Genomic DNA, 57242 nt, shown 5'->3' with positions numbered 1-57242 from the left:
GGCACGCTGACCGAAACGCTGCAAGCCATCGCGATGGCGCATGCGGCCAAGTACGCCTCCATCGTCTCGCACCGTTCGGGCGAAACCGAAGACACCACCATCGCCGACATCGCCGTGGCGACCACCGCCACCCAGATCAAGACAGGCTCGCTGTGCCGCAGCGATCGTGTGGCCAAGTACAACCAGCTGCTGCGCATCGAGCAGGCGTTGGGCTCCGGCGCGCGTTACGCCGGCCGCGACGCGTTCGTTTCGATCAAGGGATAAGCCGTGCGCAACTGGCGCTGGCTACTGCTGGTGCTGGCGGTACTGCTGGCTTGGCTGCAGTACCGCTTCTGGTTCGGGCCCGGCAATTCCGGCGAAGTCATGATGCTGGAATCCCAGGTCGCGCATCAGACACAGGACAACGAAGGTCTGCGCCAACGCAACCAGGCGTTGGCAGCAGAGGTGAAGGATTTGAAGGACGGCGAGGCGGCAATCGAAGAACGCGCACGTAGCGAGCTGGGCATGATCAAGCCGGGCGAGACGTTCTACCGTGTGGTCGAAGATGCGCCGCCACTGCCTGCTGCAAGCCCCCAAGCTGCGCCCGCGCCGGCTACATCCGACCCTGCATCCGCAGCGGAACCGCACCCATGACCGGCTCGATCTGGACCATCGTGGCGGCCGCAGGGCGCGGCACGCGATTCGGTGGCGCGCTTCCCAAGCAATATCTGCCGGCAGCGGGCCAACCGCTGATGGCTTATACCTTGGCCGCGCTGGCCGCGCATCACGCGGTCGCCGGCATTCTGGTGGCGATTGCACCGGAGGATGCCGACTGGCCGGGCTGGACGGCAGTGCACTCCAAGCCCGTCTTGACCTGCGTGGGCGGTGCCACCCGTGCAGCGTCGGTGCTGGCCGGCTTGCTGGCTCTCCCGGAGAGCGTGCGTGCCGACGATTTCGTGCTGGTACACGATGCCGCGCGGCCGAATCTGGCCCTGGCCGATCTGGACCGCCTGCTGGAAATCGGCCGCGGCGATCCGGTCGGTGCGATCCTGGCCGCACCGGTGCGCGACACGCTCAAGCGTGCCGGTGACGATGGCGGCATCGACCGTACCGAACCACGCGAACGTCTATGGCGTGCACTCACCCCGCAGTTGTTTCGTCGCCATCAGCTGATCCGCGGACTCACCGAGGCATCGGCAGCCGGTGTGGACGTCACCGATGAAGCGATGGCGATGGAGCGGATGGGGCTGCGCCCATTGCTGGTGGAAGGCGCCGAAGACAACTTCAAGGTGACCACGCCTGCGGATCTGGCGCGGTTCGAATTCGAAGTGGCACGCCGCGGCATGACGATCGATGCCGATTCGCTGGAGGCGCAGGTCGTCGATGCGCCGGCCAACGCGCGCGACGCTGCAGCGCAGCCCGCCACGGCCAGCCACGGCAACGACTCCACTTAAAGCGGCTAGAAAGACAATTGCGCAGCCGCCAGTGGGCGCGGCCGTTGCTCGGTGCGGTCTGTACCAACCGTCCACCGCGGTCACTGCGCGCCGTCCACGCTCACTCGACCACCGCGCGCTATGTTGTGTTGGCTGCTTTTAATAACCACGGGGTCTCCATGTCCTTCAATTTCCGAATCGGCCAAGGCTACGACGTGCATGCGTTCGGCCCTGGCGACCATGTTATGCTTGGCGGCGTGCGCGTGGCGCACAGCCATGGCGTGCTCGCGCATAGCGATGGCGATGTGGTGTTGCACGCACTGTGCGATGCGATGTTGGGTGCGCTGGCGTTGGGCGATATCGGTCGGCATTTCCCACCATCCGACGAAGGCTGGAAGGATGCCGACAGCGCGCAGTTTCTGCAGCATTGCGACGGCTTGCTGCGCGAGCGCGGTTGGCGCGTCGGCAATGCCGACATCACCGTGATCTGCGAACGTCCCAAGGTGGGTCCGCATGCGGTGGCCATGCGCGAACGCATCGCCGGCCTGTTGGCGATCGAACTCGATGCGGTCAGCGTCAAGGCCACTACCAGCGAGCAATTGGGCTTCACCGGCCGCGGCGAAGGCATTGCCGCACAGGCCGCGGTGTTGCTGGGCAGGATCGCTACATAATTTATCGCGACACACGCAGCGCTGGGCGCCGGGGCAGCGCCGATGCTGCCAGACGCCATCAACGCGCCGAGCGAAGCGGCACGCAGCGCGCCACCTCTGATGCGAAGGCAAACCACAGCATGAGCGAGATCTCTGTTCTTCCACGCGCGTATGGCGCGGCTGTGCTGCATTCGGCCATGCGCAGCACGCCGGACGACTTTCAGGTCGACGAACTTCCGGCATTCGAGCCTTCTGGCGAAGGCGAGCATCTGTTGCTCACCGTGCGCAAGCGTGGTCAGAACACCGCCTATATCGCCAAGAAGCTCGCGCACTGGGCCGGCATCGCCGAAATGGGGGTCAGCTATGCGGGTCTGAAAGATCGCCATGCGGTGACCACCCAGCGTTTCAGCGTGCATCTGCCCAAGCGCATCGCGCCGGATATGGCCGCGCTGGATGATGCGCAGATGCAGGTAGTCGACAGCACCTGGCACAACCGCAAGCTGCAACGCGGTGCGCTGCACGGCAATCGCTTCGTGCTCACACTGCGTCAGGTGCAGGGCGAGCGCGATGCGATCGAGCAACGATTACAGGCGATTGCTGCGCGCGGCATCCCCAATTGGTTCGGCGAACAACGCTTTGGTCGCGATGGCGGCAACGTGGCGGCTGCTTTGGCGATGTTTGGTCATGTGCAAGCCGTCGACGGAACCTTGCTGCCGGTGCCCACATCGAAGCGGCGGCTGCGCAACGATCAGCGCTCGATGCTGCTGTCGGCGGCGCGCTCGGCCTTGTTCAATCGCGTGCTCAGCGCACGTGTGGCGCAGGGCAGTTGGGATAGCGCGCTGGAGGGCGAGGCGTGGATGCTGGATGGCTCGCGCAGCGTCTTCGGCCCGGAGCCGTGGAGCGAGGTGCTGGCCGAGCGCCTGGCGCGTTTCGATATCCATCCCAGTGGCCCGTTGTGGGGCGCGGGAGCGTTGCGCTCGACCGATCAGGCCGCGGCGGTGGAGCAGGATGCATTGTCCGACCCGCAATCCGAAGCGCTGCGCCAAGGCCTGGAAGCAGCGGGTTTGAAGCAGGAGCGCCGCGCGCTGCGCTTGCGCCCGCAAGGCCTGGAGTACCGATGGCTGGAGGCGCAGACCCTGCAGCTCGCGTTCGCATTGCCGCCTGGCTGCTACGCCACCGCACTGCTGTGGGAATTGGGCGAGGTCGCCGACGCAGGCCGCTTCAACGCCGATGTGCCTTCTGACGCGTGACTGCGCGCGGCCGCTGTCGGGCGCAGTGCAGGGTCAATGACGTCTCGCTCCGCTACCTACGGAGGAGCGCCCTTACAGCGGCTCACAAAACGTCGCGAGCGGTCGTCAGGTGGGTGCGGGCGGTGCGGAGGAACCGGAGTGTTCAACTGGTACACGCCGATTCCGAGTACCGACCGCGCCTGCCTGGCGGCCGCGCAGTAGGTTTGTTACATGCTCTTCGCCACGACGGGCAGCTGAGGCGACACCGACCCGGATCAATTGCACCCGTGTGTCGTAAAGCCGTTGCTTGCGTCGAGGTGCCTCGCGCATTACAGACGTTAGCGGTGCGCATGATCCGCGCAATCGCTTCCCCAACGCTTCGCGTCAATCACCCTCCGCGGTCAGCCTATCGCCGTGCCAGCAACACCAACAGCGCACCCGTGCCGCCCTGCGTGGGTGGCGCCGAATGAAACGCCAGCACATCGTTGCGTTGACGCAGCAGCCGGTCCATCAGGTTCTTCAGCACTGGCGCTCCGGTGTCGGACTGCGGGCCCTTGCCGTGGATGATGCGCACGCAACCATGTTCGTGCGCATGCGCGTCCAGCAGGAACTGGCGCAACAACGACTCGGCCTGCGCCGCGGTGGCGCCGTGCAGATCCAGTTCGTCCTGCACCGAAAATTGCCCGCGCTTGAGCCGCTGAAACAAGCGCGTGGGAAGGTTCTCGTGCCGATAGCTGGCGATATCGCCGGCTTCCAGCGGCGCGCTGTTGCGTAACAGACGTGCAAATTCGGTGTGCGCTTGCGCCTCGTCGCGCTCGGCCATGCGCGCGCGCGGCTTGGGGCGCGGCTTGGCGTTGGCCGGTGGCGCGACCTCACGAATCGGCTTGACCGCGCCGATCGCTGCGCGGAACAACGCGCCGTCGTCTTCGTCTTCAGGATGCGACATGCGCACAGCGTACCCGGTCCAGGCGCAGGCGCAGGCGCACGCGAAGATCAAGCGCGAAGGGGCGGGGCGCATCCGGTATCATGACCCGGTTTTCCGAGGAGTCTCATGCGCGTACTGGTTAGCAACGACGACGGTGTCGACGCCCCCGGCATCCAGATATTGGCCGAGGCGCTGCGCTATGCCGGTCATGAAGTGATGGTGGTCGCGCCCGACCGCGACCGCTCCGGGGCCAGCAATTCGCTGACGCTGGATGTGCCGATCCGCACCCGCCGCATCGACGCGCAGACCTGCGCGGTGGCCGGCACGCCGACCGACTGCGTGCATCTGGCACTCACCGGCATGCTCGATTACGACCCCGACATCGTGGTCTCCGGCATCAACAACTCGGCCAATCTGGGCGACGACGTGATCTATTCGGGCACCGTGTCCGCTGCGATGGAGGGGCGCTTCCTCGGCTTGCCGGCGGTGGCGGTGTCGTTGGTCACGCACCACCACGAAGCGCATCACTATGAAACCGCCGCGCGCGCTGCGGTGGAAATCGTGGCGCGGCTGAAGGCCGACCCGTTGCCCGCCGACACCATCCTCAACGTCAACGTGCCGGATCTGGCCTGGTCGGATGTGCTCGGTTTCGAAGTCACCCGGCTCGGCAACCGGCATCGCTCGGAACCCTGCGTGCCGCAGCGCGACCCACGCGGCCGCACCGTGTACTGGATCGGCCCGGCCGGTCCGGAGCAGGACGCTGGCGCCGGTACCGATTTCCACGCCGTGCGGACCGGGCATATCTCGATCACCCCGATCCACGTCGATCTCACCCGCTACCAGGCGCTGGAGACGGTGGCCGGTTGGGTCGGCGGGCTGACCGCCGCGCTGGACAGCCCGGCATGACACCGAGGCTGCGCATGTTGCAACCGGAATCGGTCGGCATCGGCATGACCTCGCAGCGCGTGCGCGACCGTCTGGTCGAGCGCCTGCGCGAAGCCGGCATCCAGGACGAAGCAACGCTCAATGCAATGCGCACCGTGCCGCGCCATCTGTTCATCGATGAAGCGCTGGCCTCGCGCGCCTACGAAGACACCGCGCTGCCAATCGGTCACGGCCAGACCATCTCGCAGCCGTGGGTGGTCGCACGCATGACCGAGGCAGTGCTGCAGGTAGCGCCGACCAAGGTGCTCGAAGTGGGTACCGGTTCGGGCTATCAGGGCGCCATCCTGGCCGCGCTGGGGCTGGAGGTGTACACCGTCGAGCGTATCGGCGACCTGCTGCGGCAGGCGCGCAAACGCTTCCGCCATCTGGGCATGAACGTGCGCAGCAAGCACGACGACGGCCGTATCGGCTGGCCCGAGCATGGCCCGTACGACGCCATCGTGGTGACCGCGGCCGCGCCTGCGTTGGTGGACGCACTGGTCGATCAGCTCGCGGTCGGCGGACGCCTGGTCGCCCCGGTCGGTGGCGCGTCCTCGCAGTCGTTGGTGCAACTCACCCGCGGGGCCGATGGCGCGATCGACCACCAGGTTCTGGCGCCGGTCACGTTCGTGCCGCTGTTGTCGGGCATGCTGGATTGAATCCATGAGAGTTTCTCGATGAAGATTTTCGGGCCGTTGTACGACGTGGCCATTCGTTGGTCGCGCCATCGCCGCGCCCCCGCGCTGCTGACCGGCCTCAGCTTCGTGGAGGGCTTCATCTTTCCAGTACCGCCGGAAGTGATGCTGGCACCGATGTCGCTGGCAGAACCCAAGCGCTCGCTGTGGTTTGCCACCTTGAGCCTGATCGGCTCGGTCTGCGGGGCGCTGGTCGGTTATCTGCTCGGCCATTTCGCGTTTGCCGCGTTGCAGCCGCTGATCGAATGGCTGGGCTGGAGTGTGAAGATCCAGGCGCAGATCGAAAATCTACGCGCGCTGGTGGCCGAGTCGCCGTGGAAAGCGTTCTGGGCGCTGGTACTGGTCGGTTTCACTCCGATCCCGCTGAAGATCTTCACCTGGGCCTCCGGCGTGGTTGGCGTGCCGATCCTGCCGTTTATCGCCAGCATGCTGGTGGGCCGCGGCAAGCGCGTGTACCTGGTGGCCGGCGCGATCCGTCTGGGCGGCGCGCGTGCCGAGGCCGCATTGCACAGGTGGATCGAGCCGCTCGGCTGGGTAGCGATGGCAGTGCTCGCGGCCGGCGCCGGCTGGCTGGTATGGAAGACAACGAACGGATGAGCAAGACGCAGATGAATTCGGTACGCAAGACAGCAGTCCTGCTCGCAGTCGCCATCGGGCTCACCGCCTGCAGCAGCGCCACCGTGGTGCGTTCGCCTGGGGCGAGCGGTGGCGCGTCGTCGCGTCCGAGCGCGGCGCCACGCCCGTCAGTGCCGCGCCCGGGTGCCACGGTGACCGTACAGCGGGGCGATACGCTCTACGCGATCGCGCGCCGCACCAATATCACGGCGCCGGATCTGGCGGCCTGGAACGGGCTGTCTTCACCGAACACCATCTATCCCGGGCAGACTCTCAAATTGTATCCGGGGGGGGGCAGCAAGCCTGGCGCCAGCGCGCCAGTCTCCGGCCCCGTGGCTCCGCCGCGTCCGGCGGCGCCGATTGCTGCACCGGTCAGCAGCGGATTTCCCTGGCGCTGGCCCGCCGATGGCGTGGTGGTCGGCACTTTCGTCACCGGCGAAACGACCAAGCAAGGCGTGGATATTGCCGGTGCCAGCGGCCAGGCCGTGCGCGCCGCCGCCGATGGTGTGGTGGTGTATTCCGGCGCCGGCCTGGTTGGCTACGGCGAGTTGATCATCATCAAGCACAACGACCAGTGGCTGTCCGCATATGGGCACAACCGCAAGCGGTTGCTCAACGAAGGCCAGAGCGTCAAGGCGGGGCAGCAGATCGCCGAAATGGGCCGCAGCGGTGCTTCCCGCGACATGTTGCACTTCGAGATCCGTTACAACGGCAAGCCGGTGGATCCGCTGCTGTATCTGCCGAAGAAGTGAGTTCGGGATTGGGGAATCGGGAGTCGGGAGTCGCAACAGCACTTGGGCTGAACGTGCGCGAGAAGCGCGTTCTCGCTGTTTAGTAACGGCGAGCCACCACGATCCGATCCCGTTCTTCGCTGAATGGAAAAGCGATCTGCGGCCCGCTTTTACGAATCCCCAATCCCGGCTCCCAAATCCCGTCCCAACCAATCAGCCCGGCAACACCATCGCCAACGCGACCCGACGGCCTTCGCTGGCCAGCACGTTATAGGTGCGCGCGGCGGCGGCGTTGGTCATTGCTTCCAGGCCGATGCCGCGGGTCAGGCAGGCGGCCAGCACGTCGGTCTTCGGGAATAGTTGGCGCTCGCCGGTGCCGAGCAAGATCACAGCCGGGCTGAGCGCCAGTACCGCGTCCAGATGGCTCACCTGGAGTTGCTCCAGGGTGTGTACCGGCCAACGCTCGACCAACTCATCCGGCATCAGGATGAAGCTCTGCTGCAGGATCTGGTCGTTCACCTTGGCATGGCGACCATCGGCCGCGCGCAGCGCATAGGCGTAATCGGGGTGTTCCTGACTTAGAGGCATGACGAACTCGTTGGCTCAGCCGCGCGGCAGCACGATCTGGCGCTTTTCCTTGCTGGGGCGGTACAGGATGGCGACGTGGCCGATCCGTTGCACCAGGGCGCTTCCGGTCTGTCCGACCAGCTCGGCGATCAGCGCGTCGCGGGTCTCACGATCCTCCGAAGCCACCTTCACCTTGATCAGTTCGTGGCGCTCGAGCACGTCTTCGAGTTCGGCCAGAAACGCCGGCGTGACCCCTTTGCCGCCAGTCTGCAGCAGTGCCTTGAGATCATGGGCCTGGCCGCGCAGGAAACGGTTCTGGGCGGAGGTGAGAACAATGGACATGCAGGATCGAAGGGAAGCAAAGGGTGTTCAGGGTATCATGGCGGCCCGTTTTGACCCCCGTTGCCAATGCCTTCCCGCAGTAAAAGCAGCCAGCGCTGGCTCAAGGAACACTTCGCCGACCCTTACGTGAAGAAGGCCCAGGCCGAGGGCATGCGCTCGCGCGCGGCCTACAAGCTGGAAGAGTTGTTGCAACGCGACCGCCTGCTCAAGCCGGGCATGGTGGTGGTCGATCTGGGCGCGGCGCCGGGCGGCTGGTCGCAGCAGGTGCGCAAGTCCATGGGCGACAGTGGCCGGGTGGTGGCGCTGGACATCCTGGACATGCCGGCCCTGGCGGGCGTGGAGTTCCTTCACGGCGACTTCAGGGAGCAGGCCGTCCTATCCCAATTTGAAGCGATGTTGGGCGATGTGCCGGTGGACCTTGTTCTGTCCGATATGGCCCCCAATAAGAGTGGTATGGATGCGGTCGACCAACCGCGGATGATGCACCTGGCGGAACTGGCGATGGAATTTGCCGACACCCACCTCAAGCCGGGCGGGGCGTTCCTGATCAAGCTGTTCCAGGGTGTCGGGTCCGACGACTACATTCGTGAGCTTCGCCGCCGCTATGAGAAGGTGACGATTCGCAAGCCGGCGGCCTCGCGCAAGCGCTCCCCGGAAGTTTATGCGCTCGGTCAGGGCAAGCGTGTCCAGATCAAGTAAGCTGCCAATGACCACCGTATTTCAAGCATCGAAGAGTAGAGGGCACCGGAGCCAATGAGGATGAACGACTTGACCAAGAATCTGCTGCTGTGGGTGGTCGTCGCAGTTGTGCTGATGGTTGTCTTCCAGAGTTTCTCGCCGCGGATGGCAGGCGGTGTCGGCCCCGACTCGATCACCTACACCCAGTTTCTGAAGGAAGTGGACTCCGGGCGCGTCAAATCGGTGGATTACACCGACGAGACCAACCTGGCCGTCAACGCGATCCGCTTCAAGCGCACCGACGGTAGCGAAGCCACCGTTTATGGTCCGCGCGACGACAAGCTGGTCGACGTGCTGTACAGCAAGAACATCGAAATGACCCGCCAGAAGCCTTCGACCGGCCCTGGCTTTTGGTCGTTGGTGCTGAATTTCCTGCCGGTCATCCTGATCATCGGCTTCTGGCTGTTCATCATGCGCCAGATGCAGGGCGGTGGCGGCGGTGCCAAGGGTGCGATGAGCTTCGGCAAGTCGCGCGCCAAGCTGCAGGGCGAAGATCAGGTCAAGATTACCTTTGCCGACGTTGCCGGTTGCGACGAAGCTAAGGAAGAAGTGGGCGAGCTGGTCGACTTCCTGCGCGACCCGACCAAGTTCACCAAGCTGGGCGGTAAGATTCCGCGCGGCGTGTTGATGGTCGGCCCGCCGGGTACCGGCAAGACGCTGCTCGCCAAGGCGATTGCCGGCGAGGCCAAGGTGCCGTTCTTCAGCATCTCCGGTTCGGACTTTGTCGAAATGTTCGTCGGTGTTGGCGCGAGCCGCGTCCGCGATATGTTCGAGCAGGCCAAGAAGCACGCGCCATGCATCATCTTCATCGACGAAATCGATGCGGTGGGCCGTCATCGCGGTGCTGGCCTGGGCGGCGGTCATGACGAGCGCGAGCAGACCTTGAACCAGTTATTGGTCGAGATGGACGGCTTCGAAGGCGGCGAAGGCGTGATCGTGATCGCGGCGACCAACCGGCCTGACGTGCTGGATCCGGCGCTGCTGCGTCCGGGCCGTTTCGACCGTCAGGTCGTGGTCGGCCTGCCGGACGTGAAGGGCCGCGAACAGATCCTGCGTGTGCACATGCGCAAGCTGCCGCTGGCCGACGACGTGGTGCCGATGGTGATCGCCCGCGGTACCCCGGGTTTCTCGGGTGCCGATCTGGCCAACCTCTGCAACGAAGCGGCGTTGTTTGCGGCGCGTGGCAGCGAGAAGGAAGTCCGCATGGACCACTTCGACCGCGCCCGCGACAAGATCCTGATGGGCGCCGAACGTCGTTCGATGGCCATGAGCGAGGACGAAAAGACGCTGACCGCGTATCACGAGGCAGGCCACGCCATCGTGGGCCGCCTGGTACCGGAACATGACCCGGTCTACAAGGTCACCATCATTCCGCGCGGCCGCGCACTTGGCGTGACGATGTATCTGCCGGAAGGCGATCGTTATTCGATGAATCGCGTGGCGATCGAATCGCAGCTGTGCTCGCTGTACGGTGGCCGTGTGGCCGAAGAGTTGATCTTCGGTGGCGACAAGGTCACCACCGGTGCGTCCAACGACATCGAGCGTGCCACCAAGATGGCGCGCAACATGGTCACCAAGTGGGGCTTGTCGGACGAGCTCGGCCCGGTCGCCTATGGCGAGGAAGAGGACGAGGTGTTCCTGGGCCGTTCGGTTACCCAGCACAAGAACGTCTCGGACGAAACCGCGCGCAAGATCGACGAAGTGGTGCGTTCGATCCTGGACAAGGCCTACAGCAAGACCAAGACCATCCTCACCGACAACTTGGACAAGCTGCATGCGATGTCGCAGTTGTTGCTGCAGTACGAAACCATCGACGTGCCGCAGATCGACGCCATCATGGAGGGCCGCGATCCGCCGCCGCCGGCAGGCTGGGGCAAGTCCGACAAGGACGGTGGCAACAACAACGACAAGGGTAGCCCACGTCCGTTGCCGCCCATTGCAGGACCGGCCGAGCAGATCTAAGCCGGTCATCCGCTGATCTGCAGAGGCATCCATCAAGGCCGGGAAGCGATTCCCGGCCTTGATGCGTTATCGGGCAGTGCGTACGCCCACATGCGAGCAATCGCGATCACCAAAGGAGACACTGCCGATGTTCGACACCGCCCTCAAACTGGATTGCGCCGGCCGCAGCCTGCGGCTGGATGCGCCGCAGGTGATGGGCATTGTCAATGTCACGCCCGATTCGTTCTCTGACGGTGGCCAGCATGCAACGTGCGAAGCGGCGATCGCGCACGGGCTGGTGCTGGTGGAGCAGGGCGCGGCCGTGCTGGATATCGGCGGCGAATCCACACGCCCGGGTGCCACAGCGGTGCCGGTTGAAGAGGAGCTGCAGCGGGTGATTCCGGTGATCGAGGCACTGGCGCAGCGCACCAACGTGCCGATCAGCGTGGACACGTTCAAGCCGGAGGTCATGCGCGCAGCGGTTGCGGCCGGCGCCGGCATGATCAACGACGTCTATGCCTTGCGTTCGCCCGGTGCGTTGGAAGCAGCGTCGGACCTGCGCGTGCCGGTGGTCTTGATGCATGCGCGCAGCGCGCCGCACGCCATGCAGGACGCGCCGCAGTACGACGATGTCGTCGGTGAGGTGCACCGGTTTCTGGCCGAGCGCATCTTCGCCGCCGAGATGGCCGGTATCGACAAACGCTCGCTGATCCTGGATCCGGGCTTCGGCTTCGACAAGACCACCACGCATAACCTCACCCTGCTTGCGCAACTGCAGCGCCTGCAGGAATTCGGGCTGCCGGTATTGGCGGGGCTGTCGCGCAAGCGCAGCATCGGCGAACTGACCGGCCGCGAGATCGCCGCCGAACGCGTACACGGCTCGGTGGCCGCGCATCTGATTGCGGCCCAACATGGCGCGCTGCTGCTGCGCGTGCACGATGTGGCAGCAACCGTCGATGCGTTGAAGGTGTGGACTGCGATGGCGGCGATTCCTGTCCCGCGTGTCAGCGCAACGGCTGCACCGACGATCCGTTGGCCGGACGAGGACTGATGCCTGCCGACCAAAGTCCGCTGGCGATTGCCCTGATGGGCCCCACCGCCAGCGGCAAGTCTGCGCTGGCGCTGGAAGCTGCAGAGCGCTGGAACGGAGAAATCGTCAGCGTCGATTCGGCGCTGGTCTATCGCGGCTTGGAGATCGGCGCGGCCAAACCGGACGCGGCGATGCGCGCGGCGGTTTCACATCATCTGCTGGACGTGCGCGATCCCTGGCAGGTGTATTCGGCCGCCGAGTTCGCCAGCGATGCGCGTAAAGCGATCGAGCAGATCGTGGCACGCGGCAAGCTGCCGATCCTGGCCGGCGGCACCGGCCTGTATTTCCGTGCGCTGCTGGAAGGCTTGTCGCAACTGCCCGAGGCCGACCAGGCAGTGCGCGCATCCATCGCGGCCGAAGCGGAGCAGTGTGGTTGGGCTGGCTTGCACGCACAGCTGGCACGCGTGGACCCGATGGCCGCGGCGCGCATTCATGCGACCGACCCGCAGCGGATCCAGCGGGCGCTGGAGGTCTACCGCATCAGCGGGCGGCCGATCAGTTATTGGCAGGCGCTACCGCCCGGGCCGCGCCTGCCGGTGCGTGTGTTGAAGGTGGTATTGGCACCCCGCGAGCGTGCGGTGCTGCATGAACGCATCGAACGGCGCCTGGACGCGATGCTGGTGCAAGGTTTTCTGGCAGAAGTGCAGCGCTTGCGGGCGCTACCGCAGATGCAGGCGGTGGCCGCCCCGTTGGATCTGCCGGCGGTGCGTGCGGTGGGCTACCGGCAAGCCTGGGAGTATCTGGACGGCGCCTGCAGCCTCGTTGAGTTCCGCGACAAGGCGATTCAGGCGACCCGGCAACTGGCCAAACGTCAGCTCACCTGGCTGCGTGGCGAGCTCGACGCGCGCTGGTTCGACCCGGAGCGTGACCGTCATCGATTGGAGAGTGCACTTGTCGGCTTCCTCGGTGATCTTCCCGCTGTGCGGCAGGCTTCAGGCGTGTAACATCCCGTTTCCGGGGCCGGCTGGGGATGGCAGGTGTCGACCGGGACGATAAGAACAATAATGAAGAGGATTTTTCGATGGCTAAGGGGCAATCTTTACAGGACCCATTCCTCAACGCGCTGCGACGCGAGCGGGTTCCCGTGTCGGTGTATCTGGTCAATGGCATCAAGCTGCAGGGCACGATCGAGTCGTTCGACCAATTCGTGGTCCTGCTGCGCAATACCGTGAGTCAGATGGTGTACAAGCACGCCATTTCCACGGTGGTGCCGGCGCGCAATGTGCGCGTGGGGCCGGGTGGTGGGTATGTGCAATCCAATGAAGGCAATCAGGCGGAAGATGACGACGTCGAGCAGTAACGGAGTAGTGCGTGTTTGATCGGTCCCGCAAGGGTGAGCACGCGTTGTTGATACAGACCCACTCCGGTGGGCCTGCCGAAGACGATGTCATGGAGGAGTTCGCCGATCTTGCAAAGTCGGCGGGCGCCACGGTGGCGGCCACCCTGACCGCACGCATCGATAAACCGAGCCCGTCGACCCTGATCGGCAGCGGCAAGCTGGAAGAGGTCAAGGCGGCAGCCGAGGCCACCGGCGCGGATCTGGTGTTGGTCAATCACACCTTGTCGCCCGGCCAGGAGCGCAACCTGGAGAAGTATCTGGAGCGGCGCGTGATCGACCGCACCGGCCTGATCCTGGACATCTTCGCGCAACGCGCGCGCAGCCACGAAGGCAAGCTGCAGGTGGAGCTGGCGCAATTGCGTCATATGGCCACGCGCCTGGTCCGCGGCTGGACGCACTTGGAGCGTCAGCGCGGCGGTTCGATCGGCCTGCGCGGCCCTGGCGAAACCCAGCTGGAAACCGACCGTCGCCTGCTGCAAAAGCGCGTCGAGCAGTTGCAGCAGCGACTGGAAAAGGTCGAGGTGCAGCGCACCCAGATGCGTCGCGCGCGGATGCGCAGCGAATTGCCGCGGATTGCCTTGGTCGGTTACACCAATGCCGGCAAATCGACGCTGTTCAATGCGTTGACCGGCGCAGAGGCGTACGTGGCCGATCAGCTGTTCGCCACGCTGGATCCCACCGTGCGGCGCATCGCGTTGCCGGGCGGTAGCGCGATTCTTGCCGATACGGTCGGCTTCGTGCGCGATCTTCCGCACGAACTGGTCGCTGCGTTCCGTTCGACCTTGTCTGAAGCGCGCGATGCCGATCTGTTGCTGCACATCGTCGATGCGGCCGACCCGCTGCGCGAAGAGCGCATCCTGCAGGTCGATGAAGTGTTGCAGGCGGTCGGTGCCGGCGATCTGCCGCAGCTGTTGGTATTCAACAAGATCGACAAGATCGAAGGCGCCGAAGTGCGCCACGATGCGCAGGACGGCATTCCGGATCCGGCACGCCGCGAGCGCGTGTGGGTGTCGGCGCGCGACGGGCGTGGGCTGGAAGAACTGCAGCAGGCGCTCGGTCAGCGACTGGACCTGCGCCATCTGACCGGCCAGCTGCGGCTGCCGCCGTCGGCCGGCCGCCTGCGTTCCAGGCTGCATCAGCTGGAAGTGGTGCGCAACGAGCAATCCGACGAGGAGGGCTGGTTGCTTGAGGTCGATCTGCCGATGGTCGAAGCCGAGCGGCTGGCTGCTGGCGAGGATGGCGAGCCGCTGCGCGCGATGCTGCCGGATCGTCGCGAAGACTGGGAGGCGTGATGGAGGCAGCGCAGTCCGCATGGCGCGACTGTGCTGCTGTTTCAAGGCGGATGAGGCCGGGTGTGCGGTGTCGTTGTGCGGCAGTTGTACCGTCTCGCTTCGACCTGTGCGAACCTGCGGCAGCACATGCTCTCTGCGGCAACCTGCATGCACGGAGTAACCTCACGCACCGCACGTTTGCTTGGCAATTCGTGGCCGTCGCTCCTACGGCGCCCAGGTGATCTGGGCGCCTCGGCGCTGCGGTTAGACGGCGTGCGGCAGGTCTGTCGCTGCATATCCGATGGCGTTCCAGACCCGAAGCGCCGCATGTCGGCGCCACATCGCCACTGAACCCGGGCCCCGTCGCGCCCATTCGGAAGCGGCGCCAGCCGCAGACAGATGCCACGAATTGGGCTAAAACGTCCGCTGCTCCCTCGTCGCCGTGTCCATGTCCTTGTCCACCGATTCCGAACTGCAGCAGCTTGCCGAAGTCCTCGGCCAGCAATTGCTTGCCGCGCGCGAGCGCCTGGTCACTGCCGAGAGCTGTACCGGTGGCTGGATCGCCAAGGCGGTGACAGATGTCGCCGGCTCCTCGCACTGGTTCGATTGCGGCATGGCCGCCTACAGCTACGAGGCCAAACAGGCACTGCTTGGCGTCCGCCCGCAGACCCTGGAGGTGCATGGGGCGGTCAGCCGCGAAACCGTGATCGAAATGGTCTCTGGCGCGCTGGTGAATTCCGGTGCAAGCATCGCGGTGGCGGTAACCGGTATTGCCGGGCCCGGTGGCGGCAGCGACGATAAACCGGTCGGTACGGTCTGGATCGGTTGGAAGCGTCGCGGCGGCTATGCCACGGCGCAACTGTTCCAGTTCAAGGGCGACCGCGATGCGGTGCGCCGTCAGACCGTGATCGCAGCACTGCGTGGGTTGAGCGCGCTGCTTTAGTTACCCGCAGGTTAGCTGGATAGTGATCGGCACCAGCTTGGTGGTGCGCGCCATGTCCAGCGTGCTATAGCGCGCCAGCGAAACCGAAATACTGTGGCAGTGCGCCGCCGCCCCAAAAAACCTATCGGCAGATCGTCATCGGCACGCCGCTGCAGCCCGGTCGTGGAATGCGTTTCCAGGGCGCGTCTCGCAATGATGGTGTGACGTTGCGATTGCGCGATTGAGGTGCATGTGCCTGACGGACGCGTGCGGCATGTTGCGCGTGCGCTGCGCAATCGGTTGCAACCTGCGCTGGGCTTCGAGCGGGCGAGGGCGCGACAGCAACCGGCAGATCGGCTACAAACAAGGTCTCCTCACCGCCCAGTGTGCCATGCATTCGTTTCTTGCTCCTATTCCATCATTGCCTGCGCGGCAGGCTGCTAGACAGCGCAGCGTCAGGCAGCGCGTGATCGCACCCCGTGCGCGGGCGGTGCGCTGATGTGGGAAGCACTTGGCACGGTGCGCGATCTTGGGCGTCTGCAGGAAATCGCCTCGGTCCTGATCCGCTACGGCTTCGGCGATGTGGTGCGCCGTATCGGCATGGCCGATGTGCTCGAGCGCGCCGGCAGGCTGTTGCATTGGAATAACGCCGAGGGCCGTTTGCGGATGTCCGCGGCGATGCGCGTGCGGCGTGCACTGGAAGAACTCGGGCCGACCTTCGTCAAACTCGGCCAGGTACTGGCCACGCGCGTGGATCTGCTGCCGCAGGAGTGGATCGAAGAATTGAGCGAGCTGCAGAATGCCGTGCCGGCGTTGCCGTTCGAGCAGATCCGCCCGCAGCTGGTTGCCGCGCTGGGCATGGAGCCGGAGAGCATTTTCGCGCGTCTGGACGAGCAGCCGCTGGCGGCCGCATCGCTGGCGCAGACGCATCGCGCGTGGTTGGCCGATGGCACGCCGGTGGTGTTGAAGATCCGTCGCCCCGGTATCGGCGATACCATCGATGCGGACCTGCGACTGCTGGCGCGGCTTGCCGACATCGTCGAAACCCGCGCACCGGATCTCAAGCGCTATCGTCCCGCCGAGGTGGTGCAGCAATTCACCGTTTCGCTGCGACGGGAACTGGATTTCGCTGCCGAGGGGCGCAACGCCGAACGCATCGCCGCCAACTTCGCGCGCGACGCGCAGGTGGTTGTGCCGGCGGTGTACTGGGAGTGGACCTGCGAGTCGCTCAACGTGCAGGAATTCATCGATGGCATTCCGGGACGCGATCTGCTCGCCGTCGATGCGGCCGGCCTGGACCGCAAGGCGCTCGCGCGCGCCGGTGCCGGCATCGTGCTCAAGATGGTGCTGCAAGACGGCTGCTTCCACGCCGATCCGCATCCGGGCAATATTTTCTACCTGCGCGACGGGCGGATCGCGGTCATCGATTTCGGCATGGTGGGGCGCGTCTCCGAACAGCGTCGGTTCCAGGTCGCGCAACTGCTGCACGGCATGGTCAGCTACGACGCCGAAGCGGTCATCGACGTGCTGCTGGAATGGGCGGGCACCAGCCTGGAGATCGACGAGCCACGTCTGCAGCAGGACATCGGTGCGTTCGTCGACGAGTATCGCGGCGTGCCGCTGAAAGAACTGCGCATCGGCGCCATGCTGGGCGACGTCACCTCGATCCTGCGCGACCACGGGCTGACGCTGCCATCGGATCTGGCGCTGATGATCAAGGCGTTTCTCACCCTCGAAGGCATGGGGCGCCAGCTCGATCCGGATTTCGACATGGCCACCGAGGCGCGCCCGTATCTGGAACGCGTGGTGTTGCAGCGCTATGCGCCGCGCGCCATCGTGCGACGTGGCCGGCGTACCGTGACTGGCGCAATCGATCTGATCGGCGATCTGCCGCGCGACCTCAAGCGCCTGTTGCAGGCCGCACGCCGCGGCAAGCTGCAGCTTCAGATCGAGACACGCGCTCTACGCGAGTTCGGCGAGCAGGTCGACCGCGCGGCCAACCGCCTCACGATGGGGATCGTCACTGCTGCACTGGTGATCGGCTCATCGATCGTGATGAACAGCGTTGGCGGCAGCGCCAGCCGCTGGTTGCTCGCGCTGGGCGTGGGTGGCTTCATCGGCGCGGCGCTGTGCGGCATCTGGATCCTGTTCTCGATCTGGCGCAGCCGGCGCTAAAGCCCGAGACCAAAGGAAATGCGGGCGGCATTGCGAGCCCGGCGCAGGGTGGCTCTTGCGCAGTCGTCCGTTAGTAGTAATACTACTAACCATGGACCTGACCGATACCCAGCAAGCAATCCTGGCCTTGATCGCAGAGCGCATCGATGCCGATGGCGTCCCGCCTTCGCAGACCGAAATCGCCCGTGCGTTCGGCTTCAAGGGTGTGCGCGCTGCGCAGTATCACCTGGAAGCGCTGGAGCAGGCGGGTGCGATCCGCCGCGTCCCAGGCCAAGCGCGCGGCATACGGCTGACCGGGCAGGGCGCACATGCGCGCACACCGGCGGCGAGCGAACCGCTCCATGACGATGTGCTGCGTCTGCCGGTGCTGGGCCGCGTTGCGGCTGGTTTGCCGATCGGTGCCGATATCGGCTCGGACGACTTCGTGGTGCTGGATCGCGTCTTCTTCTCGCCGTCGCCGGATTACCTGCTCAAGGTTCAAGGCGATTCGATGCGCGACGAAGGCATCTTCAACGGCGATCTGATCGGCGTGCATCGCACCCGCGACGCACGTTCGGGGCAGATCGTGGTGGCGCGGATCGATGAGGAGATCACGGTCAAACTGCTAAAGATCGGCAAGGACCGTATCCGGCTGTTGCCACGCAACCCGGACTACGCACCCATCGAAGTGTTGCCGGATCAGGACTTCGCGATCGAAGGCCTGTATTGCGGGCTGTTGAGGCCTAACCGCTGAGGTCTGTGCCGAGGGTCGTGCTGGTTTTTCCCCGAGCCGGCATTACAGGATTTCCCGCTGCCACCGGACGTATCGTCTCCCTAATCTGAGTGTGTCGCCTGCAGTCTCAGCTTGTGCGATACACCGCCGCTACATTAGCCCCATACCGAAATCACTGACGAGGATCACCCAGATGGACGAGAACAAGAAGCGCGCCCTTTCCGCCGCACTGAGCCAGATCGAAAAGCAATTCGGCAAGGGCTCGGTCATGCGTATGGGCGACCGCATCATCGAGGCGGTCGAAGTCATTCCGACCGGTTCGCTGATGCTGGACATCGCCCTGGGGATCGGTGGCCTGCCGAAGGGCCGCGTGGTCGAAATCTACGGGCCGGAATCCTCGGGCAAGACCACACTGACCCTGCAGGCGATTGCCCAATGTCAGAAGCTGGGCGGCACCGCAGCCTTCATCGACGCCGAGCATGCGCTGGACCCGATCTATGCGGCCAAGCTGGGCGTCAACGTCGACGATCTGCTGTTGTCGCAGCCGGATACCGGCGAGCAGGCGCTGGAAATTGCCGACATGCTGGTGCGTTCGAGCTCGGTGGACATCGTGGTGATCGATTCGGTTGCCGCGCTGACCCCGAAGGCGGAAATCGAAGGCGAAATGGGAGACCAGCTACCGGGTCTGCAGGCTCGGCTGATGAGCCAGGCGCTGCGCAAGCTCACCGGCAACATCAAGCGTTCCAACACTCTGGTGGTCTTCATCAATCAGCTGCGTATGAAGATCGGCGTCATGATGCCGGGCCAGAGTCCGGAAGTGACCACCGGCGGCAATGCTTTGAAGTTCTACGCCTCGGTGCGTCTGGACATCCGTCGCATCGGCGCAATCAAGAAGGGCGACGAGATCATCGGCAACCAGACCAAGATCAAGGTGGTCAAGAACAAGCTGGCGCCTCCGTTCAAGCAGGTCGTGACCGAAATCCTGTACGGCGAAGGCATTAGCCGCGAGGGCGAACTGATCGACATGGGCGTGGAAGCCAAACTGGTCGACAAAGCCGGCGCCTGGTACAGCTACGGCGATGAGCGCATCGGGCAGGGCAAGGACAACGCGCGCACCTACCTGCGCGATAACCCGCAGGTTGCGGTCCGGCTTGAAGCCGAGCTGCGCGAGAAGTTCCAGCCTGCCGAAGCGCCGCGCGAAGCGGGCGATGACGTCGAAAAGGAATAAGTCTTCGCTGAAAGCCATCGACAGTCGGGGTTGCCCATGGATGGGTTGCAGCGTGCTTGTGGTATGCAACGAACCTCGCAACCTCTAATCAAGGCAGGCACTAGCTCGACACGTCGGACGATGTTTCAAGTTTTTCTATCGCGAGGACGGCGGAGTCAGTGCCGTCGCTTCTCGCGGTAGATCTATCGAAGGCCAGGAGGGCAGGCGCCACGGACGGCGCATTTGATGCTGTTTGATTTTAGCGATTCAGGACACCTCACGATGGACGAGCAAGAGCCAGCACCAAAGCGAGGGCGCCGGTTCAAGGCGCAGACGCCGGTCCAGCGCGCACTCGGTCTATTGGTGCGGCGCGAACATTCGCGCAAGGAATTGAACCGCAAGCTGCTGGCCCGCGGGATCGAGCCAGATGTGGCGCAAGCTGCCGTGGATCGCCTTACCGGCGAAGGGTGGCAGGACGACGCCCGTTTTGCTACCGCGGTCGTGCGCAATCGCGCCGGCTCGGGCTATGGCCCACTGCATATTCGCGCCGAACTTGGAACCCATGGCTTGGATAGCGAGGCCATCAGTGCCGCCATGGCGACCTTTGACGGTGATTGGACCGAAAACGCGCGTGATCTGATCCGCCGCCGATTCGGCGAACAAGGCCCAGTGGACCTTCCGCAGCGGCGCAAGGCCGCCGATCTGCTCGCCCGGCGAGGTTTTGACGGCAACAGCATTCGCAGCGCCACGCGCTTCGACCTTGAGGACTGAGGGCGTCAGGCCTGCTACCCTTCGTGGTTTCAGGTTGTTCCGTTCATCTGCGCCCACATGTCATTGGGTGACCGGGATTGCCGCCCGCCCAATGCCAGCACATGAACGCACCTGCCAAATTCAGCACCTCCCAGATCCGTAGTGACTTCCTCGCGTTCTTCGAGGGGAAGGGCCACACCATCGTGCCCTCTGCGCCGCTGGTGCCGGGCAACGACCCCACCTTGCTGTTTACCAACTCCGGCATGGTCCAGTTCAAGGACGTCTTTCTCGGCGCAGAGAAGCGCAGCTATGTGCGTGCCGCAAACGTGCAGCGCTGCCTGCGTGCCGGTGGCAAGCACAACGATCTGGATTCGGTGGGCTACACCGCGCGTCACCACACCTTCTTCGAAATGCTCGGCAACTGGTCGTTCGGCGACTACTTCAAGAAAGATGCCATCAGCTGGGCATGGGAACTGCTGACCCAGGTCTGGAAGCTGCCGGCCGACCGTCTGCTGGTCACCGTCTACCACACCGACGAAGAAGCCTTCGCGTTGTGGCGCGACATGATCGGTATCCCGGAAAGCCGCATTGTGCGCATTGGCGACAACAAGGGCGCACCCTACGCGTCGGACAATTTCTGGCAGATGGCCGACACCGGCCCATGTGGCCCGTGTACCGAAATTTTCTTCGACCATGGCGATCACATTGCCGGCGGTCCGCCGGGTTCACCGGACGAAGATGGCGACCGCTTCATCGAGATCTGGAACCTGGTTTTCATGCAGTTCGATCGCCAGCCCGACGGCACCATGGTGCCGCTGCCGGCCCCGTGCGTGGACACCGGCATGGGCCTGGAGCGTCTGGCTGCGATCCTGCAGCACGTCCACACCAACTACGAAATCGATCTGTTCCAGGCCTTGATCGGCAAAGCCAGCGCGCTGACCGGCATCACCGATCTGGAGAACAAGTCGCTGCGGGTGATCGCCGATCATATTCGCGCCTGTTCGTTCCTCATCGTCGATGGCGTACTGCCCTCCAATGAAGGGCGCGGCTACGTGCTGCGCCGGATCATCCGGCGTGCGCTGCGCCACGGCTGGATGCTGGGCGTGCGCCAGCCGTTCTTCAGCAAGATGGTGCCCACGCTGGTTGAGTTGATGGGCGAGGCCTATTCCGAGCTGGTGGTGGCACAGGACACTGTGGTGCGCGCTCTGTTGGCCGAAGAAGAACGCTTTGCCGAGACGCTGGATGCCGGCATGAAAATCTTTGACGAGGTCGCAGCGCGTTCGCAGGAGGTTATACCCGGCGTCGATGCGTTCCGGCTGTACGACACCTACGGCTTTCCGGTCGACTTGACCGCCGACATCGCGCGCGAGCGTGGCATGCGCGTGGACATGGAGGGTTTCGAGTTCGCCATGGAACGTCAGCGCGAGACCGCGCGTGCGGCTGGCAAGTTCGGCGGCGGCGTGGCATTGCCGGCGGATCTGGTCGCCAGCATGTCGCCCACCGTCTTTCTGGGGTACGAAGCGTACGATGCCGATGCGCTCAAGGTGGTGGCACTGCTCAAGCAGGGCCGCCCCGTCGAACGCGCGGAAGCGGGCGACGAGGTGATCGTATTCACCGACCGCACACCGTTCTACGCCGAGTCCGGCGGTCAGGTCGGCGACAGCGGCCAGTTGAGCGGCCCCGGCGTGTCGATCGACGTTGCCGACACGCAGAAGTTCGCCGGTCAATTCCACGGCCATGTGGGGCGCATCACCGAAGGTGCACTTGCGCTAGGCGATGTGCTGGCCGGTGGCATCGATGTGCAACGTCGCGGCAAGACCATCCTCAACCATTCGGCGACCCATCTGCTGCACGCGGCTCTGCGTGAAGTGCTGGGAACGCATGTGCAACAGAAGGGCTCGCTGGTCGCGCCGGATCGTCTGCGCTTTGACTTCTCGCACTTCCAGCCGATCACTGCTGACGAGCTCGCTGTGATCGAGCGCAAGGTCAACGCCGAAGTCCGCACCAACCATGGTGTGGAAGTGCACAACATGGCCATGCAGGAGGCGCTCGATTTCGGCGCGATGGCGCTGTTTGGCGAGAAATACGGCGAAAACGTGCGCGTGCTCAAGATGGGCGGCTATTCCATCGAGTTGTGTGGTGGTACCCACGTCACCCGCACCGGCGACATCGGCTTATTCAAGATCACCTCTGAAGGTGGGGTATCGTCGGGTGTGCGCCGTATCGAAGCGGTGACCGGGCAGGGCGCGTTGGACTATGTGGCCGAAGAAGAGCGTCGCTTGTTCGAAGCGGCCAGCCTGCTCGGCGGCAATACCACCGAGGTGGTGGACAAGGTGCGTGCACTGACCGAGCGGCAGAAGCGGCTGGAGCGTGAGCTGGAATCGCTCAAGGCCAAGCTTGCGTCGGGTGCAACGGCTGACCTGGGCGCTGGTGCGATCGATGTGGTCGGGGTCAAGGTCGTTGCAGTGCGTCTGGAGGGCTTCGATGCCAAGGCGCTGCGCGATGCGATGGATCGCCTGAAGCAACAACTCGGCGACTCGGTGATCGTGCTTGCTGGCGCTTCAGGCGGCAAGGTTGCGCTTGTCGCAGGTGTGAATGGCAGCCCAACTGGCAAGGTGAAGGCTGGGGAACTCCTCGGCCATATCGCCAGTCAGATCGGAGGCAAGGGCGGTGGCCGTCCGGATCTCGCCCAGGGTGGTGGCGAGGACGGGCCCGCCCTTGCGACCGCTATCGCCGGTGTGCCCTCCTGGGTCAAGCAACACTTGGGCTGAACACTTGTCCCGCTATGCCTTGCTGGCTAGCAGGATGTCCCGCTACCATTTCTGGTCTATTCCCTTTACCTAGGGCGCGTCTCACTCAGGAGGCCGTCGATACTGGTGGGAAACCCACCGGTTCCAGGAGATTTGCAAAATGTTGATCCTCACTCGCCGGGTAGGCGAAACCTTGATGATCGGCGACTCGGTCACCGTGACCGTGCTCGGCGTCAAGGGCAATCAGGTGCGCATCGGTATTACCGCACCCAAGGATGTGGCTGTGCATCGCGAAGAAATCTATCAGCGCATCCAGCGTGGGGATGAGCCGGTCGCCTCCGGCGCACATCACGGTGACGATTCTTCGAATTGATCGTTGTAAAGGGTTTACGTTAGCCCCTCTTACCCGGTATTCTTCGCGGCCTGCCACGCACATCGCGGCAGGACGCAAAAAACTGGAGCGATGCCCGAGCGGCTGAAGGGGCTCCCCTGCTAAGGGAGTATAGGGTCAAAAGCTCTATCGAGGGTTCGAATCCCTCTCGCTCCGCCAGTGTTCTAAAACGCCCGCAAAGCATTGATTTGCGGGCGTTTCATTTGTGTTGCAGCGTTCCTCGATTCGACAATGTTGGCTGAGATCGGCGCCTGGACGCTGCAGCATGGAGCAGCGCTTGGGTTGCCGCGCCATGCGTTGACGCGCGCTAGCATGGGTTCGGTTCCGCAGATGCATCCGTGGACGCGCTCAGCTAGCGGTGTGTGTAGCTCATGGCAACACGCTGTCCCTGCATTGTCGTCGGTGTCGACGTTGCCTGATGGGGGCTAGGCTTTCCGAGCTTGGCTGCATCGCGGGTTTCCAACGATGTTTCGTCCATCGAACTAGCTCACCTCTCGAGCATGACCGCTGGCGCCGGGTGTAGCACGTGGCTTACTCGCTTGGTCGGAACAATCGACGGCTATTCGTTTGACGTATGCCTGCATCGCGCTTGCGAGCTGCGTTGTTTGCGTTGCGTAGAGGCATCGCACTGATTGCTTTTTGCCAGTCCGCTAGGTGTCGGTACACGCATGCAACGTGCCGCTACATCCTGGATGGTGTTGGCACGCGCCTGTAAGCATGCGCGTAGCGCATGGGTGATGCTTCCGTACTCGCGCGTGCTTAAACGGCCGCACGACACATCGAGCCAGACGCATCGACGTGAGAGATTTCGCCATCGCATTGATGGGGTTTTGAAGTTTTTCCTGCCATTACGCATGCAGACTGGGAGTGCATGGCAGTGCTGCTTCTGCAAGAGTGCAGCGTTTGGATCTGTCGCTGTTCCAACGACGCCGGATCAAGAATTCACTTCTGCCGAACATCAAGAGCCAGGAACCAAGAGCCGAAGAAAGGTTCAAGGATTACTCCACCAAGCCCAGGCATCGTAGAAAGATCGAAGCCAATCCATCTGGCTAGAACGGCAGAGAGCGCGCGCGGACGAATCTGCCGGCGCCAACAACCGCCGACGCAAGACCGAAGACGAGTGCACCCACGCCAACGATCGCAGACGACAGACCAAAGGCCGACCCACCAAGGGCAGGGCAGCGAATGAGGAGCAATTGGGAAAGCCTATCGAACTGCGTCGGTCGAGGGGGCCGGTGGCGCTGCTACCAGCGCCCTAAACGCTATCGGTTGCCTGCCCGGGATGCCGCGAAACGGGCTCGGAAGGGACATCGTTAGCGCTTCGCTCCAGGGTGCGTCGCCGCTCCATGACGCCATCTGAACCACCTTGGAGACGCCGCATGCAGTGGGGTTAAGTAACCGGCGCATGGGTCGCTAAAGGTCTGAACCAAAGATCGGATTTCGACGTGATGCGCCTATCACATCTGCTTGGACGCCTGTTCTCTTCCTGGAGCCGTGGGCTGCAACACAGGGCCACGGCGGTGGATCGGGTGATGGCGGTGATCGAGTTCGATCTGGACGGCCGCATTCTGGATGCGAACCCGAATTTCCTGGCCCTGATGGGGTATCGACTGGACGAGGTGGTCGGGCAGCATCACCGCATGTTCGTGACACCGTCCGATCGCGACAGCGAAAGTTATCGGCAGTTCTGGGAGGCGCTGCGTCGCGGCGACTTCAATGCCGGGCGTTTCTGCCGCCTGGACAAGCATGGGCGCGAGGTGTGGATCAACGCCTCGTACAACCCGTTGCTGGATCGATCCGGCAAGGCGTATCGCGTGGTGAAGTACGCCACCGATATCACGGCACAGGTACGCCAGACCGCCGATTTTGAGGGGCGCATCGACGCCATCGACAAGGTGATGGCGGTCATCGAGTTTTCGCTGGACGGTACGGTGCTCGCGGCCAACCAGAATTTCTTGCAAGTGATGGGCTACCGGCTGGAGGAGATTCGCGGCAAGCACCACGGCATGTTCGTGGATGCGAGTACACGTCAGTCGGCTGCATATCGCGCGTTCTGGGAGTCGCTCGGGCGCGGCGTCTTCGATGCGGGACGCTACCAGCGCATCGGCAAGGACGGCAGGCAGGTGTGGATCCAGGCGTCCTACAATCCCGTGCTCGACGAGCTCGGGCGCCCGTACAAGGTGGTCAAGTACGCCACCGATGTGACCCGTCAGGTGATCGACTCGGCCGATGCGGACGGACGCATCCGGGCGATCGACAAGGTGATGGGCGTGATCGAGTTCGACCTGAAAGGGAACGTGCTCGGCGCCAACGAGAATTTCCTGAACATCCTGGGCTATCCGGCTGCGGAGGCAATCGGTCAGCACCACAGCGTGTTCGTGGATGCTGCCTATCGGGCGTCCGAGGAATACCGACAGTTCTGGGCGAAGCTGGCAAGCGGCCAATTCGATGCAGGGCGCTATCGCCGGCTAAGCAAGGATGGTAGTGCGGTCTGGATCCAGGCCTCCTACAACCCGATCCTGGATGTCTCCGGGCAGCCGTATAAAGTGGTCAAGTACGCAACCGACGTGACCGATCAGGTGCGCTCGGCCGAGCGCATGCGTGATTTGATGCTGCAGACCATGAGCATTGCGCAAAACGTGCAGCGCGAGGCGCACCATATTTCGGCGAGCAACCAGGAGTTGGTCATCCGCGTGTCCACGCAGTCCGCCGCGGTGGAGCAGACCTCGGGCACGATCGATCAACTGGCCGCGACCGTGCGCGCCAATTCCGAAAATGCAGGTTCCGCGCGGCGCATGGCCGAGGACTCGGCCGCAGTGGCACGGCGCGGCGCCGATGTCATTGCCGATGTGGTCAAGACCACTGCCGGCATCCGCTCGGCGACCGACCGCATCGGTCAGATCATCGAGGTGATCGACGGCATCGCGTTCCAGACCAATATCCTGGCCTTGAACGCAGCGGTAGAAGCGGCCCGTGCCGGCGAGCAGGGGCGTGGCTTCGCCGTCGTGGCGACCGAAGTGCGCAGTCTTGCGCAACGTTGCAGCGTCTCGGCCAAGGAGATTCGATCTTTGATCGACAACGCGACCGATCAGGTAGGCGATGGTTCGCGCCTGGCCGAGCAAGCCGGTGTGGTGATGCGGGACGTGGTGACCTCGGTCCTGCGCGTGACTGCGACCGTGGAGCAGATCGCCGCTGCCAGCCGCGACCAGGCTCAGGATATTTCCATCGCGAACGTCGCGTTGCAGTCGATCGGTGTGCAGGCACGCGACCAAGCACAGATGGTCGACGACCTGGCGCGCTCGGCGCGCGTGCTGGAAGGCGATGCCGATGCGCTATTCGCTTTGGTCAATGGCGATGCCAATGGCGAGGATCGTGCTGGAGTGCAGGTCGATGCGCAGGTTGCGCAGAATGCGACATCGAAGGTGGCGTGACTACGTGGCGCTGCGCGCTCGAAGGAGCACGTTGCCCTGATAGTGCGGGCGACACGCTGGCGACGATCGCACTGGACTCGATGGCTTTCTCTCTGGCGCATTTGCTTCGATCAGACCGCGGCGACAACACCCGTCGGAACGCTAGTCGCTAGCCGCTAGCTGCAACTCAGAACTCACCCGCCATAAGTGGTAAGCCATCAGCGACAAGCCATCACTGGTTCCAGTCCCCCCTTAAAAAGTCCGCACAACACAAAGCCCGCGTGAGCGGGCTTTGTCTGGCTCGGCGCTAGTTACTGCCGAGCGCACCAGTAGTGCGCAGGACGCCATCCATCGCGTCTTTGGCGCTTACTTCGGCAGGTCGAATATCAGGACTTCGGCATCGCACGCATCGGCCAACACGATCTGCGGCTCGCCGATGACCTGCACCGCGTCGCCAGCCGACAGCACCTGCCCATTGACGCTCAGGCTGCCGCGGGCGACCTGCACGTAGCCGATGCGGCCTTCGGCCAGCGGCTGCTGCAGGCGCACCTCGCCGTCCAGAATGGTGGCATACAGGCGCGCGTCCTGATGCAGGCGCAGCGAGCCGTTCTCCCCACCCGGCGAGGCGATCAGGCGCAACTGGTTGCGCTTGCTGTCGACATCGAAGTGCTTTTCTTCGTAGCTCGGCTCGATGCCGGCACGTTCGGGCATCACCCAGATCTGCAGGAAGTGCACCGGCTCGCTGGCTGAATGATTGAACTCGCTATGGGTGACGCCGCTGCCGGCGCTCATGCGCTGCACATCGCCGTAGTGCAGGACCGAGCCGGTGCCCATGCTGTCCTTGTGTTCCAGCGCACCGCCCAGGACGTAGGAAATGATCTCCATGTCGCGGTGCGCATGGGTGCCGAAGCCTTCGCCCGGGGTCACCTTGTCCTCGTTGATTACCCGCAGCGGGCCGATGCCCATGTGGCGGGGGTCGTGGTAGCTGGCGAAGGAGAAGGTATGGCGCGAGGACAGCCAGCCATGTTCGGCGTGGCCACGGGTTTCGCTCTTGCGGACATTCAACATGCGGCTTCTCCTTGAAAGATTCGAATTGGTGCTGGAGGTTGAATCGGTGCCCAGCGGCTTGATGCGTAGTCTCAACCTCTGCCGGTCAGAGAAAAAGCGAGTAGATTTGGCCGCTACCATCGAAAAAATCGAACAATGAAAATCAGCCTGGAAGCGCTGCAGATCCTGGATGCGATCGACCGTCGTGGCTCGTTTACCGCTGCTGCCAAGGTGTTGTTCAAGGTGCCATCGACCATTTCCTACACGGTGGCCAGGCTGGAGGAGGATCTGGGCGTGCAGTTGTTCGAGCGATTCGGGCCGAAGGCCACGCCCACCCAGGCTGGCCGCGGACTCCTGCGCGAAGGCCGTCACTTGCTGCGTGCGGCGCAGGAGCTGGAAGTCCGGGTGCGCCGGGTGGCTTCCGGCTGGGAATCGGACTTTGCGATCGGGCTGGATGCGGTGCTGCCTGCGGCCTTGCTGCAGCCACAGATCCTGGACTTCTACGCCGTCGCAGACAGCACGCGCTTGCGCGTGCTGAGCGAGTCGTTGTCGGGCAGTTGGGAAGCGCTGCTGGACAGGCGCGTGGACCTGATCGTGGCGGCGGGCGAGGGCCCCAGTGGCGGTGGATATGTGGCCGAGCCCATCGGCACCCTGCGCTTCGTATTCGCCGTGGCATCCGCCCATCCGCTGGCGAATGCCGGCGTGCTCGGCGCGGCCGAGCTGGCCGAGCACCGCGCAATTGCGGTGGCGGATTCTGCGCGGCGGCTGCTGCCGCGCACCGTCGGGCTGCTATCCGGCCGCGACGTGCTCACCGTGCCCGATATGCGCACCAAGCTGCTGCTGCAATTGGCTGGCGCCGGCTACGGCTTCCTGCCCGAGCCGTACGCACGCGGGGCGCTGCAGGACGGCAGGCTGCGCGAGGTGCAGGTGGAAACGCACAAGCCCGACGAAACCTTTTACCTGGCATGGCGGCCGGGCGAGGACGGCGAGGCTTTGAGCTGGTGGCGAGCTGCCTTGCGCAGCGATGGCCTGTTCGACCGCTGGTTGCACGCCTTGGCCGCAACGTATCGTTCCGTCGCCGGCGGGCAGTCGCCGCTGTGACGTAAGGCGGATAATGGCCGCTCGCCGTCGCGCAGGGTCGTCGCATGCAAGGCTTGATCGAACAGCACGGATTGGCGCTGGTGTTCGCCAACGTGCTGGCGTTGTCGCTCGGGCTGCCGGTGCCGGCGTTGCCGACGCCGGTGCTGGTCGGGGCCAGCTATGCCTTGCAGGGCGGTCGCGATGCCTGGTTGGCCGGACTTGCAGCGTTGGCGGTGTCTGTCGCGGCAAGTCTGTTGGGTGATCTGGTCTGGTACCTGGCGGGCCGTCGCTTCGGCAATCGCACCTTGCAGTCGTTGTGTCGGCTGTCGCTGTCGCGCGATACCTGCATGAAGCAGACCGAGCGCTTCTTTTCGCGCTGGGGCGTGCGGGTGCTGGCAGTGGCCAAATTCGTGCCGGGCTTGTCGATGGTGTCGGTTCCGATGGCTGGCGCGATGCGGGTAGGTCCTGCGGCGTTTCTGCGCTACGACGCCTTCGGTGCATCGTTGTGGGCATTGGCCGGCCTGGGTGCGGGCGCTGTGTTCGCGCATCAGGTGCAGGATGTGCTCGCCTTGCTGTCCGAACTCTGCTCGGGCGCGATTGTGGTGCTGGCCGCGTTGCTGGCCGGCTATGTCGGTTGGCGCTGGTGGCGGCGGCACAGCCTGTTGCGATCGCTGGAGCATGCGCGCATTGCGGTAGACGAACTGGTGCCGTTGCTGGATGGCGAAGAGAGCCTGCGGCCGACCGTGCTGGATATCCGTGCGCCGGACTATCGCGATCTGCAGCCCTACACGATTCCTGGCGCCGTGTTCGCCGACGAGCGCCAGCTGGCGCAGATCCTTGCCAGCGTGCCGCGCGATCGCAGCGTGGTGATCTACTGCGCGTGTCCGGACGAGGTGTCTGCCGCGTGGTTGGCCGCGCGGATGCGCGAGCGCGGATATCGCGATGTGCGGCCGTTGCTGGGCGGTCTGGATGCATGGCGCGATGCCGGGCATCCGGTGACATCGCTGGTGCCGGCGGTGGTGGCCGACGCCAGCGCCGTTGCTGCCACGGCCTGATGGCACGAACGAGGTCCCGGTGGTTGCGTAGGCGAGGGTAGGGTGTCGCCAAGTTCGTGGCAGTGTTCGATGCAGCGGCACACTCCGATCCGGCGCCATGCGCGCCGTCGTCTGCATCGGAAAAAACGACAGGCAAAAAAATGACCAACAAGCTGGTCGTTTTCTTCAAGATTGGTGCGCCCGGAGAGATTCGAACTCCCGACCGCCTGGTTCGTAGCCAGGTACTCTATCCAACTGAGCTACGGGCGCATATCTTGTTTGCCTTGCAGATCTGACGCAGTGCGATCGGATCTTTTTAACTGAAAAAACAGCGGTTGAGTGCTGTCTTTTTGTCGTTCTGAGGATGGTGCGCCCGGAGAGATTCGAACTCCCGACCGCCTGGTTCGTAGCCAGGTACTCTATCCAACTGAGCTACGGGCGCCTCGTCAGGAGCGGAATTATGCGGATGAGCGACGGGTCCGTCAATCCCTTTATGAAGTTCGATTGCCGTGGATGTCCTCGTCAGGCGCCGCACTGCGTAGGGCAGCGACCACGGCCGCAGATGTTTTCATCCAGGCGAAATGATCGCTGCGCGTACCCAGTTGCCTGTCGTCCAACGCGAGGTGTTCCGCGCGTGCCTGCGGCATCTTGTCGAGCAAGGCATACAGCGCAGCGGCCGGACCTAATTTGTCGCGTGCAAGGGTCACCGCGCGGATCGGCACGCGCAGTCGGCCCAGTGCCTGTTCCAGATCCCAGGCCGCGCCTGCCGCGCGATAGCGACCACTGCGACCGACCTGCGCCCAATCGGCGATCAAGCTGCGTGCTTCGGTCCCGCCGAAGCCGAGCTTGCGCCCATGCAGCACGCCTTGCCTGCGTGCCAGCCACGGCAACAGCCGAAATGCCGCGGGCAGGCCGTAGCGCATCGGTGCGGGAAAATGACGCCAGTACGGCGAGCCGCTGGCCACCAGCCAGAGCTGGGCGAATTGCGCCGGATGCAGTGCGGCATGGCAACACGCGAGCTGACCGCCAAGGCTGTGTCCGCCGATGACGCGCGGCAACTGCGGGTCGTGCAGATCGAGCAAGGCGTGGCTGGCGGGGAGATCGTCGGCAAGCAGCGTGCGATAGCCCCAATCGTGCTCACGCGATGGACGCAGCGTACTGCTGCCATTGCCGCGCCGTTCGTGCAGATACACCGCCACGCCGGTGGACGCGAGCGCCTGGGCGAAAGGTTGGTAGTGCCGCGCTGCTACGCCGAGCGCGGGCAACCACAGCAGCGTGGCGGTTGGCTGTGGTGGCGCGCAACGAATCACCTGCCAGCGATGTCCATCTGCAGCGCTGGCGAGCAAAGTATCGGTCTGCACGCTCATGCGCCGGGCGCAGCGCCGAAGTGGTCGAGCACCAGCACATCGCTGTGGCCGGGGCATTGGCCGAGGCGGATGGCGCGTGCAACGTAATCGATCGCCGCTTCGCAGGCATTGAGCAACGACAGGCCCTGACACAACTGTGCGGCAATCGCCGCCGACAGACTGCAGCCGGTGCCATGCGCATCCACCTGCAGGCGCGGATGCATGAACACATCCTGGGTGACGCCGTCATCGAAGCGATCGAGCACGCGTGCGCCTTCGTGCAGGTGTCCGCCCTTGAGCAGCACTGCGTTGGCGCCCAGATCGAGCAGGGCCGCTGTGGCGTGTTCGGCGGTGTCGGCGCTGTCGATGCGGCGGCCGATCAGCAGCTCCGCTTCGGGCGTATTGGGCGTGATCAGCGTGGCCAGCGGCAGCAGGCGCGTGCGCAGCGCCTCCAGCGCAGCATCTTCGAGCAGGCGTGCGCCGCTGGTGGACACCATTACCGGGTCGAGCACCACAAACGGTGGGCGATGGCGTTCGAGCAAGTCGGCCACGCAATGAATGACCTCGGCATTGGCCAGCATGCCGAGCTTGACCGCCTGGATCTGGAAGTCGGCGAAGCAGGCATCCACCTGCGCCTGCAGAAAAGGCAGGGGTGGGATATGCACGGCGGTGACGGCGCGGGTGTGTTGTGCGGTCAGTGCGGTGATCGCCGACAACCCGTGCACGCGGTGTGCGGCGAAGGTCTTGAGGTCGGCCTGGATACCGGCGCCACCGCCCGAATCGGAGCCGGCGATGGTCAATGCAGACAGCGTGCTGGGCGTGGTCATATGCCGATTCTGCACTGCCGGATCGCGGCTGTGCAGAATCGTATGTCGACGCTGCTTTACGCCTGGAGGGCTTACAGTGGCATTACGGGGTGCCGTTCACCGCAATCTGCGAAAACGCGCCGGTCTGTGGATCGTACAACGCGCCCCAGAACATGCTGCCACCGTCGCAGACCTGGATCGCCTCGGTGGCTGGTTTCACCTTCGGCGTATTCGGCAGCTTGAAGGCGTTGATGTAGATCAACTGCTGGCCCTGGATCACCACACCCACGTATTGGCGGTCGAACTCGCGCGGCTCGGCAATGGTGGGCGTCAATGCATCCTGCCGCGCTTCGAGCTGTTCGACCTGCTGGTGGCTCGGCGCCCAATAGCCGCTGATCTGGCCGGGATGCTTCGCCGGGCTGTCGCGCGAGCAGGTCTGCAGCACCTGCTCGGCCACGCCCTGTCGGGTGATGATCCACGACTGCCCGTTCTTCAGATTGGTCGGCACGCTGGACGGACCTTGCGTGGTGGCGCAGCCAGCCAGCGCAACCACAGCGAGCGCCACCGCGCCACGAAGTGGGCGCATCACAATACCTCCGAGGCGAAGTCGGCCAGACGCGAGCGCTCGCCGCGACGCAGCGTGATGTGCGCGCTGTGCGGCCAGGCCTTGAAGCGATCCACCGCATAGGTCAGGCCGGACGTGGTCTCGGTGAGGTAGGGCGTGTCGATCTGTTCGACGTTGCCCAGGCACACGATCTTGGTGCCGGGGCCGGCGCGGGTAATCAGCGTCTTCATCTGCTTCGGGGTGAGGTTCTGCGCCTCGTCCAGGATCAGATAGCGCGACAGGAAGGTGCGACCGCGCATGAAGTTCATCGAGCGGATCTTGATACGGCTGGCGAGCAGGTCGTTGGTGGCCGCACGGCCCCACGAGCCGCCTTCCTGGTTGTGCGTGAGCACTTCCAGGTTGTCGGTGAGCGCGCCCATCCACGGGGTCATCTTTTCTTCTTCGGTGCCCGGCAAGAAGCCGATATCTTCGCCCACGCTGACGGTGGCGCGGGTCATGATGATTTCGCGGTAACGCTGCTGGTCCATGGTCTGGGCCAGGCCGGCGGCCAGTGCGAGCAAGGTCTTGCCGGTGCCGGCCGTGCCGAGCAGGGTGACGAAGTCGATCTCCGGGTCCATCAAGGCATTGAGCGCGAAATTCTGCTCGCGGTTGCGCGCAGCGATGCCCCACACCGCGTGCTGCGTATTGCGGAAGTCGTCGACTAGGCACAGCGTGGCCTTGCCGCCGCCGACCCGCGCCACCCGCAGTTCCACCTCGTCGTCGCCGGGCAGATACAGGTACTGATTCGGGTACCAATCTTCATCGTCGGCCAGCACGATTTCGTAATGGGTGCGGCCGCGCTCGTTCCAGCTGCGCAGATCCTCGTTGTGCTTGTGCCAGAAATCTTCCGGCAGCTCGATGGCACCGGTGAACAGCAGGCTGAAATCGTCCAGCGCGCGGTCGTTCTGGTAGTCCTCGGCGACCAGCCCGCTGATGTAGGCCTTGATGCGCAGGTTGATGTCCTTGGACACCAGGATGACCGGCACATCCGGATTTTCTTCGCGCAGCGCCAGCACCGAGGCCAGGATCTTGTTGTCCGGCAGCATCGCGCCGAAGGTACGGCCCGGGTCGATCGGGTGGATCTGGAAATACAGCCGGCCGATCGCGGCCTGGCCCTTGAGCTGGATGCCCTGCGGATGGCTCAGCAGGATGCCGGCCTGAATCTGCTCGGCGTTGGCGTTTTCGAGCAATTCGTCCAGGAAGCGGCTGACCTGGCGCGCGTTGCGGCTGACTTCGGAGGTCCCCTTCTTGGCGTTGTCGAGCTCCTCGATCACCTGCATCGGCAGGAACACATCGTGTTCCTCGAACTTGAACAGCGCGGTGGGATCGTGCATCAGCACGTTGGTGTCCAGCACGTAGATGCGCTTGCCTCGGGTCATTGGGTCTTCCAAGTGATGGAGCAGGGGCGAGCCATCACGCCTGCAAGCGCAGGGTGATGGAGGACGCGGGAAGCGAGGGGTGTCACTGTTTGGCGTGCGCCTTGACTGCGGCCAGCACGGCCTCGGCATGGCCGGCGACCTTGACCTTGCGCCAGGCCTGCACGACATGCCCCTCGGGCGAGAGCAAAAAGGTGCTGCGCTCGATGCCGAGCACCTGTTTGCCGTACATGTTCTTTTCCTTGATCACGTCGAAGGCGCGACACAGCGCTTCATCGCTGTCGCTGATCAATGGGAAGGTGAAGCCTTGCTTGGCGCAGAAATTGTCGTGCGATTTCACCGAATCGCGCGAAACACCCAGCACCATCGCGCCTGCCTTTTCGAACTGCGGCAGTAATGCGTTGAAATCCAGGCCTTCGGTGGTGCAGCCGGGCGTGCTGTCCTTCGGGTAGAAGTACAGCACCAACCACCTGCCGGCATAACCGCGCAGGGTGGTCTGGGTGCCGCCGGACAGCGCCAGCGGCAGGTCGAGGGTCGTAGCGGGCAGTTCCAGTACAGCGTCGGTCATCGTTGCTCAGCCTGAAGGGGAAAGGCGGTCGGCGGCCGATCAGGCCGGGCCGACGTCCATCCCATCATAAGCAGCCACATGGAAACGTTTGGCAAGTGCGTCGAACTGCGCATTGCGCTGATTCAGCGACTCGATGGTGTGGTGCTCTTTCCTGTCCACATGCAGGAAATACGATTCTTCATCGTCGCCATCGTCTTCGTCGCGTTCGCCGAGGAAGATGTCGATGACGCGGTAGCCGTCCTGGGTCAGTTGCTCGGCGAGCTTCTGCAGCGGTTCCTGGGCCGGGTCGGCGAAGAAATATTCCCAGCGCAGCGGGCCGTCGAGATTCCAGTCGGTCTCGGAGCGGATGTGGTCGAACATCTGTTTCAGCGCGGATTGGGCGATGGCCATCGGTGCGTCTGCCTTAGAACTTCATCGGGTCCATGATCGCGTCGAGATTGAGGTGATCACAGAATTCCAGGAAATCATCGCGCAACGCGGCGATGTGCATGTTGGCCGGCACCCCGATGGTCACCTGCGCAGAAAACATCTCCGCGCCGGTCTGCATGGCACGGTAGCGGGTGCTCTGCAGGTTTTCGATGGTGATGCCCTGGCGGTCGAAGAAATCGGCAAGCTGGAACAGGATGCCCTGCTTGTCGGCGGCGATCACTTCCACGATGTACGGCAGCAGGTTGGACTGGGTCTGCTTGGGGCCGGTGCGGTACCACACCAGCTTGAGGCCTTCCTCGCGTTCGAGCCGGGTCAGCATGGCTTCGAGCTTGGCGACCGAATCCCAGGAGCCGGTCGCCAGTGCGGTGACCGAAACATCGCGCCCCACCGTGGCCAGGCGGGCGTCCACGAGATTGCAGCCGCTGTCGGCGATGCGGCGGGTGACAGGCAATAGGGGGGACTCCGGATGCGTCGTGTAGGCGTTGATCAGGAGGTGATTTTCGGTCGGCGAAGGCCGGGGTGTAGAGTCAGTCAAAGGGGCTTCCGGCATTGCATCAGGCTGAATGGCCGCCCGGGCAGGCGCCCTGGCGGTGACCAGCATACTTGCCCGTGGTTTCGCGCCGCAAGTAACATGCAGTGGTCTCAACCCGCGCTCGCGCGGGCCTTTTCCTGTCACGTAAGAGCAGCAGAATCTTGTCCCTTTCCGGCATCATCACCGCGCTGGCGACTCCTTTCGCTCCGGATGGCGCACTCGACATGGATGCGTGGCGGAGGTTGCTGGAACAGCAACTACACGGCGGCGTGCAGGGAATCGTCGTCGCCGGTTCCACTGGCGAAGCCGCCGCGCTGAGCGACGACGAATACGACACCTTGTTGCGCACTGCGGTTGCGCAGGTGGACGGTCGCTTGCCGGTGCTGGCCGGCACTGGTTTGTCCGGTACCGCCAAGACCATTGCGCAGACGCGCCGCGCCGCCGCGCTGGGCGCGCAGTACGCGCTGGTGGTAACGCCCCCCTACGTGCGTCCGACCCAGGTCGGATTGAAAGCGCATTTTCTGGCAGTGGCCGATGACGGTGGCTTGCCGGTGGTGCTGTACAACGTGCCGGGCCGCACCGGCTGCGATCTGTTGCCGGAGACGGTGGCCGAGTTGGTGGGGCATCCGAATATCGTCGGCATCAAGGAAGCACGTGGCGAGCCCGAGCGCGTCGCCGCGCTGGTGGCGTTGCGCAGCGACTCCTTCGTGGTGTTCAGCGGCGATGACGGCAGTGCCGTGCAGTCGATACTGTCCGGCGCCGAAGGGCTGATTTCGGTGGCGTCCAACGCGTTGCCCTCGGCGTACCGGCGCTTGTGCGATCTTGCCCGCGCTGGTCAACGTGAAGCTGCCACCGCCTGGGACGCGCGCTTGAGCGAGTACCACAGCTTTTGCGGGATCGAATCCAATCCCATCCCGGTCAAGGCGCTGCTGCAGCGCGCCGGGATCGGCCACGGCCTGCGCTTGCCGCTGCTGCCACTTTCTGCGGCGCACCAGCCTGCCGCCGACCGCCTCGCCGCCGACGCTGTTGCGTTGGAAGCACTTTCCAGCCGCGAAATGCTCGCGGCCTGACCCAGGAGATTTATCGATGCGTCATTCCGTTTCCCCCGTCCGCGTGCTGTCGCTCGCGTTGCTGGCGACCGCCACCGTCGCCGCCACGAGCGGTTGCAGCTGGTTCCACAAGGGCGCGCGCGGCGACTATGCGCTCGCTCCGGAAGCCCGCCCGCTGGAAGTGCCGCCGGATCTGAACCTGCCCGACACCTCTGGTGCGATGAAGGTGCCGACGCTGGCATCGACCACGCAGCAGCAGACCAACGCGCCGCCGTCAGCGAGCGCCAACAGCGGATTCACCGTGCCGGGCGAGCGCGATGAGGTGTTTGCCAAGGTGGGCGCGGCGCTGGCCGAGATTCCCGGCCTGACCATCGCCAGCAAGGCGCAGATGCTCGGTTCCTACGACGTGAGCTACGAAGGTTCCAGCTTTCTGGTGCGCGTGGTCAAGGTCGAAGCCGGCAGCTACGTGTCGGCCGTGGATCCGCGCGGCATGCCGGCGACGGCAGCAGCGCCAGTGGCAGTGGTCACTGCGCTCAAGGGCAAGCTGGGCGGCTGAGGCCGGTTCGGTTTGCTGGATGGGATGGCAAAACGGGCGCTCTGGGCGCCCGTTTTGCGTTGGTGCGGTGCTGCCTGCGGTTGCTTTGCGGGACGCGCGCGGTGGTCCGGCTGCGTCGCCTCTGCTGATGCAGCTTAGCGCTGCAGCAACGGCAACTTGTTCGGCTTGCCATCCCATTCGGCGGCATCGGGCAGGGGCTCCTGGCGCACGGTCAGCACCGGCCAGGCCTTGGCCAGTTCGGCGTTGAGCGCGACGAAGGCCTCCTGGCCGGCGGGAACGTCATCTTCCGGGTAGATCGCATTGGCGGGGCATTCCGGCTCGCACAGGGTGCAATCGATGCACTCGTCCGGATCGATGACCAGGAAGTTCGGGCCGACGTGGAAGCAATCCACCGGACAGACCTCGACGCAGTCGGTGTATTTGCACTTGATGCAGTTTTCGGTGACAACAAAAGGCATGGCAGAATCCGGCGATTAGCCTGCCAATTCTAAAGCAGTCGCGTGATGGGTGTGGGGTTGTCGATGTTGGCTGTTGGCTTGTCAGGCCAATCCGCGCCGCCTGGCCAGTGCGAACAACCCCGCCGCAGCCAGATCTTCGGGATGCAGCTGGCTGTCGACGCCCAGGTGCTGCAGTGCCAACGCATAGCGCTGCGCCAGACCAGGGCTGCCGACCAGATGCACGGTGGCGTGGGTGCCGCGGTGCTCGCGCAGTTCGTGACCGATCAGCAGGCCCGAGAGATAGGACGGCAGCGCCGCGGAGGACAGGCGTTCGAACAGGCCGAGCGTGCGGGCGCCGAACACGTGGTGACTGAGTCCACCGGGCTCGGTGCTGCGGTCCACACCTTGCAGGAACGCCGCAGTGTCCAGCTCGGCGTGATCGTCATACATCAGCTTGCCGAGGATGCTGTGCTGACGCAGCACGGCGTACAACTCCCCGGTCATGACCGTGGCGAACCCGGTCAGGTGGCCGTTGGCGATCCGTGCCCACTTGCTGTGCGTGCCGGGCAGGCAGGCGACATGCGCGCCATCGCCGAGTGCGGCGATCAGCCCGACCAGCTGGGTTTCTTCGCCACGCATCACATCCGGCACGCCCGCCTGTTCGCCGGTGCTCACGCCGGGCACGAACCACAGCGTGCGGCCCGGTAGCAGGTGGTCGTGGTTGCGCATCGCCTGGGCGAGCGAATCGGTGTCTGCGGGGCAGGATAGATAGGGTTGTTCGACCCAGCCATTGCGGCTGCCGATCATGCCCGAAAGCAGTAGCGGGCCGTCCCAGCCGTCGACCAAGCCTGCCAGCACCTCGGCGAAGCGACCCTGGCAGGCCAGGATGCCGTCGCTGCCGCGTCGCTGGTCAAGCACCTTGCCGTTGGCATCGAGCAGATAGCCACGCAGGCTGCTGGTGCCCCAGTCGATGGCGATCACGCGCTGGCCACCAGGCTTTCTGGCAGGCCCGTGACCGGCAGATCGCACAGGTACAGACTGCCGGTTTCAGGGGTGCGGGCCAGCTCTTCGGCGCTGTGGTCCAGACGCGAGCTGATCACGTGCAGACGATCCAGCGCTGCGCCACCGAAGGCGCTGCAGGTGGGATGCTTGACCGGCAGGTGCACGATGCGCTCCACGCTGCCATCGGGGCGGTAGCGCACCACGCGCGAGGCGCGCCATTGCGCATTCCACAGATGGCCTTCGGCATCGATGATCGAGCCGTCCGGTTCGGCATCGTCCCGGTCCAGCGTGGTGAACACGCGTGTGTTGCTGGTCTGCGCAGTCTCCGCGTCGTAATCGCAGCACAGGATCTGCTGGCGCACCGAATCGCAGTAATACAGCGTGCGGCCGTCGAGGCTGAAGCAGATCGAGTTGGGGATCGACACCCGCGGCAGCGGCAATGCGCGCAAGCCGTGTTGCAGCGAGAACTGGTACATCGCCCCACGCGCGGCCTTGGTGTCGTGCTCGTCCATGGTGCCGAACACGAAGTTGCCGTCGCGATCGGCGCGGCCATCGTTGCTGCGCGTGAGCGGGTTGTCGGCTTCCACATCGGCCAGTTTTTCGAAGGGCAGTACGTCTTCTTCGACATTGTTCGGGGCGACAATGCCGATCGCCTTGGCCAACGCGATCAGGATGCGGCCATCGTCCATCAGGCCGATGCAGCCGGGGCGGTCGGGTAGCACCCAGTAGCGCGTATGCGCAGTGGCCGGATGGTGCCGCCACAGGCGTTTTTCACTGATGTCGACCCAGTACAGCGCCTGGCGCTGTGCGCACCACAGCACGCCTTCGCCATGCGTGCAGCGGCTGTCGACCGCCAGTACGGCGGTATGTTCGGGCGTGCTCACCATTCGGCGATACTGCCGTCGGTGTGGCGCCAGACCGGGTTGCGCCAGTCGGGCGGGTTTTCGTTTGCGCGCTTGAGCATGGCTTCGTCGATCTCCACACCGAGCCCGGGCTTGGGCAGGGCGGCAATGCTGCCCTCCACGCACTGAAAATCGTCTTTGTTGATGACGTAATCGAGCAGGTCCGCGCCTTCGTTGTAATGGATGCCGATGCTCTGTTCCTGCAGCACCGCGTTGTGCGAGACGAAGTCCACGTGCAGGCACGCAGCCAGCGCGATCGGGCCGAGCGGGCAGTGCGGTGCGAAGCCGACATCGTAGGCTTCGGCCATCGCGGCGATCTTGACGCATTCGGTGATGCCGCCGGCATGCGACAGGTCCGGTTGCACCATGCCGATACCGCCGGCGCACAGCACGTTCTTGAATTCGAAGCGCGAGAACATGCGCTCGCCGGCCGCCAGCGGAATCGAGGTGCTGGCAGCCAGGCGCGGGTAGTACTCGGCCTGTTCGGCCAGCACCGGTTCTTCGACGAACAGCGGTTTGAACGGTTCGAGTTCGCGCAGCAGCGCCTTGGCCATCGGTGCGCCGACGCGGCCATGGAAGTCGATGCCGAAGTCGATGGCGTTGCCGAAGGCTTCGCGGATTTCGGCGACCTTGACCACGGCTGCGTCGACCGCACGCGCGCTGTCGATCAGCTTCATTTCTTCGGTGCCGTTGAACTTGAAGGTGTCGAAACCCAATGCCCGGTAGTCGGTGATCTGCTGGATGATGGCGCCCGGGCGGTCGCCGCCGACCCAGCGGTAGGTCTTCATGCGGTCGCGCACCAGCCCGCCCAGCAGTTCGTACACCGGCACGCCCAGCGCCTTGCCCTTGATGTCCCACAGGGCCTGATCGATGCCGGCGATGGCGCTCATCAGGATGGCGCCGCCGCGGTAGAACCCGGCGCGGTACATGGTCTGCCACAGGTCGTTGATGCGCGCCGGATCCTTGCCGACGACATAGCCGGCCAGTTCGTGCACGGCGGCCTCCACCGAACGCGCGCGGCCTTCGATGACCGGCTCGCCCCAACCGGTGATGCCCTCGTCGGTTTCGACCTTGAGGAACAGCCAGCGCGGTGCGGCATGGTAGGTGGTGAGGCGGGTGATCTTCATCCTTGCAGTTCCTGGTAGGTCTGTACGAACGCGCGTGCATGCGTCTGGGTTGTTTCGAGCGATTGGCCGGGTTTGTACAGTTCGCCGCCGATGCCGGCGCCGGCGGCGCCCTGGGCGATGAAGCCTGCCAGGGTCTGCGGGCTGACGCCGCCGACCACATAGACCGGGATGTGAGTGGGCAGCACCGAGCGCAGTGCGCGCACATGCGCGGCGCCATAGGTCGCTGCCGGGAACAGCTTGAGAATGGTTGCGCCGGCGTCGATGGCATCGAATGCCTCACTGGCGGTGGCGAAACCGGCCACCACGGTCAGACCGCGCGACACCGCGTGGCGGATCAGCGACGGGCGCGTGTTGGGCGTGACGATGAAGCGCGCGCCGATCTCTACCAGGGTGTCGACGTCTTCATTGCGTAACACGGTGCCGGCGCCGATCCAGGCGCGGTCGCCGAAGGTCTGCTGGGCCAGGGCGATGCTCTCGGCCCAGCGCGGCGAGTTGAGCGGGATTTCGATCGCATCGAAGCCGGCGTCGATCAGCGCGCCGACATGGTCGAGCGTCTGTTCCGGCGTGATGCCGCGCAGGATGGCGACCAGGGGCATGACAAACGGGCTGGCGGTGGTATCTGACGTCATTCGGTTACTCGCGGTAGAGCGGAGAGCGGCGGTTGGCGACCGGGTGGGGGCAACATCGGTGGAACTGCACGACTGCGTGGCGCGGTAAGCGGGGCTGACGCGCAGATCCGGACAAGGACATGCGGCGACGAAGACTTGACCTGCGGCCTCGGCAAGCGCCACCCGGACTCGCGTGTGCCGTCTTACGACCCGCAACCGGCAGGCAAAATGCCGTCATCGTCGTCCACCTCCGCATATATGGCATGCGTGCTGCTGCCCGATGCCGTGCAGTTCACGTCTGTACTCACCGCGCCCGGGAGAGCGGGGCTCCTGCTGCGGCATTCGATAGCCTCGCCCGGGGAGATATGTGCTGCAAATGAAATTTTCGGCATATTCTATTCCTCCGTCGAATACACAGCCGCAACCGCACGCTATGGCAAACTCCAGTACTCCCTGGTTCAACGCAGCCCGGCTGAAGACGCGCCAGCTCCTGCTACTGCTGCATTTGCACGAACAGCGTTCGGTCTTGCGTGCGGCTGAGGCCGCCAGCATGACGCAACCCGCGGCGTCCAAGCTGCTGGCAGAAATGGAAGACATGCTGGGGGTGAAATTATTCGAGCGGCATGCCCGTGGCGTTGAGCCCACCTGGTATGGCCACGTATTGATCCGGCGTGCGCGCGCAGCGATGTCCGAGATTGGTCGGGCACAGGAAGAAATCGCTGCACTGCGCGCCGGGCGCATGGGCCAAGCCTCGATCGGCACCGTGGTCAATCCGGGCACCAATCTGGTGCCGCAGGCGATCGCCGAGGTGAAGCGCGAGTTCCCAGACATCCTGGTGCGGGTGGAAATGGACTACAGCCGCCCGCTGGTGGCCAAGTTGCTGGATGGTCAGCTGGACATCGTGATCGGCCGCATCCTGGGGCCGGAAGGCGTGGGCGAGCTGGAGTTCGAACCGCTGGCCGACGAACCGCATTCGGTGATCGCGCGTGCCGGCCACCCGCTGGCCAGCCGCGCCGGCCTGCAACATGCCGATCTGGTAAGGCATGGCTGGATCCTGCCGCCCGCCGACAGCGTGTTGCGCGCGCGGCTGGATTCGATGTTCATGGAACATGGCGTGCAGACGCCGACCAACGCCATCGAGACGTCGTCGTTGCCAGTGACCGCCACGCTGTTGCGCGGCACCGACATGCTGACCGCTCTGCCGGTGGAATCGGTGGCGCCGCTGATCCAGGCCAAGTTGCTCACCGTGCTGCCGATCGAGCTGGGGGTGCGGATGGAATCGTTCGGCATCATCCGTCGGCGCGATTATGTTCTCCCGCCTGGTGCCGAACGCATTTTGCAGGCATTGCGCACTACTGCACGGCGTTTGTATCCCGCTTTACGCGGGTCGGAATCGCTTGTCTGATCAAGCTCTTTCGTTGCTATTCCGCCGTGGAATAACAGCTTGTGAATTTTTCATTGGCTGGCACTAGTCCGCGCGCCTATATGTGTGTGCGAGATCGCACGCTGAAGCGCACGTAACGTCGGGCACGCGATTGGCGGCCAAGCCGCTTGCTGGAGGGAAATCACGGGCGACATCGCCCGTTTTTCGCGTGATCACGCGGCGCCTCTGCGCCGCGACAACCCGTTTCAATCGTCTTGCGTCCTGGGAGGGATTCAGATGTACCAGTGTTCCAGCCATGCCTCGGCAGGTACGGGCGTGCTTGCCCGTCGTTTGCCATCGTTGCGTCGTTCCGCCATGACCATCAGCATCGGGCTGTTGCTCGCTGCGCCGGTCTATGCCCAGCAGGCGCAGTCGTCCAAGGATGCCTCCTCAAGCCGTGCCGGCAGCGCCACCGACCTGGATGCGGTCGAAGTGCGCGGCGTGCGCGCCAGCCTGATCAAGTCGCAGTCGATCAAGCACGATGCCGAACAGATCGTCGATTCGGTCAGCGCCGAGGATATCGGCGCGCTGCCGGACCGCAGCGTCACCGAAACCCTGCAACGGGTGAGCGGCGTGACCATCGATCACTTCATGGCGCGTAACGATCCGGACCACTTTTCTGCCGAAGGCAGCGGCGTGATGATCCGTGGCATGACCCAGGTGCGCGGCGAACTCAATGGCCGCGACAGCTTCAGCGCGGCCAGCGGCCGCGGTCTGAGTTTCGAGGATGTGCCTGCGGAGTTGATGGCGGGCGTGGACGTGTACAAGAACCCGTCGGCCGAGATCATCGAGGGCGGTCTTGGTGGCACGGTCAACCTGCGTACGCGCATGCCATTCGACCAGCCGGGTCGGGTGATCGGCGTTACCGCCGACGAGAACTACGGCGATTTCAGCAAGACCTACAAACCGTCTGGCTCGTTTCTATTCAGCGATCGTTGGACTACCGGCATCGGCGAGATGGGCTTGATGGTGGATGTGGCGCAGTCGGAACTGGCCACCCCCAGCGATGGCATCCAGGTCGAGCCGTTCGTGCGCCGCACCGATGCGGCGCTGCTGGAGGGGACCAACTTCGACAAGGTCTACGTCCCCGGCGGCGTCAACTGGCGGCAGCTTGATTTCGAGCGTAAGCGCAACGGTGTGGCCGGCGCGTTCCAGTGGCGTCCCAGCGACGACACCGAGATCTATGTGCAGTACATGCGTTCCAGCTACGACATGAACTGGCAGGAACGCGCAGCGTTTTTCAACGACGACACCAATGCGATTGGTCCGGCTCCCGGGACCAGGTTCACCTACGATGCCGACGGCCGCTTCGTCAGCGGCTCGCCGACGTCCAGTTCCTGGCGCGGCAACGTCACCGGCAACGATGGCGTGCGCTTCTACACCAACAACCGCTATTCGCAACAGCGCACGACTACCTCGGATCTGTCCGGCGGCTTCACCCACAAGCTCACCAGCAAGCTCACCGTGCGCGGCGATATGCAGTTGGTGCGCTCCGAGAGCGATTCGCTGGACTTCACCCTGTTCGATTCCATCTATCTGCCGGGTCTGAACGTGGATCTCAGCGGAAAATATCCATCCGTGGCGATTGCCGACAGCACCTACACCACCAACCCATCCAACTATTTCTGGAGTGCGGCGATGGACCACCTGGCGAAGAATCGCGGCCGCGAGTTGGCCACGCGCTTCGACCTGGAATACGCCTTCGACGACAGTTCCTGGCTGCGTACGTTCCGTGCCGGCATCCGCGCCACCGACCGCACCCAGATCAACAAGAACTCCGGCTACAACTGGGGTGTGATCAGCGATAACTGGGCGCAGATTCCCGGGAGCGCGAATGGGACTGGGTTGGCCGACCTGGCTACCTACATGACCGGCTCTTCGCAGTTGTATGCGTATTCCAACCTGTTCCGCGGCAAGATCGATGTGCCCAACAGGCTGTATTTCCCGAGCGATGCTGCGGTCAAGGATTATGCCGGCACCTCGAAGATGATCGAGCAGATTGTGGCGCTGCGTGGGTCGGGCTGGGCTCCGGACACGTATCAACTGCAGGACATCAATCGCCAGTTCGAACGGACCCAGGCCGCCTACGCGGTGATGTACTTCGGTAACGACGAGGCGCTGGGCGTGCCGGTGGACGGCAATATCGGCGTGCGCATCGTGCAGACCAGGACCGAGGCCAACGGCTACGGCCAGTTCCCCGATCTGTCGGGAAGCGCGGGTTCGCAAGCGCTGCGCGAGCAGTACACCGGGCAGTACTTCGCCAACAATGCCAAGGGCAGCTATACCAACGTGCTGCCGAGCTTCAATATGCGTTTCAAATTCTCCGATGCGCTGCAGTGGCGCATCGCCGCGTCCAAGGCGATGGCGCGCCCGGACTACACGCAATTGCAGCCTTATCTGCTGCTGGCGGCAAACACCGAGTCCAACGGCACTGTGTCCAGGTGGACCGGTACCGCCGGCAATCCGAATCTGCAGCCGATGAAGGCCAACCAGTACGACACTGCGCTGGAGTGGTACTTCGACACCAGCGACATGATGTACCTGACGTTGTTCTACAAGAGCGTCGAGGATTACTTCTCCAACCAGACGGTCACTGAAAACTACGGTGGACAGGACTGGCTGGTGACGCGCCCGTACAACATGGACAAGGGGCGCATCCGCGGTTTCGAATACGGCTATACGCAGTTCTTCGATGCATGGCCGGGTTGGCTGAGCGGCTTCGGCGTCAATGCCAACTTCACCTTCGTCGACAGCAGTGGCGGCGTAAACACCGCCACCGACCCATACACCCAGACCACGGTGACCGGCGTGAGCCTGCCGCTGGAAGGTCTGTCTCGGCGCAGCTACAACCTGGCTGGCATCTATGAGAAAGGACCGCTTTCGCTGCGCCTGGCGTACAACTGGCGTTCGCGTTACCTGCTGACCGCCAGCGATGTGTCGACCAAGTTGCCGACCTGGTCGGACGACTATGGCCAGCTCGATGCCTCGGCGTTCTACCGCTTCAACCCGCATGTGCAGCTCGGCGTGCAGGCCAACAATCTGACCAACACGGTGACCAAGGTGCTGATGGGGCCGACGTCCTACACCGGAGGCGAGGTCGACAACCATCTGTACACCCGCAGCTGGTTCGTCAACGACCGGCGCTATTCGTTGGTGCTGCGCATGAACTGGTAAGCGCGCGCGATCATGCAGTCGATGCGCGCGGGCTCGCAGAGTTGAGCCCGCCACGCCTGGTCCGGTGTTCCGGCTTGGTCATGGCAGAGGTGCTGGGTTTTCTGGCGTTGTTATAGGTTCTGCGAAACCTTTCCAGGAATATTTCATTGGTCTGGCATGACGGCCGAGCGTGACCGGCGCCCCGCGACTTCCTGGTCGCGTGTACTTCGCCACCGGTGGCCGTGGCATTTTCTATGGCGATCCCCGATGAGCGCTGCGTCGCTACGCGTCATTGCGCTGTCTTACCGTGTATGACGCTGTTCGCCGTCGTATCGCTGTGCGCTGTTCGGCTGCGCCCACTTTGGAGATCACTGCATGACCGCTTCTTTGGTTCGTCGTGGCTGCCTGCTGGGTCTGGTACTGGCCAGCCCGGCCGCCTGGGCATTGCCGACGCTGCCGCTGTTGTTTGCCGATGGCGCCGTGTTGCAGCGCGATCGACCGATGCCGGTGTGGGGCTGGTCTGCGCCCAATGCCGCGATCACGGTCAGCTTCGACGGCAAGCGCGCCACCGCCAAGGCTGATGCAACAGGGCAATGGAAGGTCGAACTGTCTGCGCACAAGGCCGGTGGTCCGTATGTGCTGCGGGTGCAGGGCGATGGCGGCGACGTACGGCTGCGCGATGTGCTGGTCGGCGATGTGTGGCTGGCCAGCGGGCAATCGAACATGGAATGGCCGTTGGCCCAGGCCAGCGACGGCCCGCAAGCGGTGGCTGCTGCCAACGATGCGCAATTGCGGCATTTCAAGGTGCCCAAGTCGTGGTCGGTGCAGCCGCAGGCGCGTCTGGCCGGTGGCGATTGGAAGGCCGCCACTCCGGCCAACGCCGGCGAATTCACTGCGGTGGGTTACTTCTTCGCCAAGGAGCTGCGCGCCAGCACCGGTGTGCCGATCGGCATCGTCAACAGCACCTGGGGTGGCAGTTCGATCGAGGCGTGGATGGACGCCGCCGCATTGGGTCTGAATGCCGATCAGAACAAGGGGGCGATCGAGGCGATCAAGCAACGCGATGCCGCCGCGCAGGCCGCCACCGGCAAGCGCCTCGCGCGCTGGCCCAAGGTGAACGGCGAAATGCCGCAATGGCGCGAAGCGGAGTTCGACGACAGCGACTGGGACAGCATTCCAGTCACAAAACAGTGGGAATCCAGCGGCTATGACGGCATGGATGGCATCGCCTGGTATCGCACCACGATGACGCTGAGCGCTGCCGAGGCCAAAGCAGGTGTCTCGCTGGGTATGGGCCAGATCGACGATTCGGATATCACCTATGTCAACGGCCAGCAGGTCGGCAGCAACGAAAAGCAATGGAACCTGCCACGCGTTTACCAGGTGCCAGCGGCGGTGCTCAAGGCGGGCGTCAACCACATCGCCGTGCGCGTGGAAGACCTCAGTGGCGGTGGCGGCATGCACGGCCTGGACGAGCAACGCTTTGTGCAGACCAAGGGCGGCACCAAGCGCGCACTGAGCGGCTGGAAGTTCCGCCCCGCCGCGGTGCGGGTGTCTTTGACCGACAACAAGAATCAGCTGCCCACGCTGCTGTACAACCAGATGATTCATCCGTTGCAGCCGTTGCCGGTCAAGGGCGTGCTCTGGTACCAGGGCGAAACCAATGCCACCGACACCGGTGCGGTGAAATACCGCGAGCAGTTTGCGGCGATGATCCAGCACTGGCGTGCCGAACGCGGCGACAACAAGCTGCCGTTCCTCTGGGTACAGCTGGCCAACTTCAAGTCCGGCGACGACAAGGGCGAGCTGAGCCCCTGGGCGCTGTTGCGCGAGTCGCAGTCCAAGACACTGGCGCTTCCGGCAACCGGGCAGGCGGTCATCATCGACATCGGCAACCCGACCGACATCCATCCCACCGACAAGCGCGATGTCGGTCATCGCCTGGCGCTGGCAGCGCGGCATGTGGCCTATGGCGAGACGTTGGTGTACAGCGCGCCGGTGTTCAAGCGGGCGAGTTTTGATGGAGGCAGCGCGGTGCTGAGCTTCGACTTGCAGGGCAGTGCACTGCAGGTGCGCGGCGGTGGTGCAGTGCAGGGCTTTCGTATTGCCGGCGCCGATCAACGCTTCCACCCGGCCACCGCGCAGATCGAGAGCGAGCGCGTGATCGTGCGCAGCGCAGCAGTCGCCGCACCGTTAGCCGTGCGCTACGGCTGGAGCGAAAGCCCGGACGACGCCAACCTGATCAATCGCGACGCCCTTCCTGTTTCCCCTTTCCGCACTGATACCTGGTGACTCGGAGTCTTATGTCCATGCATTTCCCCGTCGCAGGCGTCATCTGCCGTTCCAACGCGCGGCGTTGCCTGCGTCCGCTGCTGCTTTCCGCGCTGACGCTTGCCCTGGCTGCGTGTCACTCCGGCGAGCAAGGCGATGCCGGCAAACCTGCGGCAATCACACCTGCTGCCACGACGGCCACGGCAACACCGGCGTCTGCGCAGGCGCCGGCCGCACAGACGCCGATGCCGCAGTTCGTCAGCAAGGATGGCAAGCATGCGTTACTGGTCGATGGCGCGCCGTTCCTGATCCTGGGCGCGCAGGTCAACAACTCCAGCAACTATCCCGGCGTGATGGACAAGGTGTGGCCCGCCATCAAGATGATGGGTCCCAATACCGTGCAGGTGCCGATCGCCTGGGAGCAGGTGGAACCGGAAGAAGGCACCTTCGATTTCTCCTTCGTCGATACGCTGCTCACCCACGCGCGTGAGCACAAGATACGTCTGGTGCTGTTGTGGTTTGCGACCTGGAAGAACAACGGGCCGCAGTACGCGCCGCATTGGGTCAAGACCGATAACCAGCGCTTCCCGCGCGTGGTCACCCGCGACGGTAAGTCGATCGGTTCGTTATCGCCGCACGCGCAGGCCACGCTGGATGCCGACCGCAAGGCGTTCGTCGCTTTCATGCAGCACCTGAAGAAAGTGGACCCGCAACACACCGTGATCATGATCCAGCCGGAGAACGAGGCGGGCACCTACGGCAGCGTGCGCGACTTCTCGCCGATGGCGCAAAAATTGTTCGACGGCCCGGTACCGGATGCACTGCTCAAGCGCTTGAACAAGCAGCCGGGCAGCTGGGCGCAGGTGTTCGGCGCCGATGCCGACGAGATCTTCCACGCGTGGTCGATCGGCCGTTACATCGACCAGGTCGTCGAGGCCGGTAAGGCCGAGTATCCGCTGCCGATGTACGTCAATGCCGCGCTGCGTGGCCCCTTCAATCCGGGCCAGCCCGGCCAGTACGCCAGCGGTGGCCCCACCGACAACATGCTCGATGTCTGGAAGGCGGCCGGCCCGCATATCGATCTGCTGGCGCCAGACATCTACATGCCCGAGTACCGCATGTACACCACGGTGCTGGAGCGTTACGCGCGCCCGGACAATGCCTTGTTCGTCGCCGAAACCGGCAACCGCCCCGAATACGCGCGTTACCTGTATCCCACGTTGGGCCACGATGGCATTGGCTGGTCGGCATTCGGCATCGATTTCACCCGATATTCTAATTATCCACTGGGCGCCAAGCATGTCGATGAAGAAACGCTGGCACCGTTCGCGCTGGGTTTCCAGGCCGTTAGCATGGGCATGCGCCCGTTCGCCAAGGCTGCGTCCGAAGGCAAGTTGCACGGTACCGCCGAAGAACCCGACCAAGCCGTGCAGGAACTCAAGCTCAACGACCGCTGGAGCGCCACCATCACCTATGGCGTACCGCAGTTCTGGTTCAAGGGTGAGCCGCCGGGCAACCCCGAGCCGATCGGCGCCGCATTGATCGCCGAGCTGGGCCCGGATGAATTTCTGGTCACCGGCTACCACGCGCGTGTGACCCTGCACCCGGCCAGCGACGCCACCGCCAACATGATCTACGACCGGGTCGAGGAAGGCGTATATGAAGGCGACGCGTGGAAGTTCCAGCGCAACTGGAATGGCGACCAGACCGACTACGGCGTCAATTTTTCCAGCGTGCCGCAGCTGCTCAAGATCACGCTGGCGACCTACAACTAGGCGTGCCCGCGACAACGCAGCGATGCCGTATCGACGACGTCGCCTCACCTCACCCATGCGCTGCCGCCCCCGCGGCAACGTTTCGCAATTCCAAGGGAGTGACCATGCAAACCACCATCCGTTCCGCCGACGCGGCGTCTGCAAACCGACGCACACCGCTTGCCCATTGCCTGGCGTTGTCGCTGGCCTTGTTGGCCAATGCCGCACATGCGCAGGACGTGCGCAAGGCCGCCGATGGCGTTACCGTGGTGCCGAGCGCCAAGGGCGCCGCAGCGGTGCGCCTGCAGGTGGTCGATGCCGGCATCATCCGCGTCAGTGCCGATCCGGACGGCGATTTCGCGCGCAGCCCCAGCCTGATGCGCGTGCCGGTGCAGGGCGATAGCGCCTTCCAAGTCGCCGAGCAGGGCGACAGCGTGCAGCTGAAGACCGGCAAGGTCACCGCCATCGTGTCCACCGTCGATGGCCATGTCAGCTTCGCCGACGCAAGCGGCAAGCCGGTGTTGTCGGAAGTCGCTGGTGGACGCAGTTTTGCGCCGTTGAAAGTGGAGGGCAAGCAGTACCTGAGCGTGCGCCAGCGCTTCCAGTCGCCCGATGACGAAGCGCTGTACGGCTTCGGCCAGCATCAGCAGGGCTGGATGAACCAGAAGGGCCGCAATGTCGAGCTGCAGCAGAACAACATCGACATGGCGGTGCCGTACCTGGTGTCCAGCCGCAACTACGGCCTGCTGTGGGACAACAACTCGATCAGCCGCCTGGGCGATCCGCGCGGTCTACAACCGCTGCCGAAAACGCTGAAGTTGTACGACGCCAAAGGCAGGGCCGGGGCGCTGACCGCACGTTATGCGATCAACGGCAAGCAAATCCTCGAACGCCGCGAGAGCGAGGTGAATTATCAATACCTCAGCGACCTGCCCAAGTTCCCGAAGAAGGCGATCACCAAGGACAAGGACAGCCGCATGCAGGTCACCTGGAGCGGGCAGATCGAAGCGCTCACCGGTGGCGAACACACCTTCTCGCTGTATTCGAGCGAATACGCCAAGTTGTACGTGGACGGCAAGCTGGTGATCGACCGCTGGCGGCAGAACTGGAATCCGTGGAATCACGAGTTCAAGCTGGACCTGCAGCCCGGCATACGCCACACCGTCAAGATCGAATGGGACCTGATCGACCCCAGCTACATCGCGCTGCTGCACCGCGACCCGCTGCCGGCCGCCGAAGCGAAGGACCTGTCGCTGTGGTCCGAAGCCGGGCAGATGATCGACTACTACTTCGTCAAGGCCGATTCCTACGACCAGGCGGTGGCCGGTTATCGCGAACTCACCGGCAAGTCGGTGATGCTGCCCAAGTGGGCGTATGGCTTCTGGCAGAGCCGCGAGCGTTACAAGAGCCAGGATGAACTGATCGGCGCGGTGGCCGAATACCGCAAGCGCAAGCTGTCGCTGGACAACATCGTGCTCGACTGGTCGTACTGGCCCGAGAATGCCTGGGGTTCGCATGACTTCGACCCCAAGCACTTCCCGGATCCGGACGGCATGGTCAAGGCCGTGCACGACCTGCATGCGCAGATCATGATTTCGATCTGGCCCAAGTTCTATCCCACCACCGCCAACTACAAGGAACTGGACGCGGCGGGTTTCATGTTCAAGCGCAACGTGGAAGTGGGCGAGCTAGACTGGATCGGCAAGGGCTACAAGAACTCGTTCTACGATCCGTACTCGGAAAAGGCGCAGGCCATGTACTGGCGCCAGATCAACGAAAAGCTCAACAGCAAGAGCTTCGATGCCTGGTGGATGGACGCCGATGAGCCGGACGTGCATTCCAACCTGGATATTGCCGAGCGCAAGGCACGCACCACGCCTAACGCGCTGGGTTCGTCCACCGAATACTTCAACTCCTACCCGTTACCGCATACGCATGGCGTGTACGTGGGCGACCGTGCTGCCGACGACAAGCGCGTGTTCATCCTCTCGCGCAAGGGCTATGCCGGCACCCAGCGCAATGCGGTGGCGGTGTGGAGCGGCGACATCGTCTCGCGTTGGGACGACATGCGCGACCAGATCTCCGCCGGCGTCAACATGGCGCTGTCGGGCTTGCCCAACTGGACCTTCGACATCGGCGGCTTTGCGGTGGAGAAGCGGTATAAAGACCAGGATCCGGCCCACCTGCCGGAATGGCGCGAGCTCAACACGCGCTGGTTCCAGTTCGGCGCGTTCGTGCCCATCTTCCGTTCGCACGGTCAGTTCCCGTACCGCGAAATCTGGAACATCGCCCCGGAAGGCACGCCGTTTTACGACAGCATGGCCTACTACAACCGTCTGCGTTATGCGCTGCTGCCGTACATCTACAGCCTGGCCGGCGAGACCTACCAGCGCGATGGCGTGATCATGCGCGGCATGATGATGGACTTTCCGGACGATCCCAAGGTCCGCGACATCAACGACCAATACCTGTTCGGGCCCGCGTTCCTGGTCGCACCGGTGACCCGCTTCGGCGCTACCTCGCGCCAGGTGTACCTGCCGGCCGGCAGTAGTTGGCTGGATTTCGCCACCGGCAAGCGCTACGACGGCGGCCAGAGCATCGAAGCGGCTGCGCCGATCGAACGCATGCCGCTGTTCGTGCGTGCCGGCTCCATCGTGCCGACCGGCCCGGTGCAGGAATACGTGGACCAGAAGCCGGACCCGCCGCTCACTGTGGTGGTCTATACCGGTGCCGATGGTCAGTTCTCGCTCTATGAGGACGACGGCAAGGGCTACGGCTACGAGAAAGGCGAGTTCAGCCGCATCCCGCTGGTGTGGAACCAGGCCAAGGGCGAGCTGAGCATCGGCAAGCGCGAAGGCAGCTGGACCGGTATGCAGGCCAAACGCACCATCCATGTGCGCTTCGTCGATGGCCCGCGCGACGATGCCGGTGCGCTGGAGCCCAAGAGCGACACCAGCATCCAGTACGACGGCAAGCCGGTCAGCGTGTTGCAGCGCAAGATTGCGTCCGGCAAAGCGCGTCGTCGATGATCGCAGGCTGTCTTCAGTCGACGGGTAAGCAGATGCGGGAACGCCGCAAGGCAGTCGCGGGCGGTTCCGGTGACGCAGCACGGCGTTGGCCGTGCTGACCCGGCGTGAAGTGTGCAAGGCAACCAGAGCCGCGGTTACGGTCCTGGGTGCCGTGCCGGTGGCCGGACCGGACGCGCGCGCTTCAAAAAACGCCATGCTGCCTGCCGTGGCGCCGGCCGATGCGCTGCAGTTGTGGTATCGCGAACCAGCCAATGAATGGGGGGAGGCCTTACCGGTCGGCAATGAGCGACTCGGTGTGATGGTGTGGGGTGGTATTGCCCACGAGCGCCTGCAACTCTACGAAGACAGGCTCTACGCAGGCGGGCCCTACGATTCCACCAGCCCGGACGCGTCGGCGGCCTTGCCGCAGGTGCGTGCGCTGATCTTTGCCGGGCGCTATGCCGAGGCCGAAACACTGGCCGATGCCAAACTGCTCTCGCGTCCGCACAAGCAGATGCCGTATCAACCCTTGGGCGATCTGTTGCTGGGTTTTGATCGCGCCGATGGCATCAGTGACTATCGGCGTCAGCTCGATCTGGACACCGCGGTGGCAACGACCACGTTTCGCTCCGGCGGCGCGCTGCATCGGCGTGAAGTGTTCGTCTCTGCGCAAGCGCAATGCATCGTGATGCGGTTGTCGTGCGACCGCCCGGGCGGTATCTCGTTGCAAGTGGGCATCGACAGCCCGCAAAACGGCGAGATCACGGCGGAGCAGGGTGGTTTGCTGTTCAGTGGTCGCAATGGCAGCTTTGCCGGTATCGAAGGCAAGCTGCGTTTTGCGTTGCGAGTGCTGCCGCAGGTCACCGGCGGCAAGCTCAGCCAGGTGCGTGACCGTTTGCGTATCGACGCTGCCGATGAAGTGGTGTTGCTGCTCAGCGCTGCGACCAGTTACCAGCGCTTCGATGCCGTCGATGGCGACCCGCTCGCACTGACCGCAGCAAGCCTGGACAAGGCCGCCAAACTGGATTTCCCGGCGTTGCTGCGTGCGCATCTGGCCGATCACCAACGCCTGTTCCGGCGCGTGGCGATCGACCTGGGCACCAGCGACGCGGCAGCGCTGCCCACCGACCACCGCGTGCCGCGGTTCGCCGAAGGCAACGACCCGGCACTGGCAGCGCTGTATCACCAAGATGGCCATTACCTGTTGATCTGCAGCTCGCGGCCCGGCACCCAGCCGGCCAACCTGCAGGGCATCTGGAACGACCTGATGCAGCCGCCGTGGGAAAGCAAGTACACCATCAACATCAATACCGAGATGAACTACTGGCCCAGCGAGGCGAACGCATTGCACGAGTGCGTTGAACCGCTGGAATCCATGCTGTTCGATCTCGCCGGCACCGGCGCCCACACCGCACAGGCGATCTACGGCGTGCCGGGCTGGGTGGTGCACACCAATACCGATCTGTGGCGGCAGGCCGGCCCGATCGATGGCGCCAAGTGGAGCCTGTGGCCGATGGGCGGGGTGTGGTTGTTGCAGCAGCTGTGGGACCGCTGTGATTACGGGCGCGACCGCGCGTATCTGAGCAAGATCTATCCCTTGTTCAAGGGGGCCGCAGAATTCTTCGTCGCCACCTTGATGCGCGACCCGCAGACCGGCGCGATGGTGACCAACCCGTCGATGTCGCCGGAAAATCAGCCTCCGTTCGGTGCCGCCATCTGTGCAGGCCCGACCATGGATGCGCAGCTGTTGCGCGACCTGTTCGCGCAGTGCGTTGCGATGAGCACGTTGCTGAACGTCGATGCAGGGTTGGCGCAGCAGCTGACCACGCTGCGCGAGCAACTGCCGCCCAACCGCATCGGCAAGGCGGGGCAGTTGCAGGAGGGGCAGCAGGATTGGGATATGCAGGCGCCGGAGCTCCATCACCGCCACTTCTCGCATCTGTACGCGCTGCATCCGTCCAGCCAGATCGATCTGCGCGATACCCCCGAACTGGCTGCGGCGGCGCGGCGCTCGCTGGAAATCCGTGGCGACAACGCCACTGGCTGGGGCCTGGGCTGGCGCTTGAATCTGTGGGCGCGCCTGGCCGATGGCGAGCATGCGTATCGCATCATGCAACTGCTGATTTCGCCCGACCGCACCTATCCGAATCTATTCGACGCACATCCGCCATTCCAGATCGACGGCAACTTCGGCGGCACCGCCGGAATCACCGAAATGCCGCTGCAAAGTTGGGGAGGCAGCGTGTTTCTGCTGCCGGCCTTGCCGGCGGCTTGGCCACGTGGCAGCGTGCGCGGCGGTGCCAGCGTGGACCAGGAATGGAAGGGTGGTCGCTTGCAGCAGGCACGCCTGCACAGCGATCGTGGCGGGCGCTATCAACTGTCCTACGCTGGGCAGACCCTGGACCTGGACCTGGGCGCAGGCCGCACCCAGCAGGTGGGACTCAACAACAACCGATTGGTGACGCAATGAGCTTGTATGTAGGACTGGATGTGGGCACGCAAAGCGTCAAGCTCGTGGCCTACGATCCGCAGGACCGCGCCGTGGTCGCCACCATCGCCGCGCCGATGGAACTGATCAGCCGCGACGACGGCACCCGCGAACAACAGGCGCAGTGGTGGATCGACGGCATCGTGCATTGCTTCGCGCAGCTCGATGGCGAGCTGCGCGCCCGCGTGCGTGGCATCTCCGTCTCGGGCCAACAACACGGCTTTGTGCCGGTGGCCGCAGATGGCAGCGTCACCGCGCCGGTCAAGCTGTGGTGCGATACCAGCACTGCGCTGGAATGCGATGAAATCATGGACGCCGTCGGCGGCGCCGCAGGCAGTGTCGCCACGGCGGGCAACCCCATCATGGCCGGCTACACCGCCTCCAAATTGCCATGGACGCGCAAGCATCGCCCCGAGGCGTACGCAGCGATGACCACGGTGATGCTGCCGCACGACTACATCAACTTCTGGCTCACCGGCGAGCGCTTTGCCGAAGTCGGCGATGCCTCCGGCACCGGCTGGCTGGATGTGCGCACGCGGCAGTGGTCCGAGCGCATGCTCGGCGCGGTCGATGCGCAGCGCGATCTGCGCACCGCCTTGCCGCCGCTGGTGGAAACCGGCGCGGTCTATGTCTTGTCCGCCGCGGCAGCCGAGGCGCTGAATCTGCCGGCCGGCGTGCGCGTGACCACCGGCGGTGGCGACAACATGATGGCCGCCATCGGCACCGGCAACGTGGTGCCGGGGCGTCTGACCATGAGCCTGGGCACCAGCGGCACGCTGTTCGCCTACGCCGATCACCCGGTAGTGGACGATGACGCACGCTGGGCCGCGTTCTGCTCCTCCAGCGGCGGCTGGTTGCCGTTGATCTGCACCATGAACTGCACCGTCGCCACCGAGGCGGTGATGCGCATGTTCTCCATCACCCGCGAGCAGACCGAGGCGATGATCGCCGACACCGCACCGGGCGCCGACGGATTGGTCTTGCTGCCGTTCTTCAACGGCGAGCGCACGCCCAATTTGCCCGATGCTCGCGGTTGCCTGTTCGGTATGGATCTGCACAACACCACTGCCGCGCATTTCTATCGCGCCGCGATGGAAGGGGCGACCTACAGCCTGCGCAATGGTTTCGATGCCTTCGTTGCCGCCGGTCTGCAGTTCGATACCATCCTGCTCACCGGTGGCGGCAGCAAGAGCGCGCAGTGGCGGCAGATGGTGGCCGACATCTTCAACCTGCAGGTCGTGGTGCCGACCCAGCCCGAAGGCGCGGCCTTCGGTGCCGCGCTGCAGGCGCTGTGGGCCTGCGAGCGTGCCGATGGTGGCGATGCCGCCTTGTCGGAGGTGGTGCTGGAGCATCTGCAGGTGGACGACGCGCTGGCCGCGCAGCCCGATCCGCAGCGCGTGGCCCGGTATCAGCAGCACTACCAGACCTTCCTCAAGCACCTGCACGTCGTCAGCCCGCTCTACGCCGGCTGATCGACAGGTTTTTCTACAACTCCCCCAGCAGCAAGGACTTCACAGCCCATGAGCAACACCGTGTACATCGGCGCGAAAGAATATTTCCCCGGCATCGGCAAGATCGGTTTCGAAGGCCGCGATTCGGACAACCCGCTCGCATTCAAGGTCTACGACGCCAACAAGACAATCGGCGACAAGACCATGGCCGAGCACCTGCGCTTTGCCGTGGCCTACTGGCACAGCTTCTGCGGCAATGGCGCCGATCCGTTCGGCCCGGGCACCCGCGTGTATCCGTGGGATGCGGGTAACACCGCGCTGGGCCGCGCCGAAGCCAAGGCCGATGCCGCGTTCGAATTCTTCACCAAGCTCGGCGTGCCGTACTACTGCTTCCACGACATCGAC

At 64.2% G+C, this 57242-nt stretch carries 50 protein-coding genes, 3 tRNA genes, 2 other RNA genes and 1 pseudogene (1 of these 56 running past the window's edge); 37 read left to right on the top strand and 19 right to left on the bottom strand.

Features of this window, described 5'->3' with window-relative positions:
- The 6 genes from eno to truD form a co-directional block, all read left to right on the top strand.
- Positions 1-264, top strand: partial view of a phosphopyruvate hydratase gene (gene eno, locus XBLMG947_RS03885; RefSeq protein ID WP_065466469.1) — the end only. It extends 1029 nt beyond the left edge of the window; 264 of the gene's 1293 nt are visible here — the last part of the coding sequence; the start codon falls outside the window, past its left edge; the stop codon is at positions 262-264.
- A 3-nt stretch (positions 265-267) separates the two neighbouring features.
- Positions 268-633: a cell division protein FtsB gene (gene ftsB / locus XBLMG947_RS03880; protein ID WP_065466468.1), complete on the top strand. Its 366-nt coding sequence runs from the start codon at positions 268-270 to the stop codon at positions 631-633.
- A complete protein-coding gene (ispD, locus tag XBLMG947_RS03875) occupies positions 630-1433 on the top strand; it encodes a 2-C-methyl-D-erythritol 4-phosphate cytidylyltransferase (protein ID WP_065466467.1) in 804 nt (267 codons plus the stop codon). Before ftsB ends, ispD begins: the two co-directional genes overlap by 4 nt.
- A gap of 58 nt (positions 1434-1491) precedes the next feature.
- A non-coding RNA gene (locus XBLMG947_RS03870) (sX9 sRNA) lies at positions 1492-1567 on the top strand.
- A gap of 24 nt (positions 1568-1591) precedes the next feature.
- Complete coding sequence (ispF, locus tag XBLMG947_RS03865; RefSeq protein WP_065466466.1) at positions 1592-2083, top strand: 2-C-methyl-D-erythritol 2,4-cyclodiphosphate synthase; 492 nt, start codon at positions 1592-1594, stop codon at positions 2081-2083.
- Positions 2084-2202: 119 nt separating this feature from the next.
- On the top strand, positions 2203-3312 hold the full coding sequence (gene truD / locus XBLMG947_RS03860; RefSeq protein WP_065466465.1) for a tRNA pseudouridine(13) synthase TruD: 1110 nt from the start codon (positions 2203-2205) through the stop codon (positions 3310-3312).
- A 79-nt stretch (positions 3313-3391) separates the two neighbouring features.
- Here truD and XBLMG947_RS03855 read toward each other — a convergent pair.
- Positions 3392-3467: non-coding RNA, sX9 sRNA (locus XBLMG947_RS03855), on the bottom strand.
- 230 nt (positions 3468-3697) lie between these two features.
- On the bottom strand, positions 3698-4237 hold the full coding sequence (locus XBLMG947_RS03850) for a Smr/MutS family protein (protein WP_065466506.1): 540 nt from the start codon (positions 4235-4237) through the stop codon (positions 3698-3700).
- A gap of 105 nt (positions 4238-4342) precedes the next feature.
- Here XBLMG947_RS03850 and surE point away from each other — a divergent pair, with 105 nt between their 5' ends.
- Genes surE through XBLMG947_RS03830 form a run of 4 tightly spaced genes read left to right on the top strand, consistent with a single transcriptional unit; the run spans position 4343 to position 7202 of the window.
- Positions 4343-5122: a 5'/3'-nucleotidase SurE gene (gene surE, locus XBLMG947_RS03845; protein ID WP_065466464.1), complete on the top strand. Its 780-nt coding sequence runs from the start codon at positions 4343-4345 to the stop codon at positions 5120-5122.
- The gene (locus tag XBLMG947_RS03840) at positions 5119-5799 is read left to right on the top strand and encodes a protein-L-isoaspartate(D-aspartate) O-methyltransferase (RefSeq protein ID WP_065466463.1); all 681 of its coding nucleotides are present in this window, start codon (positions 5119-5121) and stop codon (positions 5797-5799) included. The genes surE and XBLMG947_RS03840 overlap by 4 nt, the downstream gene beginning before the upstream one ends.
- Positions 5800-5817: 18 nt before the next feature.
- Positions 5818-6432 carry a YqaA family protein gene (locus XBLMG947_RS03835; RefSeq protein ID WP_065466462.1) on the top strand — a complete coding sequence of 205 codons (615 nt, stop codon included), beginning with the start codon at positions 5818-5820 and terminating at the stop codon, positions 6430-6432.
- Entirely contained in the window at positions 6429-7202 is a 774-nt protein-coding gene (locus tag XBLMG947_RS03830; RefSeq protein WP_065466505.1) for a peptidoglycan DD-metalloendopeptidase family protein, read from the top strand. Before XBLMG947_RS03835 ends, XBLMG947_RS03830 begins: the two co-directional genes overlap by 4 nt.
- 192 nt (positions 7203-7394) lie before the next feature.
- Here XBLMG947_RS03830 and XBLMG947_RS03825 read toward each other — a convergent pair whose 3' ends face one another.
- The gene (locus tag XBLMG947_RS03825; protein ID WP_065466461.1) at positions 7395-7769 is read right to left on the bottom strand and encodes an Mth938-like domain-containing protein; all 375 of its coding nucleotides are present in this window, start codon (positions 7767-7769) and stop codon (positions 7395-7397) included.
- 15 nt (positions 7770-7784) lie between these two features.
- The gene (yhbY, locus tag XBLMG947_RS03820) at positions 7785-8090 is read right to left on the bottom strand and encodes a ribosome assembly RNA-binding protein YhbY (RefSeq protein ID WP_065466460.1); all 306 of its coding nucleotides are present in this window, start codon (positions 8088-8090) and stop codon (positions 7785-7787) included.
- A gap of 66 nt (positions 8091-8156) precedes the next feature.
- Between yhbY and rlmE the strand changes: the two genes are divergently transcribed.
- The 15 genes from rlmE to XBLMG947_RS03745 all read left to right on the top strand — a co-directional run bounded on the left by rlmE (position 8157) and on the right by XBLMG947_RS03745 (position 26807).
- Complete coding sequence (gene rlmE, locus XBLMG947_RS03815; RefSeq protein WP_005915021.1) at positions 8157-8789, top strand: 23S rRNA (uridine(2552)-2'-O)-methyltransferase RlmE; 633 nt, start codon at positions 8157-8159, stop codon at positions 8787-8789.
- A 60-nt stretch (positions 8790-8849) separates the two neighbouring features.
- Positions 8850-10790, top strand: a complete 1941-nt coding sequence (ftsH, locus tag XBLMG947_RS03810) for an ATP-dependent zinc metalloprotease FtsH (protein ID WP_065466459.1) — start codon at positions 8850-8852, stop codon at positions 10788-10790.
- A gap of 127 nt (positions 10791-10917) precedes the next feature.
- Positions 10918-11820 (top strand): dihydropteroate synthase, encoded by a 903-nt coding sequence (gene folP, locus XBLMG947_RS03805; RefSeq protein ID WP_065466458.1) that lies wholly within the window; start codon positions 10918-10920, stop codon positions 11818-11820.
- Complete coding sequence (miaA, locus tag XBLMG947_RS03800; RefSeq protein WP_065466457.1) at positions 11820-12803, top strand: tRNA (adenosine(37)-N6)-dimethylallyltransferase MiaA; 984 nt, start codon at positions 11820-11822, stop codon at positions 12801-12803. The genes folP and miaA overlap by 1 nt, the downstream gene beginning before the upstream one ends.
- Before the next feature lie 77 nt (positions 12804-12880).
- On the top strand, positions 12881-13159 hold the full coding sequence (gene hfq / locus XBLMG947_RS03795; RefSeq protein WP_005915027.1) for an RNA chaperone Hfq: 279 nt from the start codon (positions 12881-12883) through the stop codon (positions 13157-13159).
- Between the two features lie 11 nt (positions 13160-13170).
- Positions 13171-14490, top strand: a complete 1320-nt coding sequence (hflX, locus tag XBLMG947_RS03790) for a ribosome rescue GTPase HflX (RefSeq protein WP_065466456.1) — start codon at positions 13171-13173, stop codon at positions 14488-14490.
- Positions 14491-14917: 427 nt separating this feature from the next.
- Positions 14918-15412, top strand: a complete 495-nt coding sequence (locus XBLMG947_RS03785) for a CinA family protein (protein WP_065466455.1) — start codon at positions 14918-14920, stop codon at positions 15410-15412.
- A gap of 477 nt (positions 15413-15889) precedes the next feature.
- Positions 15890-17566: a 2-polyprenylphenol 6-hydroxylase gene (gene ubiB / locus XBLMG947_RS03780; RefSeq protein ID WP_065466454.1), complete on the top strand. Its 1677-nt coding sequence runs from the start codon at positions 15890-15892 to the stop codon at positions 17564-17566.
- A gap of 91 nt (positions 17567-17657) precedes the next feature.
- Positions 17658-18299 (top strand): transcriptional repressor LexA, encoded by a 642-nt coding sequence (lexA, locus tag XBLMG947_RS03775; RefSeq protein WP_065466453.1) that lies wholly within the window; start codon positions 17658-17660, stop codon positions 18297-18299.
- A 172-nt stretch (positions 18300-18471) separates the two neighbouring features.
- The gene (recA, locus tag XBLMG947_RS03770) at positions 18472-19506 is read left to right on the top strand and encodes a recombinase RecA (protein ID WP_065466452.1); all 1035 of its coding nucleotides are present in this window, start codon (positions 18472-18474) and stop codon (positions 19504-19506) included.
- A 261-nt stretch (positions 19507-19767) separates the two neighbouring features.
- Positions 19768-20256 carry a recombination regulator RecX gene (gene recX / locus XBLMG947_RS03765; protein ID WP_065466451.1) on the top strand — a complete coding sequence of 163 codons (489 nt, stop codon included), beginning with the start codon at positions 19768-19770 and terminating at the stop codon, positions 20254-20256.
- Positions 20257-20357: 101 nt separating this feature from the next.
- The gene (gene alaS, locus XBLMG947_RS03760) at positions 20358-23006 is read left to right on the top strand and encodes an alanine--tRNA ligase (protein WP_065466450.1); all 2649 of its coding nucleotides are present in this window, start codon (positions 20358-20360) and stop codon (positions 23004-23006) included.
- Between the two features lie 139 nt (positions 23007-23145).
- Positions 23146-23358: a carbon storage regulator CsrA gene (gene csrA / locus XBLMG947_RS03755; protein WP_003481884.1), complete on the top strand. Its 213-nt coding sequence runs from the start codon at positions 23146-23148 to the stop codon at positions 23356-23358.
- 84 nt (positions 23359-23442) lie between these two features.
- Positions 23443-23535, top strand: a tRNA-Ser gene (locus tag XBLMG947_RS03750).
- A gap of 1316 nt (positions 23536-24851) precedes the next feature.
- A complete protein-coding gene (locus tag XBLMG947_RS03745) occupies positions 24852-26807 on the top strand; it encodes a methyl-accepting chemotaxis protein (protein ID WP_181093098.1) in 1956 nt (651 codons plus the stop codon).
- Positions 26808-27152: 345 nt separating this feature from the next.
- Here XBLMG947_RS03745 and XBLMG947_RS03740 read toward each other — a convergent pair whose 3' ends face one another.
- Positions 27153-27854: a pirin family protein gene (locus XBLMG947_RS03740; protein ID WP_065466448.1), complete on the bottom strand. Its 702-nt coding sequence runs from the start codon at positions 27852-27854 to the stop codon at positions 27153-27155.
- Positions 27855-27989: 135 nt separating this feature from the next.
- Between XBLMG947_RS03740 and XBLMG947_RS03735 the strand changes: the two genes are divergently transcribed.
- Together XBLMG947_RS03735 and XBLMG947_RS03730 are read left to right on the top strand one after the other, a co-directional pair.
- Entirely contained in the window at positions 27990-28934 is a 945-nt protein-coding gene (locus XBLMG947_RS03735; protein ID WP_065466447.1) for a LysR substrate-binding domain-containing protein, read from the top strand.
- 44 nt (positions 28935-28978) lie between these two features.
- Entirely contained in the window at positions 28979-29968 is a 990-nt protein-coding gene (locus XBLMG947_RS03730; protein ID WP_065466446.1) for a DedA family protein/thiosulfate sulfurtransferase GlpE, read from the top strand.
- A 172-nt stretch (positions 29969-30140) separates the two neighbouring features.
- Here XBLMG947_RS03730 and XBLMG947_RS03725 read toward each other — a convergent pair.
- From XBLMG947_RS03725 to XBLMG947_RS03685, 9 genes are all read right to left on the bottom strand, one after another.
- Positions 30141-30217: transfer RNA gene (locus XBLMG947_RS03725), tRNA-Arg, on the bottom strand.
- 95 nt (positions 30218-30312) lie between these two features.
- Positions 30313-30389 (bottom strand) — tRNA-Arg (locus XBLMG947_RS03720).
- Positions 30390-30438: 49 nt separating this feature from the next.
- Complete coding sequence (locus XBLMG947_RS03715) at positions 30439-31314, bottom strand: alpha/beta hydrolase family protein (RefSeq protein ID WP_065466445.1); 876 nt, start codon at positions 31312-31314, stop codon at positions 30439-30441.
- Complete coding sequence (gene thiD, locus XBLMG947_RS03710; RefSeq protein WP_065466444.1) at positions 31311-32120, bottom strand: bifunctional hydroxymethylpyrimidine kinase/phosphomethylpyrimidine kinase; 810 nt, start codon at positions 32118-32120, stop codon at positions 31311-31313. The genes XBLMG947_RS03715 and thiD overlap by 4 nt, the downstream gene beginning before the upstream one ends.
- An 82-nt stretch (positions 32121-32202) precedes the next feature.
- Positions 32203-32685 (bottom strand): hypothetical protein, encoded by a 483-nt coding sequence (locus XBLMG947_RS03705; protein ID WP_065466443.1) that lies wholly within the window; start codon positions 32683-32685, stop codon positions 32203-32205.
- Positions 32685-34082: a PhoH family protein gene (locus tag XBLMG947_RS03700; protein WP_065466442.1), complete on the bottom strand. Its 1398-nt coding sequence runs from the start codon at positions 34080-34082 to the stop codon at positions 32685-32687. The genes XBLMG947_RS03705 and XBLMG947_RS03700 overlap by 1 nt, the downstream gene beginning before the upstream one ends.
- Positions 34083-34164: 82 nt before the next feature.
- The gene (locus XBLMG947_RS03695; RefSeq protein WP_065466441.1) at positions 34165-34647 is read right to left on the bottom strand and encodes a peroxiredoxin; all 483 of its coding nucleotides are present in this window, start codon (positions 34645-34647) and stop codon (positions 34165-34167) included.
- A gap of 39 nt (positions 34648-34686) precedes the next feature.
- Entirely contained in the window at positions 34687-35037 is a 351-nt protein-coding gene (locus tag XBLMG947_RS03690; RefSeq protein ID WP_065466440.1) for a ribonuclease E inhibitor RraB, read from the bottom strand.
- Between the two features lie 13 nt (positions 35038-35050).
- Entirely contained in the window at positions 35051-35677 is a 627-nt protein-coding gene (locus XBLMG947_RS03685) for a glycine cleavage system transcriptional repressor (RefSeq protein ID WP_083992831.1), read from the bottom strand.
- A gap of 92 nt (positions 35678-35769) precedes the next feature.
- On the opposite strand from XBLMG947_RS03685, the gene dapA reads away from it, so the two are divergent.
- Both dapA and XBLMG947_RS03675 read left to right on the top strand, forming a co-directional pair.
- Positions 35770-36678 (top strand): 4-hydroxy-tetrahydrodipicolinate synthase, encoded by a 909-nt coding sequence (dapA, locus tag XBLMG947_RS03680; protein ID WP_065466439.1) that lies wholly within the window; start codon positions 35770-35772, stop codon positions 36676-36678.
- Positions 36679-36694: 16 nt separating this feature from the next.
- Positions 36695-37213 (top strand): hypothetical protein, encoded by a 519-nt coding sequence (locus XBLMG947_RS03675; RefSeq protein ID WP_065466438.1) that lies wholly within the window; start codon positions 36695-36697, stop codon positions 37211-37213.
- A 134-nt stretch (positions 37214-37347) separates the two neighbouring features.
- Here XBLMG947_RS03675 and fdxA read toward each other — a convergent pair whose 3' ends face one another.
- The 5 genes from fdxA to XBLMG947_RS03650 form a co-directional block, all read right to left on the bottom strand.
- Positions 37348-37671 (bottom strand): ferredoxin FdxA, encoded by a 324-nt coding sequence (gene fdxA, locus XBLMG947_RS03670; RefSeq protein ID WP_039404267.1) that lies wholly within the window; start codon positions 37669-37671, stop codon positions 37348-37350.
- Between the two features lie 81 nt (positions 37672-37752).
- Positions 37753-38631 carry a 2-dehydro-3-deoxygalactonokinase gene (locus XBLMG947_RS03665; protein ID WP_065466437.1) on the bottom strand — a complete coding sequence of 293 codons (879 nt, stop codon included), beginning with the start codon at positions 38629-38631 and terminating at the stop codon, positions 37753-37755.
- On the bottom strand, positions 38628-39539 hold the full coding sequence (locus XBLMG947_RS03660; protein ID WP_065466436.1) for an SMP-30/gluconolactonase/LRE family protein: 912 nt from the start codon (positions 39537-39539) through the stop codon (positions 38628-38630). Before XBLMG947_RS03660 ends, XBLMG947_RS03665 begins: the two co-directional genes overlap by 4 nt.
- Positions 39533-40681 carry a galactonate dehydratase gene (dgoD, locus tag XBLMG947_RS03655; protein WP_065466435.1) on the bottom strand — a complete coding sequence of 383 codons (1149 nt, stop codon included), beginning with the start codon at positions 40679-40681 and terminating at the stop codon, positions 39533-39535. Before dgoD ends, XBLMG947_RS03660 begins: the two co-directional genes overlap by 7 nt.
- The gene (locus tag XBLMG947_RS03650) at positions 40678-41310 is read right to left on the bottom strand and encodes a 2-dehydro-3-deoxy-6-phosphogalactonate aldolase (RefSeq protein ID WP_065466434.1); all 633 of its coding nucleotides are present in this window, start codon (positions 41308-41310) and stop codon (positions 40678-40680) included. Before XBLMG947_RS03650 ends, dgoD begins: the two co-directional genes overlap by 4 nt.
- A 412-nt stretch (positions 41311-41722) precedes the next feature.
- Here XBLMG947_RS03650 and XBLMG947_RS03645 point away from each other — a divergent pair, with 412 nt between their 5' ends.
- The 8 genes and pseudogenes from XBLMG947_RS03645 to XBLMG947_RS03610 form a co-directional block, all read left to right on the top strand.
- Entirely contained in the window at positions 41723-42694 is a 972-nt protein-coding gene (locus tag XBLMG947_RS03645; protein ID WP_065466433.1) for a LysR family transcriptional regulator, read from the top strand.
- A 255-nt stretch (positions 42695-42949) separates the two neighbouring features.
- Complete coding sequence (locus tag XBLMG947_RS03640) at positions 42950-45886, top strand: TonB-dependent receptor (protein ID WP_065466432.1); 2937 nt, start codon at positions 42950-42952, stop codon at positions 45884-45886.
- A 354-nt stretch (positions 45887-46240) separates the two neighbouring features.
- The gene (locus tag XBLMG947_RS03635) at positions 46241-48157 is read left to right on the top strand and encodes a sialate O-acetylesterase (protein WP_065466431.1); all 1917 of its coding nucleotides are present in this window, start codon (positions 46241-46243) and stop codon (positions 48155-48157) included.
- Positions 48158-48168: 11 nt separating this feature from the next.
- Entirely contained in the window at positions 48169-49911 is a 1743-nt protein-coding gene (locus tag XBLMG947_RS03630) for a DUF5597 domain-containing protein (RefSeq protein WP_065466430.1), read from the top strand.
- A gap of 104 nt (positions 49912-50015) precedes the next feature.
- Positions 50016-52919: a TIM-barrel domain-containing protein gene (locus XBLMG947_RS03625; RefSeq protein ID WP_065466429.1), complete on the top strand. Its 2904-nt coding sequence runs from the start codon at positions 50016-50018 to the stop codon at positions 52917-52919.
- Positions 52920-53010: 91 nt separating this feature from the next.
- On the top strand, positions 53011-55368 hold the full coding sequence (locus XBLMG947_RS03620; protein ID WP_065466503.1) for a glycosyl hydrolase family 95 catalytic domain-containing protein: 2358 nt from the start codon (positions 53011-53013) through the stop codon (positions 55366-55368).
- A complete protein-coding gene (gene xylB / locus XBLMG947_RS03615; RefSeq protein WP_065466428.1) occupies positions 55365-56858 on the top strand; it encodes a xylulokinase in 1494 nt (497 codons plus the stop codon). Before XBLMG947_RS03620 ends, xylB begins: the two co-directional genes overlap by 4 nt.
- Positions 56859-56906: 48 nt before the next feature.
- Positions 56907-57242, top strand: a pseudogene (locus XBLMG947_RS03610) (xylose isomerase); the annotation flags it as partial.

Source organism: Xanthomonas bromi (assembly GCF_900092025.1).
Taxonomy (GTDB): domain Bacteria; phylum Pseudomonadota; class Gammaproteobacteria; order Xanthomonadales; family Xanthomonadaceae; genus Xanthomonas; species Xanthomonas bromi.
The sequence above is the reverse complement of the archived record's forward strand: the minus strand, read 5'-3'. Positions and strand labels throughout refer to the sequence as shown.

Bases quoted from the DNA above. Each gene is read 5' to 3' on its own strand.
- ispD (WP_065466467.1), top strand. From the start codon at position 630: ATGACCGGCTCGATCTGGACCATCGTGGCGGCCGCAGGGCGCGGCACG.
- ispF (WP_065466466.1), top strand. From the start codon at position 1,592: ATGTCCTTCAATTTCCGAATCGGCCAAGGCTACGACGTGCATGCGTTC.
- truD (WP_065466465.1), top strand. From the start codon at position 2,203: ATGAGCGAGATCTCTGTTCTTCCACGCGCGTATGGCGCGGCTGTGCTG.
- XBLMG947_RS03850 (WP_065466506.1), bottom strand. From the start codon at position 4,237: ATGTCGCATCCTGAAGACGAAGACGACGGCGCGTTGTTCCGCGCAGCG.
- surE (WP_065466464.1), top strand. From the start codon at position 4,343: ATGCGCGTACTGGTTAGCAACGACGACGGTGTCGACGCCCCCGGCATC.
- XBLMG947_RS03840 (WP_065466463.1), top strand. From the start codon at position 5,119: ATGACACCGAGGCTGCGCATGTTGCAACCGGAATCGGTCGGCATCGGC.
- XBLMG947_RS03835 (WP_065466462.1), top strand. From the start codon at position 5,818: ATGAAGATTTTCGGGCCGTTGTACGACGTGGCCATTCGTTGGTCGCGC.
- XBLMG947_RS03830 (WP_065466505.1), top strand. From the start codon at position 6,429: ATGAGCAAGACGCAGATGAATTCGGTACGCAAGACAGCAGTCCTGCTC.
- XBLMG947_RS03825 (WP_065466461.1), bottom strand. From the start codon at position 7,769: ATGCCTCTAAGTCAGGAACACCCCGATTACGCCTATGCGCTGCGCGCG.
- yhbY (WP_065466460.1), bottom strand. From the start codon at position 8,090: ATGTCCATTGTTCTCACCTCCGCCCAGAACCGTTTCCTGCGCGGCCAG.
- rlmE (WP_005915021.1), top strand. From the start codon at position 8,157: ATGCCTTCCCGCAGTAAAAGCAGCCAGCGCTGGCTCAAGGAACACTTC.
- ftsH (WP_065466459.1), top strand. From the start codon at position 8,850: ATGAACGACTTGACCAAGAATCTGCTGCTGTGGGTGGTCGTCGCAGTT.
- folP (WP_065466458.1), top strand. From the start codon at position 10,918: ATGTTCGACACCGCCCTCAAACTGGATTGCGCCGGCCGCAGCCTGCGG.
- miaA (WP_065466457.1), top strand. From the start codon at position 11,820: ATGCCTGCCGACCAAAGTCCGCTGGCGATTGCCCTGATGGGCCCCACC.
- hfq (WP_005915027.1), top strand. From the start codon at position 12,881: ATGGCTAAGGGGCAATCTTTACAGGACCCATTCCTCAACGCGCTGCGA.
- XBLMG947_RS03785 (WP_065466455.1), top strand. From the start codon at position 14,918: ATGTCCTTGTCCACCGATTCCGAACTGCAGCAGCTTGCCGAAGTCCTC.
- ubiB (WP_065466454.1), top strand. From the start codon at position 15,890: ATGTGGGAAGCACTTGGCACGGTGCGCGATCTTGGGCGTCTGCAGGAA.
- lexA (WP_065466453.1), top strand. From the start codon at position 17,658: ATGGACCTGACCGATACCCAGCAAGCAATCCTGGCCTTGATCGCAGAG.
- recA (WP_065466452.1), top strand. From the start codon at position 18,472: ATGGACGAGAACAAGAAGCGCGCCCTTTCCGCCGCACTGAGCCAGATC.
- recX (WP_065466451.1), top strand. From the start codon at position 19,768: ATGGACGAGCAAGAGCCAGCACCAAAGCGAGGGCGCCGGTTCAAGGCG.
- alaS (WP_065466450.1), top strand. From the start codon at position 20,358: ATGAACGCACCTGCCAAATTCAGCACCTCCCAGATCCGTAGTGACTTC.
- csrA (WP_003481884.1), top strand. From the start codon at position 23,146: ATGTTGATCCTCACTCGCCGGGTAGGCGAAACCTTGATGATCGGCGAC.
- XBLMG947_RS03740 (WP_065466448.1), bottom strand. From the start codon at position 27,854: ATGTTGAATGTCCGCAAGAGCGAAACCCGTGGCCACGCCGAACATGGC.
- XBLMG947_RS03735 (WP_065466447.1), top strand. From the start codon at position 27,990: ATGAAAATCAGCCTGGAAGCGCTGCAGATCCTGGATGCGATCGACCGT.
- XBLMG947_RS03730 (WP_065466446.1), top strand. From the start codon at position 28,979: ATGCAAGGCTTGATCGAACAGCACGGATTGGCGCTGGTGTTCGCCAAC.
- XBLMG947_RS03715 (WP_065466445.1), bottom strand. From the start codon at position 31,314: ATGAGCGTGCAGACCGATACTTTGCTCGCCAGCGCTGCAGATGGACAT.
- thiD (WP_065466444.1), bottom strand. From the start codon at position 32,120: ATGACCACGCCCAGCACGCTGTCTGCATTGACCATCGCCGGCTCCGAT.
- XBLMG947_RS03705 (WP_065466443.1), bottom strand. From the start codon at position 32,685: ATGCGCCCACTTCGTGGCGCGGTGGCGCTCGCTGTGGTTGCGCTGGCT.
- XBLMG947_RS03700 (WP_065466442.1), bottom strand. From the start codon at position 34,082: ATGACCCGAGGCAAGCGCATCTACGTGCTGGACACCAACGTGCTGATG.
- XBLMG947_RS03695 (WP_065466441.1), bottom strand. From the start codon at position 34,647: ATGACCGACGCTGTACTGGAACTGCCCGCTACGACCCTCGACCTGCCG.
- XBLMG947_RS03690 (WP_065466440.1), bottom strand. From the start codon at position 35,037: ATGGCCATCGCCCAATCCGCGCTGAAACAGATGTTCGACCACATCCGC.
- XBLMG947_RS03685 (WP_083992831.1), bottom strand. From the start codon at position 35,677: ATGCTGGTCACCGCCAGGGCGCCTGCCCGGGCGGCCATTCAGCCTGAT.
- XBLMG947_RS03675 (WP_065466438.1), top strand. From the start codon at position 36,695: ATGCGTCATTCCGTTTCCCCCGTCCGCGTGCTGTCGCTCGCGTTGCTG.
- fdxA (WP_039404267.1), bottom strand. From the start codon at position 37,671: ATGCCTTTTGTTGTCACCGAAAACTGCATCAAGTGCAAATACACCGAC.
- XBLMG947_RS03660 (WP_065466436.1), bottom strand. From the start codon at position 39,539: ATGGTGAGCACGCCCGAACATACCGCCGTACTGGCGGTCGACAGCCGC.
- dgoD (WP_065466435.1), bottom strand. From the start codon at position 40,681: ATGAAGATCACCCGCCTCACCACCTACCATGCCGCACCGCGCTGGCTG.
- XBLMG947_RS03650 (WP_065466434.1), bottom strand. From the start codon at position 41,310: ATGACGTCAGATACCACCGCCAGCCCGTTTGTCATGCCCCTGGTCGCC.
- XBLMG947_RS03645 (WP_065466433.1), top strand. From the start codon at position 41,723: ATGGCAAACTCCAGTACTCCCTGGTTCAACGCAGCCCGGCTGAAGACG.
- XBLMG947_RS03640 (WP_065466432.1), top strand. From the start codon at position 42,950: ATGTACCAGTGTTCCAGCCATGCCTCGGCAGGTACGGGCGTGCTTGCC.
- XBLMG947_RS03635 (WP_065466431.1), top strand. From the start codon at position 46,241: ATGACCGCTTCTTTGGTTCGTCGTGGCTGCCTGCTGGGTCTGGTACTG.
- XBLMG947_RS03630 (WP_065466430.1), top strand. From the start codon at position 48,169: ATGTCCATGCATTTCCCCGTCGCAGGCGTCATCTGCCGTTCCAACGCG.
- XBLMG947_RS03625 (WP_065466429.1), top strand. From the start codon at position 50,016: ATGCAAACCACCATCCGTTCCGCCGACGCGGCGTCTGCAAACCGACGC.
- xylB (WP_065466428.1), top strand. From the start codon at position 55,365: ATGAGCTTGTATGTAGGACTGGATGTGGGCACGCAAAGCGTCAAGCTC.